General features: G+C 60.3%; 48 protein-coding genes and 12 pseudogenes. 38 read left to right on the top strand and 22 right to left on the bottom strand.

Annotated features, from left to right (window positions below):
* The 4 genes and pseudogenes from NKJ23_RS28650 to NKJ23_RS28665 form a co-directional block, all read right to left on the bottom strand.
* Positions 1 to 143: pseudogene (locus NKJ23_RS28650) on the bottom strand (IS1380 family transposase); the annotation flags it as partial.
* A gap of 279 nt (positions 144 to 422) precedes the next feature.
* On the bottom strand, positions 423 to 563 hold the full coding sequence (locus NKJ23_RS28655; protein ID WP_352683927.1) for a hypothetical protein: 141 nt from the start codon (positions 561 to 563) through the stop codon (positions 423 to 425).
* 92 nt (positions 564 to 655) lie between these two features.
* Positions 656 to 784 (bottom strand): hypothetical protein, encoded by a 129-nt coding sequence (locus NKJ23_RS28660; protein WP_352683929.1) that lies wholly within the window; start codon positions 782 to 784, stop codon positions 656 to 658.
* A gap of 32 nt (positions 785 to 816) precedes the next feature.
* Positions 817 to 1,206 (bottom strand): hypothetical protein, encoded by a 390-nt coding sequence (locus tag NKJ23_RS28665; protein WP_023722055.1) that lies wholly within the window; start codon positions 1,204 to 1,206, stop codon positions 817 to 819.
* Between the two features lie 603 nt (positions 1,207 to 1,809).
* On the opposite strand from NKJ23_RS28665, the gene queC reads away from it, so the two are divergent.
* From queC to queE, 3 genes are read left to right on the top strand one after another with little or no spacing between them, the layout of a single operon-like run.
* A complete protein-coding gene (gene queC / locus NKJ23_RS28670) occupies positions 1,810 to 2,508 on the top strand; it encodes a 7-cyano-7-deazaguanine synthase QueC (RefSeq protein WP_352683931.1) in 699 nt (232 codons plus the stop codon).
* The gene (queD, locus tag NKJ23_RS28675) at positions 2,508 to 2,864 is read left to right on the top strand and encodes a 6-carboxytetrahydropterin synthase QueD (protein WP_023722053.1); all 357 of its coding nucleotides are present in this window, start codon (positions 2,508 to 2,510) and stop codon (positions 2,862 to 2,864) included. The genes queC and queD overlap by 1 nt, the downstream gene beginning before the upstream one ends.
* Complete coding sequence (gene queE / locus NKJ23_RS28680) at positions 2,861 to 3,595, top strand: 7-carboxy-7-deazaguanine synthase QueE (protein ID WP_352683932.1); 735 nt, start codon at positions 2,861 to 2,863, stop codon at positions 3,593 to 3,595. Before queD ends, queE begins: the two co-directional genes overlap by 4 nt.
* Positions 3,596 to 4,152: 557 nt before the next feature.
* Here the strand turns inward: queE and hemN are convergent.
* Complete coding sequence (gene hemN, locus NKJ23_RS28685; RefSeq protein WP_352683934.1) at positions 4,153 to 5,502, bottom strand: oxygen-independent coproporphyrinogen III oxidase; 1,350 nt, start codon at positions 5,500 to 5,502, stop codon at positions 4,153 to 4,155.
* Positions 5,503 to 5,656: 154 nt separating this feature from the next.
* Between hemN and NKJ23_RS28690 the strand changes: the two genes are divergently transcribed.
* The 11 genes from NKJ23_RS28690 (at position 5,657) to NKJ23_RS28740 (ending at position 18,822) form a co-directional block, all read left to right on the top strand.
* Entirely contained in the window at positions 5,657 to 6,403 is a 747-nt protein-coding gene (locus tag NKJ23_RS28690; RefSeq protein WP_352493084.1) for a Crp/Fnr family transcriptional regulator, read from the top strand.
* A 604-nt stretch (positions 6,404 to 7,007) separates the two neighbouring features.
* The gene (gene ccoN / locus NKJ23_RS28695; RefSeq protein WP_352593357.1) at positions 7,008 to 8,639 is read left to right on the top strand and encodes a cytochrome-c oxidase, cbb3-type subunit I; all 1,632 of its coding nucleotides are present in this window, start codon (positions 7,008 to 7,010) and stop codon (positions 8,637 to 8,639) included.
* The gene (ccoO, locus tag NKJ23_RS28700) at positions 8,630 to 9,361 is read left to right on the top strand and encodes a cytochrome-c oxidase, cbb3-type subunit II (protein ID WP_352683936.1); all 732 of its coding nucleotides are present in this window, start codon (positions 8,630 to 8,632) and stop codon (positions 9,359 to 9,361) included. Before ccoN ends, ccoO begins: the two co-directional genes overlap by 10 nt.
* An 11-nt stretch (positions 9,362 to 9,372) precedes the next feature.
* Entirely contained in the window at positions 9,373 to 9,522 is a 150-nt protein-coding gene (locus NKJ23_RS28705; protein ID WP_023679629.1) for a cbb3-type cytochrome c oxidase subunit 3, read from the top strand.
* A gap of 2 nt (positions 9,523 to 9,524) precedes the next feature.
* Complete coding sequence (gene ccoP / locus NKJ23_RS28710) at positions 9,525 to 10,388, top strand: cytochrome-c oxidase, cbb3-type subunit III (protein ID WP_352516163.1); 864 nt, start codon at positions 9,525 to 9,527, stop codon at positions 10,386 to 10,388.
* 131 nt (positions 10,389 to 10,519) lie between these two features.
* Positions 10,520 to 12,079 (top strand): cytochrome c oxidase accessory protein CcoG, encoded by a 1,560-nt coding sequence (gene ccoG / locus NKJ23_RS28715; RefSeq protein WP_352593351.1) that lies wholly within the window; start codon positions 10,520 to 10,522, stop codon positions 12,077 to 12,079.
* A complete protein-coding gene (locus NKJ23_RS28720) occupies positions 12,076 to 12,573 on the top strand; it encodes a FixH family protein (protein WP_352496245.1) in 498 nt (165 codons plus the stop codon). Before ccoG ends, NKJ23_RS28720 begins: the two co-directional genes overlap by 4 nt.
* Positions 12,570 to 14,858: a cation-translocating P-type ATPase gene (locus NKJ23_RS28725; protein WP_352683938.1), complete on the top strand. Its 2,289-nt coding sequence runs from the start codon at positions 12,570 to 12,572 to the stop codon at positions 14,856 to 14,858. The genes NKJ23_RS28720 and NKJ23_RS28725 overlap by 4 nt, the downstream gene beginning before the upstream one ends.
* The gene (gene ccoS / locus NKJ23_RS28730; RefSeq protein ID WP_023679633.1) at positions 14,855 to 15,007 is read left to right on the top strand and encodes a cbb3-type cytochrome oxidase assembly protein CcoS; all 153 of its coding nucleotides are present in this window, start codon (positions 14,855 to 14,857) and stop codon (positions 15,005 to 15,007) included. Before NKJ23_RS28725 ends, ccoS begins: the two co-directional genes overlap by 4 nt.
* 423 nt (positions 15,008 to 15,430) lie before the next feature.
* Complete coding sequence (ubiM, locus tag NKJ23_RS28735; RefSeq protein ID WP_352683968.1) at positions 15,431 to 16,612, top strand: 5-demethoxyubiquinol-8 5-hydroxylase UbiM; 1,182 nt, start codon at positions 15,431 to 15,433, stop codon at positions 16,610 to 16,612.
* A 302-nt stretch (positions 16,613 to 16,914) separates the two neighbouring features.
* Positions 16,915 to 18,822, top strand: coding sequence for a putative bifunctional diguanylate cyclase/phosphodiesterase (locus tag NKJ23_RS28740; RefSeq protein ID WP_352683940.1), 1,908 nt, complete (start codon positions 16,915 to 16,917; stop codon positions 18,820 to 18,822).
* A gap of 95 nt (positions 18,823 to 18,917) precedes the next feature.
* Here the strand turns inward: NKJ23_RS28740 and NKJ23_RS28745 are convergent, their stop codons facing one another.
* Entirely contained in the window at positions 18,918 to 19,199 is a 282-nt protein-coding gene (locus NKJ23_RS28745; protein WP_352683942.1) for a DNA -binding domain-containing protein, read from the bottom strand.
* Between the two features lie 116 nt (positions 19,200 to 19,315).
* On the opposite strand from NKJ23_RS28745, the gene NKJ23_RS28750 reads away from it, so the two are divergent.
* Entirely contained in the window at positions 19,316 to 19,567 is a 252-nt protein-coding gene (locus NKJ23_RS28750) for a helix-turn-helix domain-containing protein (RefSeq protein WP_023722035.1), read from the top strand.
* 146 nt (positions 19,568 to 19,713) lie between these two features.
* Here the strand turns inward: NKJ23_RS28750 and NKJ23_RS28755 are convergent, their stop codons facing one another.
* Positions 19,714 to 19,971 (bottom strand): hypothetical protein, encoded by a 258-nt coding sequence (locus tag NKJ23_RS28755; protein WP_352683944.1) that lies wholly within the window; start codon positions 19,969 to 19,971, stop codon positions 19,714 to 19,716.
* A gap of 125 nt (positions 19,972 to 20,096) precedes the next feature.
* Here NKJ23_RS28755 and NKJ23_RS28760 point away from each other — a divergent pair, with 125 nt between their 5' ends.
* Entirely contained in the window at positions 20,097 to 21,017 is a 921-nt protein-coding gene (locus tag NKJ23_RS28760) for a hypothetical protein (protein ID WP_352683946.1), read from the top strand.
* 2 nt (positions 21,018 to 21,019) lie between these two features.
* Complete coding sequence (locus NKJ23_RS28765; protein WP_352683948.1) at positions 21,020 to 21,586, top strand: hypothetical protein; 567 nt, start codon at positions 21,020 to 21,022, stop codon at positions 21,584 to 21,586.
* Positions 21,587 to 21,631: 45 nt separating this feature from the next.
* On the opposite strand, the pseudogene NKJ23_RS28770 reads toward NKJ23_RS28765, so the two are convergent.
* Positions 21,632 to 22,366 (bottom strand): annotated as a pseudogene (locus NKJ23_RS28770) (IS1595 family transposase); the annotation flags it as partial.
* A gap of 198 nt (positions 22,367 to 22,564) precedes the next feature.
* Here NKJ23_RS28770 and NKJ23_RS34750 point away from each other — a divergent pair.
* The 13 genes and pseudogenes from NKJ23_RS34750 (at position 22,565) to NKJ23_RS28830 (ending at position 33,791) form a co-directional block, all read left to right on the top strand.
* Entirely contained in the window at positions 22,565 to 22,714 is a 150-nt protein-coding gene (locus NKJ23_RS34750; protein ID WP_502902584.1) for a sunset domain-containing protein, read from the top strand.
* A 427-nt stretch (positions 22,715 to 23,141) separates the two neighbouring features.
* On the top strand, positions 23,142 to 24,104 hold the full coding sequence (locus NKJ23_RS28775; protein ID WP_352683950.1) for an ArdC family protein: 963 nt from the start codon (positions 23,142 to 23,144) through the stop codon (positions 24,102 to 24,104).
* Complete coding sequence (locus tag NKJ23_RS28780; RefSeq protein ID WP_352683952.1) at positions 24,101 to 24,304, top strand: hypothetical protein; 204 nt, start codon at positions 24,101 to 24,103, stop codon at positions 24,302 to 24,304. The genes NKJ23_RS28775 and NKJ23_RS28780 overlap by 4 nt, the downstream gene beginning before the upstream one ends.
* 14 nt (positions 24,305 to 24,318) lie before the next feature.
* Positions 24,319 to 24,725, top strand: a pseudogene (locus NKJ23_RS28785) (DUF2958 domain-containing protein).
* Between the two features lie 90 nt (positions 24,726 to 24,815).
* Positions 24,816 to 26,537 (top strand): ParB/RepB/Spo0J family partition protein, encoded by a 1,722-nt coding sequence (locus NKJ23_RS28790; protein WP_352683955.1) that lies wholly within the window; start codon positions 24,816 to 24,818, stop codon positions 26,535 to 26,537.
* A gap of 543 nt (positions 26,538 to 27,080) precedes the next feature.
* A complete protein-coding gene (locus NKJ23_RS28795; RefSeq protein WP_023672372.1) occupies positions 27,081 to 27,404 on the top strand; it encodes a DUF736 domain-containing protein in 324 nt (107 codons plus the stop codon).
* 150 nt (positions 27,405 to 27,554) lie between these two features.
* On the top strand, positions 27,555 to 27,824 hold the full coding sequence (locus NKJ23_RS28800) for a helix-turn-helix transcriptional regulator (protein WP_023679653.1): 270 nt from the start codon (positions 27,555 to 27,557) through the stop codon (positions 27,822 to 27,824).
* On the top strand, positions 27,821 to 28,369 hold the full coding sequence (gene lepB, locus NKJ23_RS28805; RefSeq protein ID WP_352683957.1) for a signal peptidase I: 549 nt from the start codon (positions 27,821 to 27,823) through the stop codon (positions 28,367 to 28,369). Before NKJ23_RS28800 ends, lepB begins: the two co-directional genes overlap by 4 nt.
* Positions 28,357 to 29,043 carry a lytic transglycosylase domain-containing protein gene (locus tag NKJ23_RS28810; RefSeq protein WP_352453593.1) on the top strand — a complete coding sequence of 229 codons (687 nt, stop codon included), beginning with the start codon at positions 28,357 to 28,359 and terminating at the stop codon, positions 29,041 to 29,043. The genes lepB and NKJ23_RS28810 overlap by 13 nt, the downstream gene beginning before the upstream one ends.
* Positions 29,044 to 29,228: 185 nt before the next feature.
* Complete coding sequence (gene rlxS / locus NKJ23_RS28815; RefSeq protein ID WP_352683959.1) at positions 29,229 to 31,199, top strand: relaxase/mobilization nuclease RlxS; 1,971 nt, start codon at positions 29,229 to 29,231, stop codon at positions 31,197 to 31,199.
* 253 nt (positions 31,200 to 31,452) lie between these two features.
* Positions 31,453 to 31,728, top strand: a pseudogene (locus NKJ23_RS28820) (winged helix-turn-helix domain-containing protein); the annotation flags it as partial.
* 28 nt (positions 31,729 to 31,756) lie between these two features.
* Positions 31,757 to 33,218, top strand: a pseudogene (locus NKJ23_RS28825) (type II and III secretion system protein family protein).
* Between the two features lie 9 nt (positions 33,219 to 33,227).
* Positions 33,228 to 33,791 carry a CpaD family pilus assembly lipoprotein gene (locus NKJ23_RS28830; RefSeq protein ID WP_352683961.1) on the top strand — a complete coding sequence of 188 codons (564 nt, stop codon included), beginning with the start codon at positions 33,228 to 33,230 and terminating at the stop codon, positions 33,789 to 33,791.
* Positions 33,792 to 34,165: 374 nt separating this feature from the next.
* Here the strand turns inward: NKJ23_RS28830 and NKJ23_RS28835 are convergent.
* Positions 34,166 to 35,016 (bottom strand): annotated as a pseudogene (locus NKJ23_RS28835) (tyrosine-type recombinase/integrase).
* 883 nt (positions 35,017 to 35,899) lie between these two features.
* A complete protein-coding gene (locus NKJ23_RS28840) occupies positions 35,900 to 37,546 on the bottom strand; it encodes an MFS transporter (RefSeq protein ID WP_352453590.1) in 1,647 nt (548 codons plus the stop codon).
* Between the two features lie 442 nt (positions 37,547 to 37,988).
* On the opposite strand from NKJ23_RS28840, the pseudogene NKJ23_RS28845 reads away from it, so the two are divergent.
* Positions 37,989 to 38,871: pseudogene (locus NKJ23_RS28845) on the top strand (class I tRNA ligase family protein); the annotation flags it as partial.
* An 89-nt stretch (positions 38,872 to 38,960) separates the two neighbouring features.
* Positions 38,961 to 39,356: an FMN-binding negative transcriptional regulator gene (locus tag NKJ23_RS28850; protein WP_352453596.1), complete on the top strand. Its 396-nt coding sequence runs from the start codon at positions 38,961 to 38,963 to the stop codon at positions 39,354 to 39,356.
* A 626-nt stretch (positions 39,357 to 39,982) separates the two neighbouring features.
* On the opposite strand, the gene NKJ23_RS28855 is transcribed toward NKJ23_RS28850, so the two are convergent.
* From NKJ23_RS28855 to NKJ23_RS28870, 4 genes are all read right to left on the bottom strand, one after another.
* Positions 39,983 to 40,417: a hypothetical protein gene (locus NKJ23_RS28855; RefSeq protein ID WP_352683963.1), complete on the bottom strand. Its 435-nt coding sequence runs from the start codon at positions 40,415 to 40,417 to the stop codon at positions 39,983 to 39,985.
* Between the two features lie 189 nt (positions 40,418 to 40,606).
* Positions 40,607 to 41,116, bottom strand: a complete 510-nt coding sequence (locus tag NKJ23_RS28860) for a GNAT family N-acetyltransferase (protein WP_352683965.1) — start codon at positions 41,114 to 41,116, stop codon at positions 40,607 to 40,609.
* A complete protein-coding gene (locus NKJ23_RS28865) occupies positions 41,117 to 41,401 on the bottom strand; it encodes a type II toxin-antitoxin system TacA family antitoxin (RefSeq protein WP_352453587.1) in 285 nt (94 codons plus the stop codon).
* A gap of 537 nt (positions 41,402 to 41,938) precedes the next feature.
* On the bottom strand, positions 41,939 to 43,123 hold the full coding sequence (locus tag NKJ23_RS28870) for a glycosyltransferase family 9 protein (protein WP_352453586.1): 1,185 nt from the start codon (positions 43,121 to 43,123) through the stop codon (positions 41,939 to 41,941).
* Between the two features lie 320 nt (positions 43,124 to 43,443).
* Here NKJ23_RS28870 and NKJ23_RS28875 point away from each other — a divergent pair, with 320 nt between their 5' ends.
* Positions 43,444 to 43,620, top strand: a complete 177-nt coding sequence (locus tag NKJ23_RS28875; RefSeq protein ID WP_352457364.1) for a hypothetical protein — start codon at positions 43,444 to 43,446, stop codon at positions 43,618 to 43,620.
* 85 nt (positions 43,621 to 43,705) lie between these two features.
* Here the strand turns inward: NKJ23_RS28875 and NKJ23_RS28880 are convergent, their stop codons facing one another.
* Positions 43,706 to 45,772 carry a carbamoyltransferase family protein gene (locus tag NKJ23_RS28880; RefSeq protein ID WP_352683970.1) on the bottom strand — a complete coding sequence of 689 codons (2,067 nt, stop codon included), beginning with the start codon at positions 45,770 to 45,772 and terminating at the stop codon, positions 43,706 to 43,708.
* A gap of 1,013 nt (positions 45,773 to 46,785) precedes the next feature.
* Here NKJ23_RS28880 and nadE point away from each other — a divergent pair.
* From nadE to NKJ23_RS28895, 3 genes and pseudogenes are all read left to right on the top strand, one after another.
* A pseudogene (gene nadE, locus NKJ23_RS28885) lies at positions 46,786 to 47,117 on the top strand (NAD(+) synthase); the annotation flags it as partial.
* 401 nt (positions 47,118 to 47,518) lie between these two features.
* Positions 47,519 to 48,601 carry a sensor histidine kinase gene (locus NKJ23_RS28890; RefSeq protein ID WP_352474131.1) on the top strand — a complete coding sequence of 361 codons (1,083 nt, stop codon included), beginning with the start codon at positions 47,519 to 47,521 and terminating at the stop codon, positions 48,599 to 48,601.
* A gap of 661 nt (positions 48,602 to 49,262) precedes the next feature.
* Entirely contained in the window at positions 49,263 to 49,520 is a 258-nt protein-coding gene (locus NKJ23_RS28895) for an aminopeptidase (RefSeq protein WP_352453904.1), read from the top strand.
* Between the two features lie 2 nt (positions 49,521 to 49,522).
* Here the strand turns inward: NKJ23_RS28895 and NKJ23_RS28900 are convergent.
* A pseudogene (locus NKJ23_RS28900) lies at positions 49,523 to 49,841 on the bottom strand (integrase); the annotation flags it as partial.
* Positions 49,842 to 50,032: 191 nt separating this feature from the next.
* On the opposite strand from NKJ23_RS28900, the gene NKJ23_RS28905 reads away from it, so the two are divergent.
* Complete coding sequence (locus NKJ23_RS28905) at positions 50,033 to 51,694, top strand: tannase/feruloyl esterase family alpha/beta hydrolase (RefSeq protein WP_352493621.1); 1,662 nt, start codon at positions 50,033 to 50,035, stop codon at positions 51,692 to 51,694.
* Between the two features lie 242 nt (positions 51,695 to 51,936).
* Here the strand turns inward: NKJ23_RS28905 and NKJ23_RS28910 are convergent.
* Positions 51,937 to 53,060, bottom strand: a pseudogene (locus tag NKJ23_RS28910) (site-specific integrase).
* A 528-nt stretch (positions 53,061 to 53,588) separates the two neighbouring features.
* Between NKJ23_RS28910 and NKJ23_RS28915 the strand changes: the two are divergent.
* The gene (locus tag NKJ23_RS28915; protein WP_352453731.1) at positions 53,589 to 54,557 is read left to right on the top strand and encodes a glycosyltransferase family 10 domain-containing protein; all 969 of its coding nucleotides are present in this window, start codon (positions 53,589 to 53,591) and stop codon (positions 54,555 to 54,557) included.
* Between the two features lie 137 nt (positions 54,558 to 54,694).
* On the opposite strand, the gene NKJ23_RS28920 is transcribed toward NKJ23_RS28915, so the two are convergent.
* The 5 genes and pseudogenes from NKJ23_RS28920 to NKJ23_RS28940 all read right to left on the bottom strand — a co-directional run.
* On the bottom strand, positions 54,695 to 55,051 hold the full coding sequence (locus tag NKJ23_RS28920; protein WP_352453730.1) for a hypothetical protein: 357 nt from the start codon (positions 55,049 to 55,051) through the stop codon (positions 54,695 to 54,697).
* 266 nt (positions 55,052 to 55,317) lie between these two features.
* Positions 55,318 to 55,473: pseudogene (locus tag NKJ23_RS28925) on the bottom strand (ATP-binding protein); the annotation flags it as partial.
* A gap of 71 nt (positions 55,474 to 55,544) precedes the next feature.
* Positions 55,545 to 55,829: pseudogene (locus NKJ23_RS28930) on the bottom strand (transposase); the annotation flags it as partial.
* A 106-nt stretch (positions 55,830 to 55,935) separates the two neighbouring features.
* On the bottom strand, positions 55,936 to 56,958 hold the full coding sequence (locus NKJ23_RS28935; RefSeq protein ID WP_502895560.1) for a transketolase family protein: 1,023 nt from the start codon (positions 56,956 to 56,958) through the stop codon (positions 55,936 to 55,938).
* On the bottom strand, positions 56,955 to 57,219 hold a 265-nt coding region (locus tag NKJ23_RS28940; RefSeq protein ID WP_502902583.1), incomplete at its 5' end, for a thiamine pyrophosphate-binding protein. The genes NKJ23_RS28935 and NKJ23_RS28940, both read right to left, overlap by 4 nt.

The raw sequence follows: 57,219 nt of genomic DNA on the forward strand, positions 1-57,219 counted from the left end.
CGCTCGGCCACCCGCAACCGCTTTTCCACCTCGGCCAAGGCCAGAACGCCGCTGTTGGACGACAGCATGCCGCCGTCGAAACGGGCGACGACGGACCCGCCGACTGATGACAAACCGCTCAGCGGCAGCGCAAGATCGTTCATGGTGGGTGTGGTCTCCGGGAAATGGTTCGGATCGGCTTAAGCAACCAAATCCTACGTCATTTCAACGATCAGATCCCGAGCAGCCAGCCAGTATTCGACCGTCGCTGGCGCCTCCGCCCACTGAGGCCTTGTGCTTCCTCCAGCGAGTCAAGCCGATCACCATGCGTGTCGCCAGTTCTGGTGCTCACCCACGTGCCATTTGCGATCTTGTGTCGGTGAGAGCACCGCAAGCACCTCCCCTGCTAGAGGGCAAGGCGGCTTGCGTCGCCCGTGTTGTTACTATTCTTCGCTGGGGTGGAGTTTTTTCCTTGGCTTCGGAATCGGGACATTCGGCTTTGCAAAAAATAGGCCATCGTGGTCGATCGTCACGCCCCCGAGTTCGGCGGCACGATGGAACGACAACGGCAGCGCAAGCTCCATTTGCGCGAGGGGCTCGTCCCTTCAACTACTTGATGCATTTGCGCTTTGCGTACCTCCGTGCATGTTGCTCGATGCCAGGCGGAGACCTCTGTCTAAACGATCGCGCATCGATGCAACGCCCACGCGTGGATCGCCATCATCGCGGCGATCGCTTTGCCGCGATCGCCGCAGCCGTTTTCGAGCACGACAACCATGCCGGCGCTGTCGGCAGCGATGCGCATGCAAAAATTCACAGATGCATTCTGGCCAAATGCTAGCTGCCCAGCAAATGTCCGGCATTTCGCAAGGCCCCTAGGAAGAGACTGGCATGGCCGTTGGCATCGATCTTGGCCTGCATCGACAGGGGCATGCTGTGCCAGTTCTCCAAGGGCGCAATGAAATGTGAGAACGTACCGTTGACGATGCAATGGTGGGTAACAAGGCCCTGTCTGTCCAACGCCAGCACGCCGATCTGGTCGCCCTGATATCGGATGGCTGCGACCCGCTGGACCCCCGCATCACCGTCGACCCGCACGTCGAAAAGCAGGATGCCGCGGCTCCTGGTGGCTACCTCGGCGGCCTTTTCAGCGAAGCTTAAGGAGAGCGAGCGGACGCTTTCGACCGCCAGCTGTAAAACCATCAAATCCAGTTCATCCACTGCCATAAGGTACCTGCGCGCAACACATGGGTGATAGCAATCGACCACACCGCTTGTTCACAGATGTCGGCTCACGACCGATCATTCAGGTTGTTGCCGGACGTCCATTGACCGAGGGAGTGCTCCGGTTCGAACCGATCCTGAAGCGGAATGCGCTGGATCTACGGAACCCGAGGAGCAGGCCAGCCAAAGTTGCCGCGACAATTGATGTCGTGATCATTCCAGACATTTGCATCGGCGTCGCTGAACATCCCACTGGTAAGTCCGTTGTTTGCGGCAAGGGGCCGTCTAGTACCTGAAAACCCTCGCGGTGGCGTTCCTCGAAGCTCGGGACCGCCGGGCGCTTGATCGTCGAGAACTTTGTTTACGAAGGTCCGGACCTCCTGCAGAGCATATTCCGGTGCGCTCGCCTTTGAGCATTCCGCTGAAGCGTGACGTTTCGCTAGTCCGTGTTCCTTGCAGGCTCACCGCGAGGGCGCCTTGCACACAGCGGCACGTCAGCGCATGAAACTCGTCCCCCGTTCACTTCACAAAATGGATTTCCTGAAGTACTGGGAGCGCAGAGAAATCTCCGGTCGCAGCCTACCCGGTTAAAACAAGGACCCAACAATGAAGACTCTCGTCGTCTGCTCCGGCGGATTGGACTCCGTCACCCTTGCTCACAAGGTGGCAGCGGAGCACGAACTCGCCGGCCTCTTATCTTTCGATTACGGCCAACGGCATAGGAAGGAATTGGGCTTCGCCGCCCTTTGTGCGGAGCGACTGAGCGTCCCGCACCGCATCATCGACATCCACGAGATCGGCGGCGGCCTTTCCGGCTCCGCGCTGACCGATAATGTGGACGTGCCCGACGGGCACTACGCCGAAGACACGATGAAGGTCACGGTGGTGCCGAACCGGAACGCCATCATGTTGGCCATTGCCTTCGGCTTCGCCGCAGCGCACGACGCTGACGCGGTGGCGACGGCCGTGCATGGTGGGGATCATTTCATTTATCCCGACTGCCGTCCGGCCTTCATCGACGCTTTCCAGATGATGCAGGACCACGCGCTCGACGGCTACGCGGAGATTCGCATTTATGCACCCTATGTGAATCTCACGAAGGCGGACATTGTTAGGAATGGAGCAGCATACGGCACGCCGTTTGCGCAGACCTGGTCCTGCTACAAGGGCGCCGAGCGTCACTGCGGGAGGTGCGGGACCTGTGTCGAGCGGCGCGAGGCGTTTCATCTCTCTGGGCAGCCGGACCCCACCGACTACGAGGACTCCGACTTCTGGCTCGATGCGCTGCGCAGGAGGACCGCGTAATGTTCCGCATCACCAAGGAATTCCACTTCTCAGCCTCGCATCAGCTCACCTCGTTGCCACCCGATCACCAATGCGCGCGCCTGCACGGGCATAACTACATCGTTGAAGTGGAGCTTTCAGCGAATGGACTGAACGACAACGGCTTCGTGCGCGACTATCACGATTTGGCGCCATTCAAACGCTACATCGACGAGAGCTTCGACCACCGACATCTCAATGACGTGCTGGGACATGAGCAAGTCACGGCGGAATATCTGGCCAGACATTTTTATGAATGGTGCAAGGCACGCCTGCGCGAAACCTCGGCCGTGCGGGTGAGCGAAACGCCGAAAACCTGGGCGGAATACCGGCCATGACCGATACGCATCCCGCAATCCGCGTGAGTGAGATTTTCGGGCCGACGATCCAGGGCGAGGGCGTGCTCATCGGTTTGCCGACGGTCTTCGTCAGAACCGGCGGGTGTGACTATCGCTGTTCCTGGTGCGACAGCCTGCATGCGGTGGACAATCAATTCCGCCATGAATGGGAGATGATGTCCATTGGCGCGGTGTGGCAAAACGTGCTTGCGCTTTCCGGTGGCCGCCCGCTGATGGTGTCGCTGTCAGGCGGCAATCCGGCCATCCAGCCGCTCGGCGCGCTCATCGAGCGAGGCCATGGTGAAGGTTATCGTTTTGCGCTGGAAACCCAAGGTTCGGTGGCCAGGGACTGGTTTGCCGACCTTGACGTGCTAGTCCTCAGCCCAAAGCCGCCGTCAAGCCAAATGACGACCGATTGGGCCGCTTTCGAGGCCTGCCTCCAGGCGGCACAAGGCAGGCCGCAAGTCGTGCTCAAGCTCATTGTTTTCGACGAAAGGGACTACGCCTACGCGAAAGACGCCGCTGCGAGATTTCCGCGACTTCCGATCTATCTGCAACCCGGCAATCACACGCCGCCACGCCCCGCAAATGAAGACGGGCCTGTCGACCTTGACGGTATATTGAAGCGCATGGAGTGGCTGGTTGATAGCGTGACCCGCGACAGGTGGTTCGAAGCCCGTGTGCTGCCGCAGCTGCACGTTATGCTCTGGGGTAACAAGAGAGCCGTCTAGCCTAGGCCCGCTTTTCACTGAAACTGCGCCGGCGGATATTCGGGTGGACGGGTTGTCCCACGCTTGACGGCGCTGCCGGGGTGCTTGCGGACTTCTGCCACCGGCACCAGGAGCGTGGCCAGCCGCTTACGACTCGGATTGTTGCCGAGGCTCGGTTTCGACGGGCGTCGGCCTGGCGCGAACCAATCAAAGGTTAGCGCGAGCCACGGGTGGATAGTGTGGTGGTGCGATGCGGCGGCGCCTGCTGCAGCTGGCACGGTCCTTGCGGATTCTTGTTGCAAGGCCGAAGGGAGCTGTCGGCCGACAACCATGATCTGGCCAGGACGATTGTCGACTGCTTCCGATACAGAAAAGAGGCCGGACTCGACGTGGCGCTTCAGGGACTGCGAAATGGAATACGGCGCCGGAAGGCACGACCGGACGATATCGTCGCTATGCCAAGACGCGTCTGGTCCGCTCCGAATCCTGTCTCGACACGACGGTCGCCGATCAACAGTGAAAAATGTAGCGCAATCGGTTCACGATCGACTGAGAACCATGACGTTCCTCTGCGGTGCTCAGACTGCCGCTGAGTGCCTGGCCGTTCCACTTTCGAAATATTTGTCGAACTTTGCCGCGATGCTCCTGACAAAGGGCCGGCTTTCCGCAGGCACGACGAAGCGGTCACCATCAAGTTCAAGCAACCGCGCAGGATCTTGGAGAGCCGTGGAACTCGCCTTGAGGAGAAGTCTTTGGCCGGCTTCGCCAAAGCGCTCCACCAGCTCAATCGCCGAGAAGGCGAAGTCACACATCAATCGCTCGATGATCCAGCCGCGAGCACGGTCGTCGTCGGAAAGCGCGATACCCCGAACAGCGGCCAGCCCGCCGTTCTCGACCATGCGCCCATACTCGGCGGTCGAAGGCATGTTCTGTGCATAGCCTTGCCGAAACTGGCTGATGGACGATGGGCCGAGGCCGATCAATGTCTCGTAGCGGTCCTCGGTGTAGCCTTGGAAGTTCCGGTGCAAAGTCCCGGCGCGGGCCGCAAGCGCCAGGGCATCGCCCGGCTTGGCGAAATGATCGAGCCCGATTGCTTCGTATCGCTGGTCCATGATCGCCCGCGCTGCCAATTGCGATTGGGCAAACCGCTCCGCCGGACCCGGCAACCAGGCCTCGTCGATCATCGTCTGATGTTTCTTGAACCACGGCACATGGGCGTAGCCAAAAAGCGCGATCCGATCCGGTTCCAGGGTCAGTGCCTGTGCAACCGTGGAGGCGACGCTCTCCCTGGTCTGATGCGGCAGGCCGTAGAGCAGATCGAGATTGACGGATTCGACGCCGCGCGAACGAACGCCATCAACAACCGTCTTGGTCTGCAAAAAGCTCTGCTCGCGGTTGATCGCTTTCTGCACCTTCGGGTCGAAATCCTGAACGCCGAGGCTCGCCCTTGTCATGCCGATTTCGGCAAGTGCATCGAGGCGGGCATCGTCCATATCGTTGGGTTCGATCTCAACGCTGATCTTTGCACCGGGGAGAAAGGTGAAGCTGTTGCGCAGGACGGTTCCCAGCGCCACCAGATCTTCCGGTTTGAGCATCGTCGGCGAACCGCCGCCGAAATGGACGGCACGCACGCGGCCCTTGCCTGCGACAAGACTGGAGACGGTGGCGATCTCGGCATCCAGTGAGCGCAGATATGTGGTCACTGGTTCGTAGTGGCGTGTCTGCTTGGTATGGCAAGCGCAGAACCAGCAAAGCTTGTCGCAATACGGGATGTGCAGATAGAGCGAGATCTCATCGCCGTCGTTGAGCGCCTCCAACCAGCCTCGGTAAACGACGGCATCGACCCCCGCATGGAAATGCGGCGCGGTCGGATAACTGGTATAGCGCGGGACGTTCTCGCCAAGTCTGGCAGCTAGCTCCAGTCGCATGTCGTGGTCCACCGTGTTTGCGTCGCCGGAACTGTGGATGCTTGGATGAGCCTAAGCCCTGATTTCGATCAACGTTCAGCACGGACAAACTGCCGCAAGGATTTTTCTACCGTCGATTGCTATCCTGCCCGCACTGGACCGGTAGAGCGATCGAATGACATTACGGCAGGACATTCACAGTTCCGGCATTCCCGTTCTTTGCCTGTCTTGCGAGGCACGGCACCGCGGTGTCTGTGGTGCGCTCGAACCAGACCATTTGGCTCAGCTCGCCAAGACGTCGTCGCGGCACAATATCGAGCCGGGGGTCGAACTGATCGGCGACGCCGAGGCGGTCGACTGTTATTCAAACGTGCTTTCAGGCGTGGTGAAGCTCACGAAGAGCCTTTCGGACGGCCGCCAGCAGATCGTCGGTCTCCAGTTCGCGCCGGATTTTCTGGGACGGCCCTTCAAGATGAAAAGCGCGATCAATGCGGAAGCGGCAACAGCTGTCTCGCTATGCTCGTTTCCGAGAGCGGCCATCGAACGGATGATGAAGGAATCACCGGAATTTGTGCATCGCCTGCTCAAGCAGGCGCTGAACGAACTCGACGAGGCACGCGAATGGATGGTGACTCTGGGGCGCAAGACCGCACCGGAGAAGGTGGCGAGCTTTCTCCTCATGATCGCCCGGAACATCGGTTCCAGTGTTGACCCGGCGGCCAGGTCGGCGTGCTTCGAGCTGCCGATGACGCGTGCCGACATCTCTGATTTCCTTGGAATTACAAACGAGACCGTGAGCCGTCAGCTGACCAGCCTGAGAATGGACGGCGTGATTCGGATCGAGAACAACCGCCGTGTCACCGTGGACAGCATGAGCCGGCTGGAACGGCGCTGCGGCGGCCGAGGCGCAACCGCCCTTTGAATGACACCGAAGCTGCATGGCTTACGTCACTTACTTCGTTCGGGGCAGGGCATGCTCGCGTTGGGCTTAGAAGAAGTCGCATAGCGATAGCCCGCTCTCCATCCGATCGGATGAGCCAGGTGCGTTTCGGCCAACTCGTCGGCGAAGCATCCATCCTCGAGGTGCTCGACGTGCAACCGGCTGTTCCAGGCAGGATCGCACTCGGCCGAAGTCAATACGCCTCATACGCAGGGGAAAATTGCCGTTCCCCCGAATCATGAATGTCACGAAGGCAGCGCAACGCTGGCGCTGGCTGTCCCAAGGCATTGAAACGATCGACGTTCGGCAAGGCATCGGCCTACTTTCCAGCGTCACAGAAGGCGCGCTTCCCACACGCCCGCGATCGCCTCCATACCCGGCCAGACCGGGGACGCCGGGCCTGTCCATAAGCGTGGCGGCCGGTGCTGCGCTTCCACATTCGATCGCCACAGTCTGATCGCACCGAACTCGATGCTGCTCGAAGCAAAATCGTGCGGCTCTGACATGGATCAGGGCGAGCAGGCCACGGCTGCGCAATAAGGCACTGCGGTTTGGCGCCCGCCGGAATCGGAAATCGGGGCTTGCGATGAAATTCGGCACAGAGATCGTCCTTCTAAGCCTGTTTGCGTTTGCGGCCCTGGTGGCTGCCGGCTTCGGCGTAGATGAACCTTTTCGGCGGCATATGTGGGTTTTGTTCTTCGCCGTGGCTGGCTTCACTGCGATTCTGTTGCGCAACACGGAGTTCAAGCCGGCAGTTCCGATCGACCCCGCCGCTTACATGGATGGGCCGATCCGCTACGGTGCCATCGCCACCGTATTCTGGGGCGTCGTCGGCATGCTGGTCGGCGTGGTCATCGCCCTGCAGCTCGCCTACCCGGATCTCAACATCCAGCCCTGGTTCAATTTCGGCCGTTTACGGCCATTGCATACGTCGGGCGTCGTCTTCGCCTTCGGCGGCAATGCGCTGCTCTGCACGTCGCTGTATGTCGTCCAGCGCACCTGCCGCGCTCGGCTGTTCGGCGGCGATCTCGGCTGGTTCGTGTTCTGGGGCTACCAGCTCTTCATCGTCATGGCGGCGACCGGCTACCTGCTCGGCATAACCGAGAGCCGCGAATACGCCGAGCCCGAATGGTATGTGGACCTGTGGCTGACCATTGTCTGGGTCGCCTATCTCATCCTGTTCCTCGGCACGATCCTAAAGCGCAAGGAACCGCACATCTATGTCGCCAACTGGTTCTACCTTGCCTTCATCGTGACCATCGCAATGCTGCATGTGATCAACAACCTGTCGATGCCGGTCTCCTTCCTGGGCTCCAAGAGCTATTCAGCCTTCTCCGGCGTACAGGACGCCCTGACGCAATGGTGGTACGGCCACAATGCCGTCGGCTTCTTCCTCACCGCCGGCTTCCTCGGCATGATGTATTATTTCGTTCCCAAGCAGGCCAACCGACCCGTCTATTCCTACCGGCTGTCGATCATCCACTTCTGGGCTTTGATCTTTCTCTACATCTGGGCCGGTCCGCACCACCTCCACTACACCGCCCTGCCGGACTGGGCCCAGACGCTCGGCATGGTGTTCTCCATCATGCTCTGGATGCCGTCATGGGGTGGCATGATAAACGGCCTGATGACGCTCTCGGGCGCCTGGGACAAGCTGCGCACCGACCCGATCATCCGCATGATGGTCATGGCCATCGCCTTCTACGGAATGTCGACCTTCGAAGGCCCGATGATGTCAATCAAGGCCGTCAACTCGCTCTCGCACTACACCGACTGGACCATCGGTCACGTCCATTCGGGCGCGCTCGGATGGGTCGGCATGATCTCGTTCGGCGCGATCTATTTCATGGTCCCGAAGTTATGGAATCGCGACCGGCTTTATTCGCTGCGGCTCGTCAACTGGCACTTCTGGCTGGCGACGCTTGGGATCGTCGTTTACGCCGCGGTGATGTGGGTCTCCGGCGTCATGCAGGGCCTGATGTGGCGCGAATGCAACGAGCAGGGCTTCCTGGTCTACTCCTTCGCCGAAACCGTCGCCGCCATGCATCCCTACTACATCATGCGTGCCATCGGCGGCGCGATGTATCTGTCGGGCGCCCTCATCATGGCCTGGAACATCGCCATGACCATCCTCGGCTACCAGCGCGAGGAGGATCCGATGCCGCGCTCCATCCCCGCCCTCCAGCCTGTGCGATCAGGAGCCAGAAAATGGTCCTGATGGACAGACACGCGGTCATCGAGAAGAACGCCACACTTCTTCTCCTCGGGTCCCTGCTGGTCGTGACAATCGGCGGCATCGTCGAGATCGCACCGCTCTTCTATCTCGACAACACCATCGAGAAGGTTGAAGGCATGCGCCCTTACTCGCCACTCGAACTGGTGGGGCGCAACATCTATGTGCGCGAGGGCTGCTACCTCTGCCATAGCCAGATGATCCGGCCGTTCCGTGACGAGATCGAGCGCTATGGGCACTACAGCCTGGCGGCCGAGTCGATGTACGACCACCCGTTCCAGTGGGGCTCGAAGCGCACCGGGCCGGATCTCGCCCGGGTCGGCGACCGCTACTCGAACGGATGGCACGTCCAGCATCTCACCGAGCCGCGTTCGGTGGTGCCGGAATCGATCATGCCGAGCTACGCGTTCCTGAAGGACATGCCCATCGAGGTGAAGGATTTCTCGACGCATCTGATCGCCAACAGCCGTGTCGGTGTGCCCTATTCAGACGACATGATCGCTCATGCCAATGCCGATCTCATGGCGCAGGCCGATGCGAATGCCGACACATCGGGCCTGGAGAGACGCTATCCGAAAGCCAAGGTTGGGGACTTCGACGGCGATCCGCAGCAGGTCACCGAAATGGATGCGCTGGTCGCCTATCTCCAGATGCTCGGCACGCTGGTCGATTTCAGGACCTATGACGAAGCCGCCGGTTACCGCTGAGGAGAATGGCGATGACCTACAATTTCATGCGGGAGTTTGCCGACAGCTGGGGCCTGCTTGCCATGGCGCTTTTCTTCCTCGGATGCGTTGCCTTTGCACTTCGTCCCGGCAGCCGCAGGCAAGCCGAGAGAGCCGCTCACATTCCTCTCAAGGACGACTGATCATGGGCAGCGAGCATATCGACGAGGTTTCGGGTATCTCGACGACCGGCCATGAGTGGGACGGCATCAAGGAACTCAACAACCCGCTTCCCCGCTGGTGGGTCATCACCTTCTACATCACCATTGCCTGGGCGATCGGCTACACCGTCGTCTATCCGGCATGGCCGATGCTGACTTCCGCGACCAGGGGTGTGCTGGGGTATTCGAGCCGCAGAGACGTCAAGAATGAACTGGCCGCGGCCGAAGTGGCCAAGGGTAAATTTGTCGCTGCCATTCAGGCGAAGACCGTCTCCGAGATTACTGCCGACGATACGCTACGCGAATTCGCCGTCGCCGCAGGGGGCGCCGCGTTCAAGGTCAATTGCGTGCAGTGCCATGGCTCGGGCGCTCAAGGGTCCAAGGGTTTTCCCAACCTAAACGACGACGATTGGCTGTGGGGTGGCAACGCCGAACAGATCCAGCAGACGATTGCGCACGGCATCCGCTTCGCATCAGACCCGGATACGCGCCTGTCGGAAATGCCTGCTTTTGGCGACATCATCACGACGGATCAGATCAAGCAGGTCGGCGCCTATGTCGCAAGCCTCTCCGATCCTGTTCAGGACACAAGCCTGATCGAACTCGGCGCCAATGTTTTCGCCGAGAATTGTGCGGCCTGTCATGGTGAGAATGCAAAGGGCAACAGGGAGCTCGGCGCCCCCGACCTGACCGACGCGATCTGGCTATACGGGTCTGGCGAAACAGCCATCGCCGCGCAGGTCCGCGCGCCGAAGCACGGCGTCATGCCGGCCTGGATCGGGCGTCTCGGCGAGATCAAGGCCAAGGAACTCGCGGTCTATGTCCATTCGCTTGGTGGCGGAGAATAGGTACGCAGCCTATTCTCGTCCTCCCCCCCACCGCCAAGCGACGAGGCCCGGCGCGAGCCGGGCCTCGGCATCATCCAGAAACCGATGGGTCGGGCTTCCGGCGAAATCGTCGCTGGTGACTGGAGCTTCTCGTGCTCGATAACACGCAAATAGAACGGCTCGAAGCCGATGCGGTCAACTCCGCCAAGACCCGCGAGCCGCTCTATGCCGCACGCAAGAAGATCTTCCCGAACCGGGCCTCTGGCAGTTTCCGCCGCTTCAAGTGGTCGGTGATGGCAATCACGCTGGGGATCTACTACCTGACGCCCTGGCTGCGGTGGGATCGCGGGCCATTTGCCCCGGACCAGGCCGTGCTGGTCGATCTTGCCAACCGCCGCTTCTATTTCTTCTTCATCGAGATCTGGCCGCAGGAATTCTTTTATGTGGCCGGCCTGCTGGTCATGGCCGGTATCGGCCTTTTCCTGATCACATCCACCGTCGGCCGGGCCTGGTGCGGCTATACGTGCCCGCAGACCGTGTGGGTCGATCTGTTTCTGGTCGTCGAGCGAGCCATCGAGGGCGACCGCAACGCGCGCATGAAGCTCGATGCCGGGCCCTGGACGGCGCGCAAACTCGTGCTGCGAACATCGAAACACGCCATCTGGCTGGTCATAGGCGCGGCGAGCGGCGGCGCCTGGATCTTCTATTTCGCCTATGCGCCGACCTTGCTCGTCGAACTCTTCACCGGCACGGCAGCGCCTGTCGCCTACATCACCGTCGCTGTGCTCACAGCGACGACCTATACGTTCGGCGGGCTGATGCGCGAGCAGGTCTGCACCTATATGTGCCCATGGCCGCGCATCCAGGCGGCCATGCTCGACGAGAATTCCCTCACCGTCACCTATAATGACTGGCGCGGCGAACCGCGCTCGCGTCACGCCAAGAGGGTCCTTGCCGCCGGGCAGCCCGTCGGCGACTGCGTCGACTGCAATGGCTGTGTCGCGGTGTGCCCGATGGGGATCGACATTCGTGATGGCCAGCAGCTTGAATGCATCACCTGCGCGCTCTGCATCGATACCTGTGACGGTATCATGGACAAGCTCGGCAGGGAGCGCGGACTGATTTCCTATGCGACGCTGGCCGACTACAACGCCAACATGATGCTGGCGACCCCGGGCGGCTCCGGTTCAGTCAACCCGTCACTGGTCAGGAGCGCTGACGGCCTGTTCTCCGACAAGGTGGCCCGTTTCCATATCCGCAAGATCTTTCGCCCGCGCACCTTCATCTATATGGGCGCCTGGTCGGCGGTCGGTCTCGCGCTGCTATATTCGCTGCTGACCCGCGAACGGCTCGAATTGAATGTCCTGCACGATCGAAACCCGCAGTTCGTGACGCTGTCCGACGGTTCGATCCGCAACGGCTACACCGTCAAGCTGCTCAACATGATCCCCGAACCAAGAACGATCATTGTCACGATGCAGGGCCTGCATGGAGCCGAAATGAGCGTTGTCGGCATCGACCTGCCGGCGGATCGCTCCTTCGCCATCCCGGTCGAACCTGACCGGCTGAAGATGCTCAAGGTTTTCGTGCGTCAGCCGGCAGATCAGGTTCGGGGTGCAGCGCAAAGCTTCAAGTTCCGGGTCGAAAACAAGGCAACGTTCGAGTCGGACGAATACACGGCCACTTTCAACGCACCGGAGATCGCCAGATGACCGACACCTCGCGACAATCCCGCGAATTCACCGGCAGGCATATGCTGTTCACCATCCTTGGCTTCTTCGGCGTGGTCATAGCGGTCAATCTGACGATGGCGACGCTCGCCAACACGAGCTGGACCGGCCTTGTCGTCGAAAACACCTATGTGGCGAGCCAGCAGTTCAACAAAAAGGCCGAGCAAGGGCGAGCTCAGGCAGCCCTCGGCTGGACTGGCAAACTGACCATCGCAGGCGGTGAGGTCCGCTACAGCCTCACCGATGCTGTCGGCAAGCCGGTTGCCTTGCATGGCGTCAAGGTGCTGTTCCGTCATCCCGCCTACGAGGCCGAGGACAAATCCGTCACTCTTGAGGCTGCCTCCGGTCAGATATTCGCCGCGCACCACATGCCCACGGATGGCGTCTGGATCGTCGAAATCGACGCCGATGCGAGCCTTGCGGAACCCTATCGCGACGTTCGCCGGATCATGATTTCCCACGGGGCGCTGCAATGAGCTGCTGCGCGCCAGGCGCCGAAATGGCATTGGACCTGGAAAAGGTCACACTGGTCCTGCCTTCTGGCCAGGAAATCAGACTGGCGAGCCGCTCGATTGGCGAAAATCTTCGCCAGACCGACCTCTCGGTGCCGGCTGTGCATTGTGCCGCCTGCATCCAGACGATCGAGACGGCGATCGGCAAGCTGGATCGCGTCGAAGGCGCTCGTGTCAATCTTTCGACGAAACGTATTTCGGTCCGGTGGCGCGGCGAGGAGGTTCCGCCATTCGTCGCCACACTTGGACGGCTGGGCTATGGCGCGCACCTGTTCGATCCCGAGGCTGACGGGAGGGACAAGACGCTCTCGGAACTGATCCGCGCCGTCGCGGTCGCCGGCTTTGCGGCGGGCAACATCATGCTGCTATCAGTCTCCGTCTGGGCCGGCGCGCAGGGCGCGACCCGCGACCTGTTCCATTGGGTCTCGGCCTTGATTGCCATTCCTGCGCTCGCTTTCGCCGGCGGCATCTATTTTCGATCGGCCTGGAATGCGCTGCGCCACAGCCGCATGAACATGGACGTGCCGATCGCGGTCGGGGTATCGCTCGCTTACGCCATGAGCCTCTACGAGACGATCAACCATGGCGACCATGCTTATTTCGAGGCGTCGGTGTCGCTGCTGTTCTTTCTGCTGATCGGCCGCACGCTGGATCACGTGATGCGGGAACGGGCACGGAGGGCCGTGAACGGACTGGCTCGGCTGGCGGCGCGCGGCGCCATGGTGCTGCGCGAGGATGGTTCGCGCGACTACTTGCCGGTTGGCGAGATCGAACCAGGAATGGAGCTCTTGATCGCGGCCGGCGAGAGGGTGCCCATCGACGGCAGGATCATTGGCGGGGCGTCGGATCTCGACTGTTCCCTGGTTTCCGGGGAAAGCACGCCCAGAACGGTGGGCCCGGGGGCGCAGGTCCAGGCCGGTACTCTCAATCTCACCGGTCCACTGACCATCGAGGCGACGGCCGCCGCGAAGGATTCCTTCCTGGCCGAAATGGTTCGGCTGATGGAAGCGGCAGAGGGCGGCCGCGCCCGCCATCGCAGGATCGCCGATCGCGTCTCCGCGCTCTACGCCCCCGTGGTCCACCTCACCGCCTTTGTGACGTTCCTCGGCTGGATGGCGGCGACCGGCGACTGGCACCGGGCAATAACAATCGCGATCGCCGTTTTGATCATCACATGCCCGTGTGCGCTCGGTCTCGCCGTGCCGATCGTGCAGGTGGTCGCTGCGCGGCGGCTGTTTGAAAGCGGCGTCATGGTCAGGGACGGCTCCGCCATGGAGCGCCTGGCCGGGATCGACACGGCATTGTTCGACAAAACCGGCACGCTTACGCTCGGACTGCCCAGGCTGATCAATGCGCCGTCCATCGATCCGACGATGCTCGCCATGGCGGCCGAGATGGCAGCGCATTCCCGCCATCCCTTTTCGAAGGCAATCGCTGGCAATGCAGCCTTTGCCGGCCAGCCGAAACTCGCGTCCGTCAGGGAGCATCCGGGCTTCGGCATCGAAGCCATCGCCGAGGGCAGTACCTGGCGGCTGGGTCGCCGCGGATGGGCTGAGTGGAAAGCCCGGACCGGCGGCGAAGGCAAACAAGGCTATGGCGGAACCGTTCTGACGAAGGACGGGGTCATTGTCGCGACTTTCGATTTCGAGGATGAGCTGCGTGCCGATGCCAAGGCGACCCTCGAACTCTTGAACAGCGCCGGCGTGTCGGTGGAGGTGCTGTCGGGCGACACAGAAGCTGCCTGTGTCGAAGTCGCGGAAGCACTGGGCGTCGAGCGCTTCGTTCCCGCGTTGCTTCCCTCCGGGAAGGTCGAACACATCGAAGCATTGACGCGAACTGGCCACAAGGTGCTGATGGTCGGCGATGGGCTCAACGACACGCCTGCATTGGGCGCCGCACACGTTTCGATCGCTCCGGCCACGGCGGCGGATATCGGTCGCAACGCCGCGGATTTCGTGTTCCTGCGTAAAAGTCTTCTGGCGGTCCCACTTGCTTTAGACATTTCGCGGAAGGCCGGACGGCTGATCCGGCAGAACATCGCCATCGCGATCGTTTACAATGGCATCGCCGTGCCGGTCGCCATTCTGGGGCACGTTACGCCACTGATCGCGGCGGTCGCGATGTCCGCCTCGTCCCTCCTGGTCATCGGCAATGCGCTACGTCTGCAAGGTTTCGTGTCAAATGCATCGGTGCAAGATACCCGACATGACAGGCGCTCGGACATTGGCGCACTGGCACAATCCTCATGACGACGCTCGCCTACCTCATACCTGTGGCCCTGTTCCTCGGAGCGCTTGGGCTGGCGGGGTTCCTGTGGGCCTTGAGGAGCGGCCAATATGAAGATCTCGATGGCGCCGCCGAGCGGATCCTGATCGACCGCGACGAGCCACGCAGTTGACCCAGCCTGCCCTGCGAGGACTCGCTCGAATATTTTCCGCGGTTGCTTCGCGTCATGCCGATTTCGGCGCGCGACGGGTGCGAATGGATCAGCCAGAATACGTTGCCGAACTTTCGGCCAGGAAAGGGCCGCACCGAACGGGAAGCCGGCCATTCCATGATGACCTGACCAGACCATGGTGTGGCGGTCGACCAGTCGACCGTGAACCCGCCGTTGCCGCGTTTATCGAGCCTGGTTGATCCACATCAGGGTTATCTCTTCATAGGCATGGTTTCATTGAGCATTTTTGAACGGAGAACGGATGTCTAACGGACGGTTAGGTCGCGTGGAGACGCTTGGGGAGATGAGCCGCAAACCGTGGATCGATTGCGATGCGTTCCAGTGCCCTTCGTCGCAGATAGCCGACGCAATGGCGGCACGCTGATGGCCGGCTCTGTCGATAGATTCGACGTTATTGTGGTCGGAGCCGGGCCGGTCGGACTTTCCTTCGCCGCATCGCTTGCCCAGAGCCGACTCAAGGTGGCAGTGGTTGAACGGCAGTCGCTCGAAAGCCTGGCGAATCCGGCTTTCGACGGTCGCGAGATCGCGCTGACCCACGCATCGGTTGGAATCCTTCGCGAGCTCGGCGCCTGGGATGCCATCCCCGCTTCGGACAAATCACCGCTACAAGGCGCGCGCGTGCTCAACGGATCGAGCCCTTTCGCCCTGAGCTTCGATTCTCCCAGCGGATCTGGGGAACCACTCGGAATTCTGGTCCCAAATTGTCGGATCCGCGACGCCCTGTTCAAGCTTGTCCACTTCCAGGATCATGCCCAGCTGCTGTGCGGCCGCTCGGTCGTCAATGCAACAACCAGCCACAAAGAAGCAGTCATAACGCTCTCTGATGGCAGGCAATTGGCCGCTCGGCTGCTCGTTGCAGCGGATTCGCGTTTGTCCGCGACGCGCGACCTGCTCAGCATTGGCGCCGACATCAATCGGCTTGGCAACTCCATGCTGATTTGCCGAGTGAGGCACGAGCGCGCCCATCACCAGATCGCGGTCGAATGGTTCGATCACCATCAGACGATAGCGATGTTGCCGCTCATGGAAGGCGTGTCGTCGCTGCTTCTCACGTTGCGCTCAAGCGAGGCCGACAGACTGCTTGCTCTCGACGACGATTTGTTCCTCATGGAATCGACGAGCCGGTGTCGAGGACGCTTCGGAGAGATGACCTTGGCAAGCACCCGCCATGCCTATCCGCTGGTCACGACCTGGGCGCACAAGTTCTGGGCTCCGAGTGCGGCACTGATCGGCGATGCTGCCCTCGGCATGCACCCGGTGACCGCGCATGGCTTCAACATCGGCCTCAGTGGCCAGAAGCAACTCGCCGATAGAATCCTGGCGGCATGTCGCGAGCGCCGCGACATTGCTGATCCCGACATGCTCGGCAGATACGAAAGCCGGCTGCGTCTGTCGGCGGCACCGCTCTATCATGCTACGAATGCACTTGTCGCTCTCTACTCAGGCGAGCACCCGGCGGCACGGCTTGCAAGACATGCAGGGCTTCGCTTTGCCCAATATCTTCCCTTTATCCGCCATGGCATTTCGGCCATGCTCAGGCGGTGAATCGCAGGCAGCGCTGCCGCTCTGGACGCTATCTCGGCCCGGCTTCCTTTTGTCTCGCCGGGCGCGTTGATGCCGTTGGTAGGGCTGCTTCCATGGTGACGTTGCCGATCCTGGGATGATTCGGATCAAGGCACGCGTGCGGGCAAGAGCTCGATGGTCAGACGGCAAGGCCAAGAGGCAGACGTGCGCCCCGAAGACATGGTGAGCACACTGGTTATCCCCGCTGGATAGTTAACCCGTCCTTCAGTGGGCCTGCGTAGGCTTGTCCTCGCGAACAACGATGGGAGCAAGCTGGTCCGTCCATGGCCCCGAAGAATGAAGACACGCTGGAGGCCAAAATCCGTCAGGATCAGCTTGCTGACCTGAGGGCCGGCCTCTTCGTGTCGATGCCGATAAGCGCTATCCTGTCAGGCCTGATTTGGGCGGTGCACGCCCTTTCTGGCAGCGGCTTTGCAGCTGCAATCTGGTTCCTGGTCGTCAATGCGATAAATGCCGCCCGCCTTGCACTCGCGCGTTATCAGCTAAAGGAAACGGGGCGCCATGACGGATTAGTGGGGGTTTTGCCGCGGCTTCGCTGGTTTGGCATCCTTGCTCTTCTGGCAGGGTTTGCCTGGTCCTTCCTGGCCGTCCTGACTGTTGGATACACGACACCTCAAGCACCGCTGCATCTGGTCATTCTGGCGGGCATTTCAGCTGGTGCGGTTACATACGGCAGTTCGTATGCCGCGGCGGCGATCAACTTCATCACACCTCCGCTCCTCATCACGGTGGCTTGCCTTTTGGCGAAAGGCAATTTTGAAGACTACATTCTGGCTTTTACCGTTCTGCTCTTCATGGGCGGCTTGGTTCGAGCTTCGTTTGTTGGGCAAGCACGGTTCCGCGAAGCGAGCCGCCTGAGGCATGAGGCCGAGCGGCTTGCGGCGGAGATGAAGGCCAGTTCCAGGCAGGACCACCTGACGGCCCTTCTCAACAGGCGTGGCCTCGAAGACGCTATCGGACGGTTCGAGACCGCGGATGGCCCCTTCGTGGCAATGCTGGTTGACCTGGACGGGTTCAAATCCGTCAACGATACCTACGGTCACAGGACCGGTGATGAACTGCTTGTCAGGATCGCCCGCCGCATAGAGGAGGAAGCACCGGAAGGCTCAACGCTCGCTCGTATCGGCGGCGATGAATTCGTGCTGTTTTTTCCCTCAACGAGGGTTTCGCTTTCTGCCAATGATCTCGCCTCCAATATTATAGCAAAAATTGCCCGCCCCTATCGGGAGGTCGCGTCCGTCCGGGTCGGGGCATCAATAGGAATATACCTGGCGGAAAGCCCGGGCCTGACCGAAATGTTGTTGCGGGCGGATATCGCCCTTTACACGGCCAAGCGTCGTGGCAGGAACGAATTTTGCCTGTTCGATGCCGAACTCGACAGGGAACTGCAACGCCGCCAGTCCGTCGAACGGGACCTTCATTCGGCGATAAAGACGAGAAGCTTGCAACCTTGGTTCCAGCCGATCGTGAAACTCGACACCGAGGCCGTGGTCGGTTTTGAAGCCTTGCTGAGGTGGTCCCATCCGACTCATGGTGCCATCTCTCCACCCGAAATCATCACAGCTGCACGCGAAACCGGAATGCTTCAGCTGCTGACGCAAACCGTCTTCGCCGACTGTTGTGCTTTTATCGACGGCTTGGTGAAAGCTGACTGTCGTGATTTCCGTGTGGCGATGAATGTTTCGCCGCGCGAACTGGAAGCCGGCGATATCGACGACATGGTTTTGGATGGTCTGGCGGCAAAAGGCCTCCCTGCAACGATGTTCGAAATCGAGATTACCGAAGAATCCCCGGTGGACCCGGACAGAGTGGATGAAAAGCTCGGACGGCTTTCACATGCGGGCATTTCCATCGCGCTCGATGACTTCGGCACCGGCTTTTCTACGTTGGCATCGCTCAAGGACAGTCGGATACGCAAGGTCAAAATAGACCAGGGCTTCATTCGCGGCTTGGCCAAGTCCCGAGAGGACCGACTGCTTGTCAAATCGGTCATCGATCTCGGTAACATGCTCGGGATCGAGGTCATGGCCGAGGGCGTCGAAACAGAGGCGGATCGGCAAACCCTGCACAAGCTTGGCTGCCGAACCGCTCAAGGCTACCTGTTCTCCAAGGCTGTGCCTCTGAGCCAAGCACTGGAAATGGCAGTCAAACAGCACGCGAAGCAGTTGTGACCGCTCCCGCCGCGCCGTCTCTCGCGGCCGTGCGCTCATGAGTGACGGGTATCTGAACTTCCTTGTTTGAAGAGCATGACAATCCGTGCTGTGCGTCAGCCGGCGAACAGTTCCTTGTAGCCGGTCGTCACCATCCAGTTCGCCCGGTCGATATGGCTGCGAAGAGCCTTGCGGGCGCGGACCGGTTCAAGGGCCGGGTCGATGCCCAGAATGAGATCGGCCATCTCCTCTTCGCTGGCATTGTCGGCGCAGGCATCCAGGATCCGCAGGTAGATCGTGAAATGCTGCCTATCGTAGGCCGTCAGGTTCTCCGACCAGGGGACTTCGTCGCACAGAGTTGAGCTTCGAGTCTCATCTGTTCCCCTTGATCGATTCATGCCTGTTGCGAGCCTCGGCTGTTGAGCGCTGGATGCAACGCAGCATATCCCAAAATGGGATAATCCGAAACCGGGATTAGTCGCTGATCCGGTCTTTACCCGACCGGTTCGCCTACATGCCCAAATCTCTTCGATCGCCCCGCCACCAGCGGTTTCTGGCCCAGCTGGTTTCCCTGCGCAAGGCCAAAGGCCTGACTCAGGCGCAGGTGGCCGAGAAGCTTGATCGGCCCCAATCCTTCGTGGCCAAGTACGAGGGTGGAGAGCGGCGTCTCGACGTTATCGAGTTTCTCGACTTAACTGCAGCGCTTGACGCTGATCCGTGCGAGATTCTGTCCAGCCTGCGGGCTAACGGGCGCCTCCGCGTCTAACGGCTCGCGCCGGTACCGTGAACCGAGCGCGCTTTTCTTCGGCAAGCTGCCATTCCGCTGCGGATGGGTCTTTACCAGGCCATGCCGATATTAGGATGATAATCCTAATTATATACGTGACAAAGTATGGGCGATTCGGTAAGGTTTTAGAGCGTGGAGGCCGGATTCAGCAGACAAGTGGAAAAATGCGAAAACGCCGATTTGGCACTGGAAATGCGTTTTGGATATTTCTTAACGGATTCTTCCGGTTTGATACGACTTCCCCGGTTGGCTCGGGGAAGAAGGTCCGACGAAAAGCGCTTCAATGAGACCGTGCAGCGGATGCTGAAGACGCCGCCGAAGAGGATGCAGAAGCCGCGCGAAGTAGACCCTTCCAAAGCCAACGCGACGAAATCAGGGAACAACAGTCCTCCGCGCAAACGGACAGATGGACTCTGATCAGTTTTGAGTAGATATAGCCCCTATCAATACGGGGAGGGGCGATCTCTTGTTCTTGGAGAAATTTTCAAGATTCTTTCGACAGTATGATATGACATTCGCGCCGCGCCACAGCGGTGCAGCCTTCCTGCCTCTGCACGGGGAAGGGAAAACCCCGAGCATAAAAAAGGCGCTTGACGCCTACATCGACTCTGAAAAGGCGTTGGATGTACAAGCAAATGGCGACATCGTGGAAATCATTGAGACGGCCTATGATCGGGCAGCTAAGACTTTGGCGCTGCTAATCCACCGCGCAAGCCCAAGCGCGTCTGACCCAGCCTATCGTAAAAAGGCGAGGGCTGCGGCCGGAAAAAAGCCACTGACTAAGTTTACGATTCGAAATACCGTTCGCAATAAGGGCGAGGAGCCGTCTGTTTCCGCCCATCTCGTTATACGAGAAAAAAACGTAAAACTGGGAAAATATCGAGCCGTTTTGGAGGAGATACCTGGTATCAACATGGCCGTGGTCAGGCAGATAATGGCCAAAGCGCTTTTTGACTATACCTTCGAATTTGCCAAAAAAGGCAAGCAAGAGACCACATACACTACCGTCAAAGCTGAAGGATTGAAATCAGAGACGATGGAGTCGGCCCTCAAGAAAGGAGAAATCGACTACGTGACGCTGGTTCGTCAAGCTAAGCCCGATTTTGTGGACGCCCATGGTATTTTTGTCCCGCGAACTGAGACTATGATGCTGAAGGTTACTCAACAAATTACGCCGGTAAATTTCAAGGGACTGATGTCAGCGCTTTTTACCAAGGCGAAAGCAGCCGGTTGGGAGCAATTCAATATCGATATTTCTCTCGACGATAAGCGGACGAAAACTGTCAAGCTTGATAAAGAACAAGATGCAAAAGAATTGCTTTTCGTTCGTTCGGAACAGGTGGCTTTTGATAAAGAGCTAAGTCAATGCGCGCCGAGCCTTAGTCAGCCAATTGTAATTAAGGCAACAGCGCTTGCGTCAAAGGCCTAGCAATGAACTTCCTGTTTTACCCATTGAAATACCTTCTTTTGGTGAACGAAGATGGGAAACGACTTTGGGCTCGTAACGCAATTGCGCTGGTGGTGCTCGCGACACTGCTGAGTGTCCCATTCATCTGTTTCTCCGGAAATTATTTTGGTGAGAGGGGCTTTCTAGACCGATTTGGGGCTTTTTGCGGGGTGCTCACTGGGTTTTACATCGCCGCACTTGTCGGTATCGCCAGTTTTAGCGGCAGCCTGTCGAGCCTTGATGATGAAATTTACGAAGGGAAAATATTGCAATCGGCGGGATCCAAAGATGGGCTGACGCGGCGTGAATATGTCAGTGCGATTTTTGGCTACTTGTCTTTCATGTCGTTCCTTCTCTCAGTTGTCGCAATACTGTTTGTGGTATCCGCTGACGCTGCCCAGAAAATATTTCCTTGGTGGGTGTCAGTTGTCGCTATAGTCTCTTTCAATATTTGCGTTGCTCACATGATGGTCACGACCAGCCATGGGCTCTATTACTTGATAGAGAGACTCTACTATCAAGAGCCAAAACTGATAGACAAAGACGATTAGATGTTCCGGCGTTTTAGGTGGCGCAACATTGCGCGCACCTTCTGCTTAGGCGATACCGGCTTCACCGATCCGCCGATAGGTAAGGCGCTTGCCTTCGATCATGGCAAGCAACTGGTCGTGGCGTTCGGTGCCTGTCACCTTAAGCGCCGGTGCGGCGATTGTAGCGGAAATCGAACTCGGCAAGGTAGCGGTGCAAGTGAGCTTCGCCGCAATGCTCATAGACGGCAACCATGCCGAGCTTGAACACAGAGAACACGCCTTCGATCGTATTAGAGTGAATTGTCTCGGCGCCTTCGTAGCGAACGTATTCGCCAGCGGAATGATTGGTCGTCTTGTGGGAGGCGTATTCCTGCCGGTCACGGTGTAGAGCTTGGACTAGTCGGTATAGCGCGTCGAATTACCGTCGGCATTGCGCACCAGGATATCGCGCACAACGGCCTTGGTGGCGTGCTGGACGTGAAACCATGCGAGCTTTGCCGCCACGCCCGACAAGGCCGATATCGGTGCGCTTCGGCTTCATCTTGCGCTTCAAGCGCGGCTGGCCCTTGCGCTGCGGCGAAAGGTAATCGCGGTCGACGCGTCCAATGTAGGTTCGTCGGCTTCTACGGTTTTGCCTTTGCCACCGAGCGGCCCAGCAGACTTCACGTCTTCCGCCATGGCTTCACGGATGCGATGAGCCATGAACCACGCGGTCTTGTAGGTGACGCCAAGCATACGATGCAGCTGGTGCGCGGACATGCCTTTCTTTGACGAAGCCATGAGGAACGTCGCCAGAAGCCAGGGTAAGGATGCGTCGTTCATTCAATGGTTCGGAACCGGACCGGAATTAGACCCGACTTGTAGACTCCAGGCTGCAAACGTCGCATTCTCTCTTCGGAGGGAAGGGCGTGGACAACCATCGCTATCAAGACAACTCCTGGCTGGCTTTCTTGACCTTCGAATCGACCCTGCCGCTCTCGGCGCAACATCAAAGCCAATATAAGCTACAAAACGGGCGAGCGCGTCTATCATGATCCCGGACAGGAATATTACTGGGACACGCGCCTCAACCTGTTGAAAGGCGAGCGCTGGTTTTGTTCGGAGGAAGCCGCGCGCACGGCGGGGATGTCATCGAGTTTCTCGACGTAACAGCGGCGCTTGACGATGATCCGTGCGAAAAATCTGTCCAGCCTGCCGTCCTGGCGGGCGCCCGCGCGCCTGACGACGCGCACCAGGTGCTCGTGAACCGAGCCCGCTTTTCTTCGGCAAGCTTAGGCGGTCTCGGCCATTCGGCTTCGCCCCTTGGCGTGGGCAGCCCTTCGGGCTGAGACGGCCGCCGTCCTTGCGGGCGGCGCGGTTTGTCTGTTGGCCTTTCCCGGTGGCGCGAGGTGGGCGGCACTCCCCTCTAGGCCCGCCGCGGCAGCCCGCAACCCTTCGCGTGCCGCTCAGGGTCCTCCTCTTCGTTCCGGTCCTTCGGATGCGGTCCGCCTACCACGGCGGGCCTTTCCGGTCGCGACTCGCCGCCCACCCCGCTTCCGGGGAAAGCCGCGGCGATTGGCGAGCGGAGGATGAGACGATGCATGCAAACAGCAAGCGTACCCCCAGCGGAGAGGCTGGCGCAGGCAAGGGCGGGCGCCCCGGCGCCAGCCTTTATCAGGAGATCACGGACCGCATCATTGCCGAGCTGGAGCGCGGCACCGTGCCATGGGTCAAGCCATGGGGCAGCGCAAAGGCAGGCCTTGGCCTGCCGAGGAATGCATCCTCTGGGCGCACCTATTCCGGCATCAATATCCTCATCCTGTGGGGCGCGGTCATCGAGCGCAGCTATCCCAGCCAGAACTGGCTCACCTTCCGGCAGGCGCTCGTCCTTGGCGGCAATGTCAGGAAGGGCGAGCGCGGCACGACCATCGTGCATGCCGACCGCTTTGTCCCCAAGGACGAGAAGGAGCGCGCACGCCACGAGGGCGATGAACCACAGGCCGTGCCTTTTTTGAAGCGCTTCACCGTCTTCAATGTCGCGCAGTGCGATAATCTTCCGGAACACCTCCACGCCGCCGCCGAGCCGCTGCCTCAGTGCGAGATCGTGCCGCAGGCCGAGACGCTCATTCGCGCCAGCGGTGCGGATTTCAGGTTCGGCGGCGATCGCGCTTTCTACATGCCGGGCAGCGACCACATTCAGGTGCCGCCGCAGCCGGCGTTCCATCACCAGATCGACTATTACCGGACCTGCTTTCACGAGCTTGGCCACTGGACCGGCCACCCGACGCGGCTTGCTCGCGACCTCTCCGGCTCGTTCGGCTCCAAGGCTTACGCGCGTGAAGAATTGGTCGCCGAAATCACTGCCGCCTTCGTCTGCAGCAATCTCGGTATCGAGCCGACCGTGCGTCATGCCGATTACATCGGCTCATGGCTGAAGGTGCTGCGCGAGGACAACCGCGCGATCTTCCGTGCCGCCAGTCTTGCCTCCAAGGCCGCCGATTTCCTGTTTGGCTTTAAGGACGATGCCAAAAGCGAGGCGCAGGAAGGGATTGCGGCATGACGATGCGCGATCCTCAACTGACCGCGACCGAGCCGACGCCGCAAGGCGAGCAGATGCTCATTCCCGGTGGCCGGCGGATCACCACGCGCGATCGGCTCACCCTCCTGATGGACGCGCCGATGTCTCCGCGCGCGGCGCAAAAGCCGCTCGATATCGGCCTCTTCGATGAAGCCAGCAGAAATCAACTCGACCTGTTCTGACAAGGAGTCTTTCCATGATCCTGATCACCGATCCACTGCGCGCACGACTGCTCGCCAATGGCGCCGCCGACGCCGACATCGACCATTTTCCCGTTGTGAAACTGTTTAATCCGACAGGTGCCGCCACGTGGCTTCTGAGCGAACTCGACGCCGATGGCGACACGCTGTTCGGCCTTTGCGATCTCGGCTTCGGCTTCCCCGAACTCGGCAGCGTCAGTCTGGCCGAGCTTGCATCCGTAAAGGTCCGCTTGGCCTCGGCATAGAGCGCGACCTGCATTTCCAGGCGCGCTTTACGCTCTCCGTCTATGCCGAAGCCATCCGCATTTGCCGCCACATCACCGAGGCCGAGCGACTTCTGCGGCAGGCAGCAGACGCCCTTTCAAAGCCCCATTCCGAGCTTCCGCCCGACACGGCGGAATAGCAGCGCCGATAAGCGCAAAAACCGTCCCGCCGCGCCGGTCTTCGGCCTCTGCGGCGGGGACAACCTTAACCAAAGCGAAGGAGAGTAACCATGCAGCTTGCCCACATCCCCTTGGATCAGCTCAATATTTCCGCGCTCAACATGCGCCATGGAAAACGCGCGCCCGACATTTCCGACATCCTGCCGTCCGTGCGTGCGCGCGGCGTGCTGGTGCCTCTCCTTGTGCGGCCCAACGGCCAGCCGGAAACCTTCGAGATCGTCGCCGGCAGGCGGCGCTATTTCGCCGCCAAATCGCTTGCCGACGAGCGCGGCGAAGGCGATCCCTTGCCCTGCGCCATCATGGAGGATGGTGACGACGCCGATGCGCTGGAAGCCTCGCTGATCGAAAACCTCGCCCGCCTCGATCCTGACGAAGTATCGCAATGGGAGACGTTTTCGCGGCTCGTCAGGCAAGGCCGCACCGTTCCCGACATCGCTGCGACCTTCGGCATCACTGACCTCAAGGTCAAACGCATTCTGGCGCTTGGCGACCTCTTGCCCAAAATCCGCGAAGCCTATCGCCGCGAGGAGATCGACGCCGAGACGGTGCGCCATCTCACCATGGCGTCCAAGGCGCAGCAGAAGGACTGGCTGGCACTCTGTGCCGATCCCGATCAATACGCGCCGCGTGGCTTTCAATTGAAGCAATGGCTGTTCGGCGGCCAGTCGATTTCCACCAAGGTGGCGCTGTTTGCCATCGACGAATATCCCGGCCTGATCACCTCGGACCTGTTCGGCGAGGACAGCTATTTCGCCGATGCCGACCTGTTCTGGCAAAAGCAGAACGAAGCGATTGCCGCCAGACGCGACACCTATCTCAACGACGGCTGGAGCGAGGTGGTGCTGCTGGAGCCGGGCCAGTATTTCCACCCATGGGACTACGAGAAGACCCCGAAGAAGAGGGGCGGCAAGGTCTTCATCGCTGTCACCTATCGCGGCGAGGTCGAGTGTCACGAGGGCTGGCTGTCACACAAGCAAGCCCGCCGCGCCCGCGAGGGCGGTGAGCAAGAAGAAACAGCCGCCAAGCCGCCGCGCCCCGAACTCACCGGCCCGATGCAGAACTATGTCGATCTGCATCGCCATGCCGCCGTGCGCGCGACCATGCTCGACCATCCCGCCGTGGCGCTGCGCCTCGTGGTGGCGCACGCCGTCACCGGTTCCGGCCTGTGGCAGGTGCGCCGTGAGCCACAGCGCGCAGCCAACGAGACGGTGACTGCCAGCCTTGCCGGCTGCAAGGCTGAAGCTGCATTCGGCAAAAAACGGCGCGCAGTGTTGGCCCTGCTCGGATCACCGGATGAGGACGGCGTGGTCGCCGGCGGCAATGGCGACGCCTTTGCTACCGCCGGCGTGTTCGCGCGCCTCTTGGCGCTCTGCGACGACGATGTCATGCGCGTTCTCACCCTTGTCATGGCCGAGACGCTTGCAGCCGGCAGCACCGTCATCGAGGCGCTCGGCAACCATCTGAACGTCGATATGGGCACATGGTGGCAACCGGACGATGCCTTCTTCGACCTCTTGCGCGACAAGGAAATCGCCAATTCGATGCTGGCCGAGGTCGGCTGCAAGCTGGTCGCGGACGGCAATGTCGCCGAGAAGGTCAAGACGCAAAAGAACATCATCCGTGACTTCCTGGCGGGCGAGAATGGCCGCCAGAAGGTCGAGAGCTGGCTGCCGCGCTGGATGAAATTCCCCGCCGAAAGCTACACCAGCCGCGGCGGCTTCCGCACCGCCGATCAGTGGACACAAGTGCAGCCGCTGTTCGTGCGCGAATGAACCGATCAACCTCAGCGGCGGTTCTCTCGAGTGCCGCCGCTCAGGTCACGCGCGCCGCTCCGGGCCGCGCCGGCTGCCGATTGGGCGTCTTGTCGAGCCAGTGCCGCGCGCGAGAAATCCCGACGCCAATTCGCCCCCATTTCGGCAGCCCTGCACCGCGCCGGGCTGCTTGCTGAGGCGCCCCGCGCATGGGGCCAATTGTCCGATCCGGTTGCCGACAGAGCCCGCGCAGCCGGCGCCCTGTAATGCCGCCTGCTCGTTGTGCCGCCGATCGCGCCACCTGTCTCCATGTGTCTCAGGGACCATTCCCCTGCGGCTGGCTTGACGACCTATGGGCGGATCCGGCCCGCCCGAAACCCTCGCCAGCAGCTTTTTTCCCCGCCGCCTGCGGCGGCTTCCTCGCGCCGCTTCGCTTCAAAAAAGCTGCCCGCTCGGGTCCTCCGCTATCGCTGCGGCCGTCCCGGTTCCGGCGGTCCGGACGCGCCCATCACGGTCCGCCATCGCAGGGGAATGGTCCCCTACGAGCACCAAAGGAGACTGAAAATGACCGCGATCGGATACGTAACCAAACAGGAAAACGGCGGCTACAAGGGCCAGCTCAAGACGCTTAGCGTCCGCGCCGACATCGACATCGTGCCCAATCAGGCAAAGAGCGCCGACACCCATCCCGACTTCCGGGTGCTGACGCAAGGGGTCGAAGTAGGGGCCGGCTGGATCCGCACCGGCGAGACCTCCGGCAAGGACTATGTGAGCCTGTCGATTGCCGCACCCGAGTTCGGCCCGCGCAAGCTCTACGCCAATCTCGGCCGCGCCGCCGGCCAGGATGACGACGACACATACGCCATCATCTGGAACCCGGTCGACTGAACCGCCTGCTTCGAGCCTCGCGCCGCAACCGGCGCGGGGCTCTTTCGGGAGGGGGCGGCGAAAACTCGCCCCCCACTCTTCGCCCGTCCCCAAAACGATCTCGCTCGCCGATCCTCGCCTTCGCTTGTCCGTAACGAAACGAGGATCATCATGGACGACGAAAACGAACGCGCGGCCCGCGCGAAGAAGGGCAGTCCGTTTCTCAACACCGCGCAGGCCGCCTTCTATATCGGGCTGTCCCAGCGCACGCTGGAGAAGATGCGGCTCAAAGGCGGCGGCCCGCAATTTCGCAAGCACGGCCGCTATGTCCGCTATCACATCGACGAGCTCGACGACTGGTCGAAGGGACGCGCGCAGGAGACCAGGCCCGAGGATGCCGGGCACGATTCCGGCTCGGCCGGTGAGGGAGGCCGCTCATGAGCCGGCGTCCCACTACCCGTCTGATCGGCAGCCATCTGCGGCGCGTTCGGGCGCGCAAGACGATCGCCGTGGCCAGTATAGGCCTCAGCCTGATCGGCTTCGCCGCTTTCGACAACCCATCGCCCTGGCTGGTCTGGAACGCCTCGGCCAGTGCGCCGGTCGGCCTCTATCGCGTCGCGTCCGGATCACCGGCTCGTGGCGACCTGGTGCTCGTCCGCCCGCCAAAACCGGTCGCCGATCTCGCCGCCGAACGCTTCTATCTGCCCAGCAACGTGCCGCTGGTCAAGCGCCTTGCCGCGCTGCCTGGCGAGCATGTCTGCGCCTTCGGCGACGCCATCATCATCGGCGGCGAAATTGTCGCGCGCCGGCTGGCAACCGACACGCAGCACCGTCCGCTGCCTTGGTGGAATGCCTGCCGCAAGCTCGCCGCCGCCGAGGTTTTCCTGCTCGGCAACGATAGAAATCACTCCTTCGACAGCCGCTATTTCGGGCCGGTGCCGGCCGAAAATATTGCCGGGAGGCTCGTGCCGCTATGGACCGAGTAACCCTCCTGATGCTCGGCATGGTCGCGATAGCGCCATGCGCCTGTTCCGCCGCGACCGACGCTCAGCCGGCCGCCATCTCCCGTGGTCCGCAGCTGGCAAGATGGCAGCACTACGTAGCTGAGGCAAGCCGGCGTTTCAGCATTCCACAGCCCTGGATTTATGCCGTCATGGATGCCGAAAGCCGGGGGCAGACAAAGCTGAATGGACGGCCGATCGCCTCCCACGCCGGCGCCGTCGGCCTCATGCAGGTGATGCCCGGCACCTACGAGGAGTTGCGCGCAGAGCTTGGCCTGGGAGCCGATCCGCACGACCCTCGCGACAACATTCTGGCAGGCACTGCCTATCTGCGCGCCATGTATGACCGCTTCGGCTTTCCCGGCCTGTTTGCCGCCTATAACGCCGGGCCGGACCGCTACGAACAGCATTTGCAGCGTCGGCGACCGCTGCCCAGCGAGACGGTTTTGTATCTGGAAGAGCTCAAGGCGGCGGGGATCTCGGCCGCCGATATGGACGCGTTCACCGGCAAATCCCGTTCCGGAAAAGCGCCGGAAATCCCGTCCGGGCAGTCGCTGTTTTTCCTGCGAAACGGTGTTTCCGCGACAGATCCGAATGGCCAAATCGTGGTGCCGCTCGGATCGGAGCGAGCAAGGTCAGGCCGGCCGGATCGCAGGTGAGGGCAGGGGTACCGTGGGTCAGGCCGGGCAGGGAGGCAGGTCCGCGGAAGGCAAGATAAAGGCATCGCCTCCTCGAGGCGGCGAAGTCTTTGTCTGCACATCGTTTTCCACGGAGGCTGCCTTCAGCGTCAGGAGAGCTGCTGCCGACAAACCTCTGATATTGCTTAAGATTACTAGGAGGCTCAATGCAGGATGAAGAGTTCAAGCCGAGCCTGGGCAAAATCGGATCGCGCGGCTCGAAGGCAGGCAAGCGTTTCGCCGGCCAGATCCGCGCCGCGATCAACCGAGCCGGCGGCGGCAGCGGTCGCCGTGGCCGCTTCATCGGAAGCCGGGCGGGGCGCGGCGGGGCTGCTGCCGCCGTTCTCAGAGCGCGCGACCCCCACGCGGCGTTTCGGCAGCGGCGCGCCGTCGTCAAGGCGCGTATCGTCAAGCTGGCCGGCAAGGGTGTTGACGGGGCACGTGCACACCTTCGCTACCTCCAGCGCGACGGCGTCACCCGCGAAGGCGAGCCTGGCGAGCTCTATAGCGCCGACAGCGACCGCGTTGATGGCAAGGCCTTCATCGATCGTGCCGATGGCGACCGGCATCAGTTCCGCTTCATCGTCGCCCCTGAAGACGGCATCGAGTATGATGACTTGAAGCCGCTCACGCGGCGCCTCATGGCGCAGATGGAAGAAGACCTCGGCACTAGGCTCGACTGGGTGGCCGTCGATCATTTCAACACTGGTCATCCGCATACCCATATTATCGTCCGCGGCAAGGACGACCGCGACGAAAACCTCGTCATCGCGCGGGACTACATCTCGTCTGGAATCCGTGAACGGGCGGCGGAGCTGGTCAGCCTCGACCTTGGCCCGAGAACGGACCGCGAGATCGAGCAACGCCTGCGCCAGGAAATGGAGCGGGAACGCTTCACCAACATCGATCGGCAGCTGCTCCGCATGCGCGACCATGAGGGGCATGTCTCACCGGCCAGCCGAGACACGTTTCGCCAGACGCTGCACCAGGGCCGCCTGCGCAAGCTCGAGCGGATGGGTCTGGCTGAGGAAGTCGGCTCGGGCCGCTGGCGCCTTGATGGCGAGCTTGAAGCGACGCTGCGCCGCATCGGCGAGCGGGGCGACATCATCAAGACCATGCACCGCGAACTGACCGGCAAGGGGCTCGCCCGCAGTGCCGCCGACTATGTTGTCCATGATCGATCTGCAGAGCAGATGCAGCCTGTCGTCGGCCGCATCATTGCGCGCGGCCTGGCCGACGAAATCACTGACCGCCATTACCTCGTCGTCGACGGCGTGGACGGCAAAAGCCACTATGTTGATATCGGCAAAGGCGAGGCCACCCAACCGACGCCAGAGGGCTGCATAGTGCGGGTCACGGCGAGGGACACCGGGCCAAGGCAAGTCGACCGCACAATTGCCGAGATCGCCACGGCCCATGACGGGCGCTACAGCATCGATATCCATCTCAAGCATGACCCGTCGGCCACCGAACGCTTTGCCGAAACGCACGCGCGGCGACTGGAGGCGATCCGCCGGGCGACCGGTCGTGTCGAGCGCGAGCCGGACGGCACCTGGATCGTCGCACCGGATCATCTCGACCGTGTGTCTGACTACGAGCGTCAGCGGGCCGGGGCCGAGCCTGTCACGGTTGACAAGCTCTCATCGACGCCGCTGGAACAACAAGTCAGCTTCGACGGCGCCACCTGGCTCGATCGAGAGCTGGTTTCCGACATACCGGAGGCCTTGCACAGCTCTGGTTTCGGCCGCGATGTCCGAGAGGCGCAAGGCCGCCGACGGCAGTGGCTGATTGCGCAAGGTCTTGCTCGGGAAGAGCAGGACCGGATCGTCTATCGCGCCAACATGCTTTCGATGCTGCGCCAACGCGAGTTGAACCGCGTGGCCGGCCAGTTGTCGAACGAACTCGGTCTGCCCTATTCTGAAGCCCAGAGTGGAGATCGAATAGAAGGCACGCTCCGCCGCTCCGTCGAGCTCGCCGGCGGAAAATACGCTGTCATCGAGAAATCGCGCGAGTTCACGCTGGTGCCATGGCGGCCGGTGCTTGAGCATCATATCGGCAAGGAGGTTTCCGGCGTCGTGCGTGCAGAGGGGATTTCATGGACCATCGGCCGGCAGAGAAGCGGACCAAGCATTTCGTGACATGGCTACACAACTTCTTTTGCCCGCGTTGAAACAGGTACTCAGTCCGGACGGAGTTCGCCTGCTAATTGCCCGCGGCATTGATCTCGCGAGGGATAAATGGCTGGTCGTGCAAGACTTATCGTTCGCTCTACAAAATGCGCCGCGATGATTCATCGTGTTCCATGATTCTGAGCCAAAACCCTCCTGCGCCACCACGGCACTCTTCCCGGTGCCTGATGGTCAAGCGCGGCAGGGGTAACTGCATTGTCCCGGCCGACAGGTTTCCGTTGCGGGTCATCCGCTGAAGATCGCACGCCGCGAACTATGTATTCTAGAGCATCTGCTTATCCGTGCAGGCCGCATCGTGCCTCGTGCGCAGTTGGAAGATCACCTCTATTCGTTCAACGACGAGGTAACTGCCAACGCGCTTGAAGTCGGAATCTATCGCTTACGTGGACACCTGAGTAGGTCAGGTGCAACGCCACGGATCAAGACCGTGCGCGGCATTGGTTACATTCTTGAATCGACTGAGGCGGCATCCGCATAGTTGGTCGAAATTGAAAGAACAGACTGCCTTGAAAATCGTTCCAACTCGCCATCGTGGCGCCAAACAGCAGCCGATCCTCATCGGCGGTCCGAGACCTACGGTTTCCCCTTACTTGGGCCATCTGCTCTGCGCGCTCGTTCTATTATCTCCACTTTCTGCCGCGGCCCAAAACAACGGGGATGAAGGGGCGCCGCGTGCCGCTTCCAATAGCATCAACGCGACGCTGAACCTTTCCTCTTCGCTCGGCAAGACAGTTCATTTGTCCGCGCCAGCCGCGACCATCTTTGTTGCCGACCCGACGATCGCAGATTATCAGGCACCCTCGAACAAAACCATCTTCGTCTTTGGGAAGAAATCCGGGCAGACCAGTCTGTTCGCCCTAAACGACAACGGGGAGGCTCTCGCCCAGTTGCGTATTGTCGTCACACAACCGATCGGGGACCTGCGCGCCATGTTGAGGGACCAGGTCGGCGACTATCCGATCCACGTCAGTTACACGCCGCGCGGCGCAATCCTTAGCGGTACAGCGCCCGATGCCGAGGTCGTCGACATCGCGAAAAGAGTCACTGAGCAATTTCTCGGTGACGGTGCGCAGGTCGTCAATAACATCAAGGTCGCTGGGTCCTTGCAGGTTAATCTGAATGTGCGCGTTGCGGAGGTATCCCGTAGCGCCATGAAGGAACTCGGTATTAACCTGTCTGCCTTCGGTCAAATCGGCAATTTCAAAGTGGGTTTGTTAAGCGGCAGCAGAGGTGCCCGCTGGTGCGGCCAATGGTGGCGGTACAGCAGAAGTTGGATTCAACAATGATAATATCAGCGTCGGCGCGGTTCTCGACGCGCTCGCCAAGGAGCACATCGCTTCCGTTTTGGCTGAGCCGAATCTCACTGCCATGTCCGGTGAAACCGCCAGCTTCCTCGCCGGCGGCGAATTCCCCATTCCTGTCCCACAGGAAAATGGGCGGGTCTCGATTGAATTCCGTCACTTCGGCGTCGCCCTGGAGTTCGTACCCACCGTTCTCAACAACAACCAAATCAATATTCGCGTAAAGCCGGAAGTCAGTGAACTCACGTCGCAAGGTGCCGTTCAAATCAACGGTATCTCCGTGCCGGCAATTTCCACGCGCCGTGCCGACACAGTCGTCGAACTCGCCAGCGGGCAGAGCTTTGCAATCGGTGGGCTCATCAGGCGTAACGTCAGCAACAATATCAGTGCTTTTCCTGGGCTCGGCGAGGTGCCGATCCTTGGCGCCCTGTTCCGTTCGTCCTCATTTCAAAAGGAGGAGTCGGAATTGGTTATTCTGGTTACGCCTTACATCGTAAGACCAGGATCGACCCCCAACCAGATGAGCGCCCCCACGGCCCGGATGGGGCAGCCTTTGGACGGGGGGGCCACCCCGACGAATTCGTTGGGAAGTCCGCCGCGATACCACGCCAATCCCCGCACCGGCGCGCCAGCCGCCAAGGGCGGTCTCGGCTTTATCATTGAATAGGGGGGCCGAATGACGTTGCGGATCATAGGTCTCCTGATCGCTCTGACGGCAAGTGTAAGTGGCTGCACAAGCACCGCACCGAGTGTCGAGCCATTGACACCGATCCTTGTCCGGCAGGAGACCACCGTCCTAACGTTAGAGAGCCTTCGCGCTTCCGAACGGCAACGTTTGCGTGTGTTCCTTGAGAGAGCCAGTCGCGGTCGGCGGGATGCGCTCCATCTCCTTATCAGCGGGTCGCCCCGTCTCAGCGCAGAGACGGTCCATCAGGCTAAGGAGATGGGCATCGACGCTTACAAGATCCACTTATTCGACCAACAGGACGGCCGCGCAGCGCGAATAGAGGCGATTGTCTTCCATGCCCATCCTCCTGTCTGTCCGTCGCTTTCCAGTCCTTTACTCAACGAAAAGTCCTTCGACCAAACGCTTGGCTGTTCGACACGCCATAACTTGGCGGTGATGGTCAACGATCCGCACGATTTGCTCGACAATAGGGCTGTCAAGCCAAGCAATGGTGATCGTGCGGCCATACCAGCTGCCACATACAGGACATTCGCGACGGGCAAAGATGGCTGATGTCAGGTCCTTTCGTTTTCGTGGATCACGGCACCTACTCCAGCACGCAACATTGCGGATCCATCGGATTTGGCGCACGATCGTCGCCTTGTCGAGGTCATTCACCTTCGGCGACCCAGATGGGTAACAGGCTGCCCTCACCACACTACGGCGCTTTTGAGTGGGCGCTGCGCTCGCGACTTTCTTGGTGGGGCAGCGGTCACTCTCACGCTGACGGTGTGAACGGAGTTGGCCGGGGATGTCCCGGTCATTGTTGAAAATCTGAAGGGAGCGGCGTTTGCCCGCTTCGAGCCTGTAGGCTCGGGGTTCGATTCCACTGAGGAGGGCAACACCATGAACATAAATAACACATTTAAGCACTTGGGCGGGACCGATCAGCCGGGCGGCACGACTTCGATGTTCAGTCGGTCGAGCGGGCTTGTCGTGCGCCGGATGAGGCCGTTCGAGACCTTGGTATAGCGCGCCGTCGAGGACAAATTGTTGTGGCCGAGCAGCACCTGAATAATGCGAATGTCGGTGCCGTTCTCCAGCAAATGCGTTGCGAAGCTGTGCCTGAGCGTGTGGACCGTCACACGCTTATCTATGCCGGCGGCCGCACGCGCCGAGCGGCAGGCCGAGTACAGCACCTGCACGTCAATGGGGCGAATTGCATCCCGGCCCGGAAACAGCCAGCCCTGCGGCTTCGCCAGCCGCCAGTAGACCCGCAGGATGCGCAGAAGCTGCGCCGACAGCATCACCGTGCGGTCCTTGCTGCCCTTGCCGTGCTCGACCCGGATCACGCCGCGTCCGCTGTCGATGTCGCCGACCTTCAGTCCGACAGTCTCCGAAGCGCGAAGGCCCGCGGCATAGGCCGTCGTCAGGGCGGTGCGCGTCTTCAGGCTCGGCGAGAAAGCGGACAACGTCGTAGCGCTGAGAACCACCGGCAGCGTGCGTGGCGCGCGGGCATAGGCGATCCGTTCAGGGATCTCGGCATGACGCAACGTCACGCCGTAAAAGAACCGCAGCGCGCACACCGTCTGGTTCAGCGCTGGCCACGAGATTCCGGTAGAGACCAGATGCACCTGGAAGGCGCGAACGTCCTCCAGGCCGAGCCGGTCCAGCGAGCGGTCGAATATCGCGAAAACTTGGCCACCGCGTGCACGTAGGATCGCTGGGTGGCCGGCGACAGATTGCGGATCGTCATGTCCTCGATCATGCGTCGGCGAAGAGGGCTCAACTCGGCCATCTCAAACTCCTGTTCTCAAGATTGCGCTTCAACAGCCGCAATCCTTCAAAACAGAAGCGTCATCCGCAAACCCACGCACCAAATGACGCGTCAGCGGCTTCGTTCAATCCCTTTATGGGTCCGGATCCTAGCAGGTTGTGACCATTGCTGTGGCAATGCAGCAGTCCTGGATGGCTGCATCAAATAAGTTCCAAGATGCCCCGGGCGCGCTTCCACCGGACCACCTGGACGCTGCAGTTAAATGCACAAATCCACGCGCGTGCTGAAGCATCGTGAAAAATTCATGGATTATGACCCGATCCAATTTCGGTCGATCAATCAGCGCCCTTCGCCGGGGCTGTCGGTCCGCATCGCGCCTGACAGCGGCGCTATGCTGGCGCTCCCATGGCCGCCCTGTTGAACCGCTTTCTCCAGCACCGAACTGAATTGGTCCCGCTGGCGGACATTTCGATGCTTCCGCCTTGTAGGCCTTCTTTGTTGCGGCCGCCTCTGCGGCACGGCTGCGCCGACGTGAACGTGCTTGGCGGCACGTTTTGTCAGGGAGGGGAAAGAGGCGCGCGGCCCTCTCCCAGCAAGCCGCCGCTGGCGGATTCCTCCGTCTGCCCGCTGCGCTCCCTGCAGACCGGGGAGACCCTTCCGCCCCCCTTGCTCCCGCTGCTCGCCGCGATGCAGGGGGACAGGCGACCTGAACCCGTGCCCAAGCCGATCTGATGGCCGCAGAGGCGGTGGGGCTGGACATGGGCCCGTGGTGGACATACGTGCCACACAAATCCTCATGCTCGCCTAACCGGCTGCAACGTATGGCAATCCGGGCAGACCCGACGAAAGAAGGAGTAGGTCTCGGCCATTCCCGTGTCCGAACCCAGAAAAGTTACTGGTTTCCTTACGGGCGCGATACAAAGGGCACAGGCTGGACTTGGCTGCCGGGGGCGGGGCTTGTCGACCGCTCAATCGAAAGTGAGAGACGAGGAGGAGAATCACCGACCTGCAGAGCGGCAAGGCGCTCGCCTACTTCCCTGTCAGTCACCGTTAGCCGATGGTTTAGACGAAGATAGTCCGTCCATGTCGGCGTGCGGAATGTCTCGGTCCAAAGAGTCGAGTTCTGAAGATCGCGCTGGAGGGTCCAGTCCCGCGCACCGGCACGGCTCTGAACGCGCCGCCTTTCGCGCATGCAGCTCAGAAATTCCTCGATATTCTCCTCGGGTATCGAGTACTCCACCTTGATCACGATCGGGCCGCTCCTGGGCTTCAAATCGAGGGCCAGTTCTGGTGGCCTGAAGTCGAAGGCCCCTTGATCCGATTCCTCCCATAGGCGGACCGGCAATAGCTTTCCCACAGCTGCAACCAGCAACAGCGCCGCTGCAGCACCTTCCAAAGCCCACGTCAGGGAATAGTTCTGCGCGACAGCACCCCAGATCCAGCTGCCCGCTGCCATGCCGCCGTAGGTCAGGGCGTAATAGATCGACAGGGTGCGACCAACGACCCACCTTGGGCTTGCCAACTGCACACACACGTCGGTTCCGGTCCAGGTGACAACCCAACCTGCGCCAGCGATTGCAAGCGCGATCGCTGCTACAGCCACCGATGATGTGAGAGCCAGTAAAAGGCAACACGTTGCGCAAGCAACGGACGCGAACGTGATCAATCGATTTTGGGACGTGATGCGTCGCAAGTAGCTATTGCCAATGCCCGCGATGAAGGCGCCTGTGCCGAAGCCGGCCAACAGGACGCCGTAAACAATTGGCCCCCCCGCCAGTTGGTCGCGAACCAGGAGGGGGAGCAGAGCAAGGATCGAGATGCTTGACAGCCCGAACAGGGTTGCACGCACGATCGCCACTCTGATCTCCGAGGAGATTGCCGTGAAGCGCATGCCATCATGAATGGCCGTCGTCATCCGCTCGCGCGGAAGAGGCGAAGAGCGAACTTGCCACTTGGAGCGCAGTACAGCGCTCAACGGGACCAGGTCGGTCAGCGCAGCGAAGGCGAAAGCCGTAAGGGGGCCCAGCAAAGCCAAAATTACACCGCCAAGCGCCGGTCCTATGCTTCGAACCACGTTGTAGCCCACCGACATCAGCGTCACTGCAGCGGGTATGTCGCGCTTTTCCAGGATGTCGCCGACCGAGGCGTGCCAGGCTGGATCATTCAAGGCAAAGCCGCATCCCGCCAAGAAACTCAGTCCCAAGATCAGCCATGGACTGACAAAGCCCAGTCCAACAGAGAGAGCCAGCGCCGTGGATGCCAGTGCGATCAGGCAATGTCCGGCAAGCATCACGCCGCGGCGGCTGAAGCTGTCTGCAATCGCTCCAGCAAGGATCGACAAGAAGAAGGCGGGCAGTGTCGATGCAGCCTGCACGAGCGCAACCATCAGATCGGAGGCTGAAATCGTTGCCATAAGCCAGCTTATAGCCACGCTCTGCACCAGCCAGCCAAGGCTGGATATCTGCGTGGCTGTCCAGATCGAACGAAAGACCGGATTCTGAAGAGGGATCAGTGTGTTTGCCGCAAAGGGCGGGGAATCTTGACGCTGCATGACTTCTCACCTCCACCACGTAGTTCTTTCGCTCACTCACTTGCTGACAGCGGTGCGCTTACGCACAGCTGCGTCACAACCAAGTTCCGATATCGCGCTCGCAACAAAGTAGATGTCGCATCCACGGTGCTGATGCGCGATGAGTGTGCCAGTTGGGCGTCAGCTGGTCTGGGTCGCGCAGCCCGATGGGGTGCGGTCTGCCCTGCGACTCTTGGCCTTGGACGGTGCTACCGCCCCGATGGCCGGGTTGTCAAACTGCCACGGTGCTAGCAGCGCCCATCCCATCCTGACAGGCATGAGCGTACGACGCAGCGCATCGCTGGTATCGGAGGCGGGTGCAAGATCAAGGGTGGCATCGTCTTGACAAGTACGAGCTGGTGGACGCCTTCGCCCGACCTATCACATCGGCGATTTATGGGGCCGCCGTTCAACTCGTTGGTCTATGCACAAAAAACATAATACGCTTCAAAAGACGTTTCGTGTCGGCGCAGGCGCCGAGGAGGGCGCGGAAGCCTTCACCATCGTCATCCCGCCACCGAACGTCACTGGCTCGCTGCACATGGGCCATGCGCTCAACAACACGCTGCAGGACATTCTGGTGCGCTTCGAGCGCATGCGCGGCAAGAACGTTCTGTGGCAGCCCGGCATGGATCACGCCGGCATCGCCACGCAGATGGTGGTCGAGCGCCAGCTTATGGAGAAGCAGATCCACCGCCGTGACCTGACGCGCGACGAGTTCATTGAGAAAGTCTGGGAGTGGAAAGCCGAATCCGGCGGCGCGATCTTCAACCAGTTGAAGCGGCTGGGGCCTCGGCCGACTGGAGCCGAGAACGTTTCACCATGGACGAGGGCCTGTCCAGGGCGGTGCTCGAAGTGTTCGTCACGCTCTACAAGGAAAGGCCTGATCTACAAGGACAAGCGCTTGTCAACTGGGACCCGAAGCTCTTGACCGCGAGTCCGACCTTGAGGTCGAACAGCAGGAGGTCAACGGCAATCTCTGGCATTTCCGCTACCCCGTCGAGGGCGAGGTTTTGGATCCGGAAAATCCTAAAACCTTCATCACCGTGGCGACGACCCGCCCGGAGACGATGCTGGGCGATATGGCGGTCGGCGGTGCATCCCGACGACGAGCGTTTCCGGCATCTTGTCGGCAAGAACCTCATCCTCTGCCGATCGTCGGCCGCAGGATCGCGGTGGTGGCGGACGAGTATTCTGATCCGGAGAAAGGCAGCCGCGCGGTCAAGATCACGCCGGCGCACGACTTCAACGAATTTGAGGTCGGCAGGCGCCATAAGTTGCCGGCGATCAATATTCTCACCATAGAGGGGCGGTCACCCTCACGGACAATGACGACTGTCTCGCCGGGCTGGAGGTGGCGCCGTAGCGCCATGCGGTCCGGGACGAGCTCGACGGTCTGACGCTTACATCTCGCCGAACTGGTCCAAGCAAGCATGAATTCCATAACCAGGCGCCGACGTGGAACTATCTCGTCGTCCACGCCCACGGACGCATCACTGTCCGGGATGATGAGCGCTATGTGCGCCGTAACGTGGCGAAGCTCACTCACATGCATGAAGCCTCGCAGCCTGCCCCGTGGAAGATGGGCGACGCGCCGAAGGACTTCATTGACACGATGGTGAAGGCGATCGTCGCCCTGGAAATCGAGATCACCAGCCTGGTTGGTAAATCAAAACTCAGCCAGAACAAAGAGGTGCGCGACATTCAGAACGCTGGTGAAATGCTGAATGCCCGAGGCGTCAATGGGATGGGAGAAGCGATGCTCGCGGTTGCGGCGGCCAAATCCCAATAGCAACTATCTTGTCCCGACAAGCCGCTGGTGCTGGATTTCCAACGGGTGACCTTGAGAGACAAATGCTTCGGCTCGCCGGAAACGCGACCAGCATCTGACCACCCGCTATGCGGCAGATGGACAAGAACTCAGGCCGCCATCGCCAGCCACATCCGCAATGCCGCCGGATCGATGGAAGCTGCTTACCCCGCCAGTCTCTCCGGTCATGCCGCCTGCGTCGTTAATACCTTGAACAGCAGCCTGGCGGTTAAACCGCCTTGCGTGTTCGGTATGGCGGCACAGCGGTTTGGAGATCGGCGAACGCCACGCCCCACGGTAGCGATGCCTCGCATGACCAAGCAGCGGCATGTGCGGCAGGCTTGCACCCGCTTCAGATGCGAGACGGGTCAAGACAATCATCCTGCACAACGCCACGCGGCGGTGAGCCGGTTTCGAAAAGGGCCGGCCCCGGCCGTTCATACAAGTGGAGTTGGGGGCGCGGGGCCGGATCAAGTCTATCGCGTTGGACCCGCCGGGACCGCGCGTACATCATCCCGGCAACGCCAGGCGCTCGCCTCGCGTCATGCGGGCTTCGGCTTGGCGCGCCGAATGTCTGGACCGGCATCGCGGAGCAATGGCGCACCAGTCTACGACATGGTGCGTAGTCGCCATGCTGCCCCTGGCCAGATCGTAGATGACCTCGGCTTGTTCGCCATGGCGAGCCGAAGCACGTTGACGGCCGTGCCGGGTGATGCGCCGTCCCAGACTATCATCCCAAAATCGGCGCGCGCCATCTCCCGGTCTTTGGCGGCGTAGATCCAGTATCCTCTAGCACCTTCAGGAGACGGGACCCGGTAGGCAGCCCAGTCGCCCAGACCATTGCGGGGTTCCTTGGCCGCATGGAAGACCCCGACATGTTTGTAGCCGTAGCCCGCGAGCAGGCCCTGCGCCTCGGCATCGGCTCCAGACGCGTCGCCAATCAGCACGCCGTGCACGGCAACAACGATTGGGCGGATCCGAGCGATGGCAGGTTCCGTCAGCTCAAATATCTCGCGTGAACCCCCTATGAATATCATCGACATCATGACTTTCCCTTCTCTCCAGGGCTCCCTCGCTCTGACCGCCGTCTCCCTCTGGCCCTGCGTGAGGGGTCACCCGAACGCCGAGACGGCGAAGCCGGCTCGGGGAGCGGCGGGACGCCGCAACTAGAGCCCGTCGGCGGCAGGCCGGCGCGCAGACCTGCCGCTTCCGGAGGCGCTACGCGCGCGGAGCTAGTGGCCTTTGTCGGCCAGCCAGAGGCTCACGTCCTGGATCGAGCGCATGAGCACCGACGGATTGTCCCGCGCGGGAATGAAGCCCCAGCTCTGCCAGTAGCGCTCTGCCTCGGCGTCGATCGCCCGCACCACCACCGCGCGGCCGCCGACGATGTCGGCGCCGGCGACGCAGCGATACAGCGCGTCCTTGACCAAGCCGCTACCGACGCCTTGTCCGGCATAGCGGTGGTCGACGGCGAGTTGTCCGATCAGCAGGCAGGGGATCGGATCGGGCGGGCGTCCGGTGCGGATGGCGCGCGGTGCGCTATTTGGCTGGATCACGCCCGGCGCGAGGCCGTAATACCCGACGACTGTTCCCTCGTCGTGAACGACCAGGACGCGGGTAACCCCGCGGGCCTGGTTCGTTCGCGCGAAGCCGGCCAGCCAAGCATTGAGCGCCGGCTTGCCGCAATCGAAGCTGTCGAGGCGGTGTGCGTGGTCGAGGAGTTCGATGCCTGAAAGCGCCACCTAGCGGTCCCAGGGCGGGGACCGACGCAGCCGCTCGGCCGCCTTCGCCGGGGGCGCAGCGGCCGGGGCTGAGATCGCCTGCATGAAGGCGTCATAGGCTTCCGGGGACACGCGGATGACGGTTTCGTTGAGGATGGCCGCCTGCGCCTCGTGCAGCGCGGCGCGCCGCATGAACTCCGTGCGCGACAGGCCGAGCAGCTCCGCGCCGCGGTCGATGATGGTGAGATCATCGTCGCGAAACCGCATCGAGACGGGTGCTTCCTTCCTGGTGGGTGTGGTGGCCATGGCGCGCTCCTGTGCTGCGGACGTATATACGTTAGTGTAACGCGGAACGCAATACTACGTTCCCTGGCGACGTCTCGTGGCGGATGGTCTCAGGATTTCTCGCCGCATCGGTTCTTCTCGGCTTCTCGCCCCAGTCGCCATTGCCGCAACCCAGAGCAAGGTGGCTTTGGTCAGCTCCGGCGGATCAATTACGGCTTAGAAAGCGCATTTGTTTTTGGCGGCCGGATGAGCGGGTCCAGAAGCGAAGTCGCTGCCATGACTGTCGCCGGACGAGCCCGGCTATCCCGAAGCTGATGAACATCTGACGCGATGGCGACTTTCGGGCCGTCACGCCACAAAGGAGGAACGGCTATGAAGGCTGGGCGGCGGCACTTTCATTCTCAGGCGCCGCTCTATGCCACCTGTCGGCCAATGTGACATCGCCACTGCGGTCCTTCGAACAAGTCGATTCGATTCTGAATTTCGGCCTTTAGGTGATTGTAGCGATTGAATCAGCGACAAGGGCTGGGCAATCGCGGTTGTGGTGACCGCGAGCCACTAAGCTTGTGCCGTACCCTTACAATGATTCATCAAGGCGTTTACCTCGGCAATCACGAGATCCGGCGTGATGTCGAACTTGCATCGGACTTTGACCGGACAATGCCGCACTTGGTCCAGACCACATCCGCGACATTCAATAACACTCATAAGCATGCTGACCAAGGGACCTCGAAACCCCCAAATCTCCGGTAGATGTGACGCCGTGAAAATGCCGATAGTAGGGCGGCCAAGCTGGGCAGCGACATGGCCGGTGCCTGAATTGTTCGAAACGACGAGGGCGGCCGAATTCACGAGACAATTGAATTCCAATTCTGACAAGTCGACAGCCGTCCGAATGTTCGCGGCCCCACGTTCCCTAGCTATCTTCGCAACCTCCTCAAGCGCTTCCAGGCATTCGCCACGGCCAACGAGGACCACCTCACCACGGGTCGAAAGAGCAGCGACAACTTTGCCAAAACTTTCAATCGGCCAATCTCGCAGGCTGGAATTGGAGAACGGAGCCACGACAATCGGGGCATTGCCTGTAGTCGAATTCTGTGGGTGACCCGCTCCGCTTTCGAAATAGGCAGCTGCCTTTGCGACCAGAAAGAGGAGGATTTCTGACACATGCTGGAGACGCACCTGCTTACGGTCAATGAACCAATCAAGCCATCTACGGGGGATTTTGTTAGCAAGCCCTATTTTTTGGACCAGCTTGTAGAAAATGGTTCTGCGCAGTTTCAGATTGAATGGCGCTATCGCAATATCGATCTGATGCATGCTGTACGGATCAACTATCGCCGCACGGTGCCTGGCGGGAACTTCAAGCAAGATCGGCCTTGTTTCTTCCGGAACACGCATATCAATGGCAAGATCAAACTCGCCGGTCAGCAGCGGCCTTATGTCCGCGGCTTCTTTGCGCGTTTTGACTTTTGGGTTGCGAGGAAAAAAGTCAAAAGCAACGTGATCGTCGGCGAGGTCGAACTGTTTTGCAGTAGCGATGTTCCAGCTTCCCACCACCAGCGTAATGTGGGCATGCGCAAAACGCTGACGAAGGTCCTTTAGAGGCCCTAGAGACATCCAAAAGTCGCCGACATGATCAAGCTTGAGGACCAAAATTCTCATCCTTGCGCTTGACTGTTCCGGCTCTTCCCAGCTGCGGTATATAATTTGATTGCCGTCGTGCTTTGTAAAATATGCCATTGCCATTCCGAAGATTATACGGTCAACACTGATAGCCCGGTGACGCGTGTGTAGGTTGGAGTGCTCCCCACTTTGTCCGCGTCTCCGCAAGAATTCTGCCATCAGATCCAAGCCGCGCTCCAGCAGGAGCTGTTGGGCGAAGTCTGCATCTCTAGCGATGGTAGCGCGCCAAGAAAGCCAGCTATGTCCCGACCCGCAATGTGAGGGGCTTCGTCACGGTCTCGCATGCAGTGAGTTCGGCAACGCCGAGTAGACGGTGATCGCCAAGCCGCCGTCCCCAGATCTCGGAGCATAACGGCAGTGGCCTCGCTCTTTGGTCGATGCTGATCCTGAATGCGACCGTCGCCGCCGGCGACGACACCGCCGGCCGCATTGACCGTCTCGGGCACGCCCTGTCGCTGTGGTCCCGCATCACGGTCGCTAGCAAGGACCCGCCGCAGCCGCTTTTTTCTGCGCGTCCGGTCGTCCAAGGTGAAGTGGACGAATCAACCCTGTGATGAAGTCGACTGCCTGCCAGCGGTGAGGTGGCAGGCGGCATCGATGAACACCATTATTCGCCGAGCTTGGATAGCGGCACCTCTATCACGCTGAGAGCCTGTTATGCTGGTCCAGCGTTTGATCGCAGTCTTGATCCATGCGAGCAGCTTGTGAGGGATGCAATCGAACGAGGCGCTGCTCCCACAGCCGTCGCAGGCCCTCCATCAGAGCTTCACGCTTAGCCTGATCCGGCGCAATTGTATTGAGGAGATCTCCCAACACGGCTTCGCCCTCAATCCGCATCAGCAGATTAAACAAGTCGTGTGAAATTCGTACACTGTCACTGCTGAAGTGGGTCGTGCTGATCTCGCAGTGAGTCTCCCGACGATCTGGCGCTTTGTAAGCGCGGGTTTGATGGAGGGACACATAGGGCGGCAACGAAACCGCAAGCGCAGTCCAATCCTGCAGCGTTGTAGCCCGCTTTTTTACCAGGAAGGGCCCGACCACAAGTCCATCCAGCTCTGTCGTCAGAAAGGTGGCAATCGCGTCTGCAACCGAATCCACGATCGGTTCGGCATTGTTGTTAAAGGACGTATTGAGCAGAATTGGAGTGCCTGTGCGCTTCTTGAACGCATTGATGACCTCCCAGTACGCGGGATTGGCGTTGCGCGATACTGTTTGCAGGCGAGCGGTACCGTCGACGTGCGTGATGGCACCGAGCAAGGCGCGCTTTGAGTCACGCACGCGAACGACGAAATTCATGAATGGAAATTCGTGCCTACCATCCGGGAGGTCGAAAAATTCGCTCGCATCCTCCTCCAGCACAGATGGCGCGAAGGGCCGATAGCCTTCGCGCTTCTTGACCATCGCATTGATCCGGTCCTTGTTTGCGGCGGGCCGAGGGTCGGCAAGAATGCTGCGGTTGCCCAGCGCACGTGGCCCAAACTCCGAACGACCCTGCACCCAGCCGATCACGGCGCCGTTGGCGATCCAGTCGGCTGCACTGCTTGCCACGTCATCAGAGCGTTCAACCTCGAGATGTCCGGCCCATGCATTCAGTTCCTGTTGCACGGCGCGCTCGCTCCCGAGATCAGGACCCCAATAGACCCCCTGCAGTCGCTCACACGGCGCGGGGCGGCCCATCTCGTTAGAGACTATCAGCGCAGCTCCCAATGCGCAGCCAGCGTCGTGAGACGCGGGTTGCACGAAAATGTCTTCGAAAAGCCCTGAATACAGCAGCTTACCGTTCATCGTGCAGTTGTGGGCCACCCCCCCCGCCAGGCACAACCGCTTCATGCCGGTGGCCTCACGGTGATGCCGGAGAATGTGGAACACGATCCGCTCAAGCGCTTCCTGCAGTGACGCACTCACATCTCGATGCTGCTGGGTGAAGGGCATTCCCTTTCGCCTGACCTCGATATTGCGGAGCAACGCCGGACCGATGCGGTCGAGGTGAACACGGTAGCCACCGCCGTTGGCGGAGAGCTCGTAGAACTGCTCGAAGAGCTCGCGATAGGGAGCGGGGTCGCCGTAGGGCGCGAGTCCCATTACCTTATACTCGTCGAACAAGCCGTAGCCGAGATAGCGGATCGTCTCGAGATAAAACAGCCCAAGAGAATTGTTCTCGGGGAAAGCCTCGAGTTGCGTAATTTCTGTGCCAGACCCTACCGCCAAGAGGCCCGATAGGAAATCACCAGAGCCATCAATCGCTAGAATGAGACTTTGTTCGAAGCCCGACATTGCAAAGGCGCTCACGGCGTGCGCCTGATGATGACTTACGAATGAAATACGCGAACTGTCCAACTTAGTGCCGAACTCACGCGTTAACAGATCCTGCACCAACGTTTTAGCATCCAACGGAATGGAGAGAATGTCCGGGTGGGATGCGGACATACCTTCAAGCATGGCGTTGGCATAGGGCTCGCTGGCGTAGAGCGCGACACGATCAATGTCGTTGAGCTGAACCCCCGCCGCTGACAGACAGTATTGAATCGAACGAATTGGGAGCTTGTTGGAGTGTTTCATCCGATTGAGGCGTTCCTCTTCGACGGCTGCTATCACCCGTCCGTCTCGGACGAGCACCGCGGCGCCATCGTGCATAAAGGCGTTCCGAAGCTCGAATCGGTTTTCATGGACTTGGTCAAGTCCGCCGCTAATTCCTAGACACAGCATTTCTTTCTCCACATAGTGACGGGCAAGCCAAATTGGCCTGCCTCAGACCGTTTCCAACTAAATAGGCCGCGTTGTCGCTTGCAGCTGCAACCGCCTGTCAGGCATCACCGGCATCAAAGAACGCCTCATAAGGGTCCGCCTGAATCAACATGAGATGCTTCGATCGTGGCGCCTGCCATTCCATGACGCCGAGAGCTTGGCTGGATCATCGAATCTTGAGCGGCTGCTGACTTGCATGCCGGCGATGCCGTTTTCATCTGCAGCACGAACTTGTGACGCGGGCTGCCTATATCCTTGCGAAGGGGCGGCTGTTGACGAATAATGCCGCGCCGTGAACTGGCCCGATTTCATTCCCCGAAAGACCGTCGCACAGGCGACTGACATGTGCTGCACTGTCCGCCTGCTTCCCGGTCGCACATCCGATAACGCCTTCGCTTGTGCAGGAGGCCGCATCGCGTCATTCGTCGGCCAAACATGGCACCGACTGGAAGCCCGGCAATACCGCGTAGATGTAAAGTGCGCTGATGTTGTATGGTAGCGCTGCCGGCCGGGTCTCCAATCCTCTGCCCAAACGAGCGGACTGCCTGCGGCAAAAAGCCCGCCACAAGCAGAATCGCGCTGGGCAGCTGGCTCGCCTGCAAGACTTCGCAGCTCAGGAACATTGGGGACGACTAGCGTCGAACCGCCGACATGATCGGCCAGTTGCAACTCACTTCTCGGCACGACCTCCACTGCACGTCAGGGCGCATGGAAGATTTTCTCCTTTGGATGGGTGACCGGTGCGGACGTGCTTTTGTCCATGCAAGATTTCCGAAGAGTTATGAAATCGTTTGTTTCGATCAAAGTCATCCACGCTATGAATAGCTGCCGGACATGCGCTTCAAAGGGGCTTCAGGCTTCCCGGATGGCTACTCCGATTCGAAGCGCGTGGCATTCCATGCGCTCTATGACAACATTTTTCAGCAAAGGGTATGAGAGCAAACCCACACTTCTTTTTCAGAAGTCGCTTCGAAGCAGCCGAGGCCTTGATGGGCTTCTTCACCAAGTTCGGCGATGGTGCCGCAGACATTCTTCCTCTTTCCGGGCTGAACAAGCGCAGAGTTCGCGCCTTGGCAGTGTATCTGGGCGCTCCGTCTGATCTTGTTGAAAAGATCCCGACCGCCGACCTGGAGAACCTCGTCCCGGTCTCACATACGATGAGATTGACGACTTCCTCGAAGGCCAAGAGATCAACGAAGCGGCGCACAGGCGTATACTTCATGCGCATTCCAGCACAGCCCATAAGCGAGCGCTTCCCGTCACAACGATTGCCATGACGGGTTCGATATTTAGGCATCGGCAATAGCGTCTCAACATACACGATCGATGGGCTTGCCGCAGTTAGGCAAGCGGCCTGAATTACCGCTGGAGCGAAGCGCTGCTCTTTCAGCCCGCATGCGGTCATGAGGTTGACAGTGTCGGCACGTATCGCCGAGGCCGGCACGCGAACTCATTCTCCCTGAATGCCTGCTCTATCGATCTTCCGCAGCGTAACCACTTGACCGGTCGCTTCGACATTCCAGGCACCTGGATTCTAGCCGATCCTTGCCGCTCTCCTTCGGCCGGTCGCAATGCTGGACGTGCGGCCGTTACGCGATGCAGAGCTGGTTGTCAGATGCGTGATGCGAAACGTGAGATGCAGCTCCAGTTTTGGCGATGGCGGGCTCGCCGCATTGTTGATATCATCCGCACAGAACAGGCGCGCAAATGACATCGGATTCAGAGAAGGCTGAGGCGGTCGAGCAGTTACTTGATACACCTGACCTTGCAACCGCACTGGAAAGCGAACAGTTCAAGAAATTCCTCGACCAGGTGCCGATCGCCATAGCCGTTTCGGACCTTGCCGGTGAAGAGCGCGTGGTCTACGCCAATCCGGAATTCGAGAAACTCTCAGGCCTGATGGCCGCCAGGCTCACCCAAGAAAACTGGGCGGCCCTTTTAGGCACGGGCCTCCATCAGCAAAAGGACAGGCCGCTAGCCGAGGCGGTGGTCGAGGGAACCGATTTGGTCGGCACCTTCAGGCTGGAGCGCGGCGAGGACAAACCCGCGATCGTCGACGTTTATTCCAACGTGATCGAAGACGATAACGGCAAGGTTTGCTTCCGGCTGGTGGCGCTGGTCGACGTATCGGCTCACGGCGAGGCGGGAGATCAGCGCTCGGTGGAGGAGCGTGTCAGCGAGAAAGACACGCTGCTGCGCGAACTGCAGCACCGGGTGAAGAACAACCTGCAGATGATCACCGCGCTGATCCGGCTGGAAAGCCGCAACGCGACCGAGGCCGACCGGAGAAGGTTTGAGCGGCTTGCCGGTCGCGTCGACGCTCTGGCGATCCTCTACCAGACGCTAACGGCCGACGAGCCGAAGGAGGAGGTCGATCTTGGCGTCTATCTCAGCCAGATCGCGTCCGCGGTGATGAGCTCGCATGCAGTCGAGGGGATCCGGCTGGATATGAAGGTGGATACATATCCCGTGTCAATAAACGTCGCCATGCCGGCCGGGCTGGTCGTAAACGAATTGCTGACCAATTCACTAAAGCATGCGTTCCGGGGCCGCGATGGCGGCACGATAACACTGCACAGCGTCGTCGATGGCGACGGCTGCCGGGTTATAGTGGCGGACGACGGAATCGGCCTGCCGGAAGGCGAGGTGTGGCCCAAACCAGGCAAGCTCGGAGCGCTGATCGCGCGATCGCTGACCGAGAACGCCAAGGCGCAGCTAGCCGTCGAGTCCAGCGCCAACAAAGGGACGAAGGTGACCATCGTTTTCAAGCGGTCGGCGGCAGCAAGCTGAACGGTTGCTGTCGAACTAGCAGGCTGGCGGCTGGCTTCATGTCGCGGCTTTGAGCAGGTGGCTGCAAATAGGCTAGGTCGCCCTTCACGGCCTGCTTCACATGGTCGAGGTCTTCCATTATGCTCCAGGCTTGCTGCTTCCGACTTCGGCGGCCAGTCCATCCCCACCTAGCGGAAGGCACTCCCGCCTGATTACGTTGCGGCTTGAGTCTTGACGGCGGGGGCACCTGACGCCTTCGCGCTCATCACGCGCGGGCCGGCAATTCAGCAGCGAGTCATCGCTTGGCCAATCTTGCCGAGGACGAAGGTCTAACCTACAAATAAAATTGGTCCGACTGTTCGTGGCCGGAGGTAACCGCGAATTTGCGCTATCGGGACAGGAGAGCAGTGCTGTAGGCAAACCGCGATGCGTGCATTCGTTCGATTGGTTCTACGATTATCCTGACGCCTGGGGTGACCAGTTGCACCAGTATTTCCTACTACGCGCAATCTTTGTAGGGTCATGTGCAGATCATCGCGGCCCGCCAAGACATCGGAAAACTGATCGACGATCCTTCAACCCCTGAGATATTGCGCGCCCGAATGGCATCGGCGGCCGCCACATAATAGTTTGCGGCAAAGACGGCCGCGATCGAACGGCTGAGGACGCGCTCGCCAACAGATTGCGCGACAGACGATGGGGTGGATACCGCGGATACGACGCCTGGTTCGATGCTCCGATCAACAACGCGAAGCTCGCCGCGACTTCCGTCTACAGCGATTCGGTTCAAAGGCTTGGCGCGTTGGACAAAGCTCGCCGCGCCGAAGCGCGATGCATAGAAGCCGGGATAGTCGCCCGAACACAAGTCGAACAAGCGGAGTGGTCGACCGTTTCGTCCTCCCCGGGGACGAGCCGGTTGCTCTGGCCTGGGGCGACCTGATGGGTCTTGCGGAGCACCGTCTCCAGCATGGCGATCAGGTCTTCGGGAAGTATGGCCTCATTCTGCACAGACGGTTTTGCATGGCTGTTACGGATGCCGGCGGGCACGGTGGCGATATGGCGGTCCTTTCGATCGAGCGGCTCGCCACGCTGCGTATAATTCCACGCCAGGGAGGAGAGACGGCGCTCGATCGTCGCCACAGAGTTTGGTTTCTTGTCTCCTGTAACCTTTCTGGATGCACAGGCCGTGATGTAGAGGCCGACGGTCTGCGGATCAGGCGGCAACACCTCCGAGGTGCTGCCGGCGCGCCCAGGCGCAAAAAATCCGCTCTCGACCGAGCGGCGTCAGACCGGTATTCTTATGGATGTTCATCCGGTCCCCCTGGAGTCACTGAAGCTTCGACAATCTCAGCTTTCCCGGTTCGGACCGGATGGACAAGCTACTGAAAGCTCACAACTAGCTACCAATGCGATCAGCTTTCGGGCTATCGGGCGCATCCAGGGAGGATGGGTATGTTCTTGGCTAACGGGCTCAAGCTGCGGGACCGCGGGTGCACGCTGGCACTGATGTTGGCGATCATATGTGTATGTGCGCCTGCACTGGCGGCAAACGCGTCGGATCAGGCGTGCCGGTCCATCGCCAAGCTCAAAATTCCAAGCGTGATCTTTACCGAGGCTAGCCTTCAAAAGCCGCAGGAGATCCCCGCAGATCCCTTCACTGCATTCACCGGCGCCTCGCCTCAGGCGGTAAAAGTGGGCGGGCACTGCCTTGTCCGAGGTGTTATCGGGAAACGCCAGGGGGTCGATGGTCAATCATATGGCACCCGGTTTGAGGTGCGTCTTCCGACGACCTGGAATGACATGTTCCTTTTCCAGGGCGGCGGCGCAGTTGATGGCTTCCTGGCGCCGGCCGTCGGGACCATTCCTTGCCGGAACTCGACCGCGGCTCCCGGGCTCTTGCGCGGCTACGCTGTTGTAAGCATGGATGGCGGGCACCCAAGCCCCGATCCGGCTTTCGGGGTCGATCAAGCCGCACGCATTGATTTTGCGTACGCCTCCATTGGCAAAGTCACTTCGGTCTCGAAGCAGGTGATTGCAAAGTTCTATGGGGCGGCTCCGAAAAAGTCGGTGTTCATGGGATGCTCGAATGGCGGTCGTGAGGCGTTGATAGCGGCTCAGCGATATCCGCTCGAGTTCGACGGCATTGTTGCAGGTAGCCCGGGTTTTCGTCTCAGTGCCGCCAACATTGCCGAAGCCTGGGATACTCGCCAGTACATGAGCATCGCTCCCAAGGATGAGGCCGGCCATCCCATTCTATCCCGCGCCTTCTCCCAGCAGGATCTGAACATCGTCGCCAAGGCGGTTCTCGCTGCCTGTGATGCTCGCGATGGCATTGAGGATGGCGTCATCAACGCCTGGCAGCAGTGCCGGTTCGACCCAAAGGTCCTGTCCTGCCAAGGCGATAAGACGGACAGCTGCCTCACGGCTGGTCAAGTGCAGGCCATGAGCCGCGCGTTCGCGGGTCCGGAAAGCTCCGATGGCGAAAAGCTTTACAGCGATTGGCCATATGATACGGGCGTTGCGGGCGCGGACTGGAGAATGTGGAAGCTGGGCAATTCCCCCACTTCCCAGTCGGATGCAAATAACATCGTTCTGGGAGCCCGCTCGCTTCAATACTACTTCATGACGCCCCCGGCGCCGAATTTTGACCCCCTGAAGTTCGACTTCGACAAGGATCCGGCACGCGTTGCGGATACGGCCAAGCTCAATGATGCGACCGGCACGTATCTCGCCAGCTTCGCTGCCCACGGTGGAAAGCTGCTCTTGTTTCAGGGACTTTCCGATCCGGTCTTCTCAGCCAACGATCTGGTGCGCTGGTACAAGCAAGTCGTCGAGGTCACAAGCGGCGGCGATTTGGAAGCGACTCGCCGTTTCGTGCGCATGTTCATAATCCCGGGGATGACCCACTGCGGCGATGGCCAAGCCTTCGACGACTTTGATCCTTTGGCCGCCATCGAGGGCTGGATAAACCAAGACAAGGCTCCGGATTCTCTCGCGGCTGGCAGCAAGGCATTCCCCGGCAAGCACCAGCCGATCTGCGCTTATCCCACTCAAGCTGCCTATGGCGGTAAGGGAAATCCCGATGAGATCGCGAGCTATTCGTGTCGGGGATAAGAGACCTCGTCATTTGTTCGCTTCAATCTGCGCGCATTCCCGGAACAGGTCTCCCGGACCAAGGATCGGTTGGAAAAGCGAAACCCGGAATTTGTGGGCCGTGCCATAACGCAGTTGATGATCATGCCTGACTACGAAGCGTCGGCCGCCGATAGTCTGGACACAGCGCTCGCTGTGCTCGATGAGGTAATTGTTATCGCCTGAGATCTGACCGCCTCATCCCAGCGGACAAAACGGGGGCATCAGAGCCCGGACGCCTTGGTGAGATTTACGCGGAAACGATCGCGCCGGCGCTGATAATTTCGCGTCATCTCCGCGGAGGCATGGCCGAGCTGTTTTTGCACATAGCGTTCGTCGACCTCGGCCGACGAGGCGAGGCCGGCGCGCAGTGAGTGGCCGGCGAATTTCTTGGCCCGTTCGCCCTCCGACAGATCGCCGCGCACGCCGGCGGCGAGCGCCGTGCGCTTGACCAGGCGTGCGACCTCCTGGTCGTTCAAGCGATCGGCACCGACGGCTCTGCCTTGACCAGCAACGCGCCGAAACATCGGTCCGTGCGCAATGCGCGCCAGTCTTAGCCAGGTCTGCAGAGCGACCACAGGGCAGGTGGCGTCGGAGGAGCCGCGGCCGATTTCGACCTCGCGCCAGCCGGTTTTGCGGCGCAATGTGACAAGCAGACCCTTATCGGCAAAAATCTCGACCCAGCCGCGCCCGTCCTCGGTCTGATCCCTGCCGACGTCGAGGCCGACGATTTCGGATCGGCGAAGGCCGCCGGCGAAACCCAAAAGCAGCATGGCGCGGTCGCGCAGACCACGCAGCGTGCCGCGGTCGAGGGTCTCGAAGATGCGATCAGATCCTCGGGCAGGACCGCTTCCTTCTGCCGGGGAGGGGAGGCGTGGGTGTTTCGAACGCCAGCCATCACCGTGGCGATATGCCGGTCCTTGCGGTCCAGCGGCTGGCCGCGCTGGGCAAAATTCCAGGAGAGCGACGAAAGCCGGCGCTCGATGGTTGAAACGGTGTTGGGCTTTTTGTCGCCAGTGGCCGTACCTGACGCGCAGGCGGCGATATAGAGCCCGACGACCTCAGGATCGGGCGGGAACATCTCGATGCCTTGGCGCCGGCACCAGCTCGAAAAATGCTTCCAGTCGGCTGCGTAGGCGCGGCGCGTGTTGGCCGAACTCGCCGCCTCGATATAATCGCGCGCGCGGCCGGCGAGCGCCTCAAGCTGCGCAGGCAGGCTGGGATTGGCAATGGCTGGAAGGGGAGGGGACGAGGCTAGGTCGGCATCGCCCATCTGCATGACGATATCGATGATGTCGGGCAAAGCCGCGGCGCTTTGTGTGTGAAGCTTGTCCGAAATTCGTAGCATATTTCGGACATCTTGACCGTCACTTCGTCCGAAATCGGACCACAGATTTCGGACAAAGCCCCGGCATCAACCCGCCAATATCTCGATCTGCCGTCGCCGCTGCAAACGTCGCCTGTGAGAGGCGAGCCGCCTCTAAACTGGTCGTATAAATAATAAGAATGTAGTCAACTTCCATATTTTAGAGGGCACGCATGCTGCCACTCAACCGGCCTGATCACCACACAAAGTGAGGAAGAACCTGGTTAGGTGCAAAGCGACAATTGCCTCGACAGCGGGTCCCGGAAGGTTTATGCTGCCCAATCTTACCGCAATCCGAAATGGCGATTGAGTACCTTCACGAGTGAAGGGATTCCCGCGGTCTTAGAGATGAGTTGTCGAATGGCGCGAAGTCGCACAGAATCGCGAAGTCGCACAGAATCGTGTGTTTGATACCGATCAGGATCGCGAGCTATTTCAGGCGCAGAGAGGTCTTGCGCCCGATGCACGAGTTGCTCCCGGTCCAACGGAAGTGAATGGGGTGGAACTGCTTTGTCGACCAAATTGTTGACGGAACGTCCGGCGCCCATTGTTGCTACATGTCTGGATTCTTGGGGCGTTTTGGATGATGCAATCCACCATCTCACTCCAAAGGGCAGTGGAATCTGGAACAATGTCGCTTTTGTACGCAGGACATCCTTCGCGCCCGATTGGCATATTGTCTTTAACTCTGCTTCTATTTTTGGGCTCCCTGTTGATATCGAGGCGAGTCCAAACAGGACAATTTTTGCAATCGGCGAACCGCCGACGAAAGCTCATCGCGCATTTCATGAAGGGCAAGGGAAAAATACCATCGTCCTGACGTCTGACGCAGAGCTGGCTGCTCGGCAGAATGCAGAGCGCCGATTCGTTTTGTCTCCACCTATCACTCGGTCTTGGTCTGTAACAAAGACATATGACCAACTTCTGGTCAGCGAAGTCGTGGACAAGCCGCTTCGGCTCTCATGGATTACCAGTAACATCGCCCTGCTTAAAGGGCATCGATATCGGCTGGCGTTTCTGGAACGGCTGAGAGAGGAGCTCGATTTTGACCTGTTCGGCCGAGGTTTTCGGCTGATTGGAGATAAATGGGACGCACTCGCACCGTACCGTTACAGTATAGCTTTCGAGAATACTCGTGCTGATTACTATTTTACAGAGAAGCTTATGGACTGCTTCGTTGCTGAAACAATGCCGATCTATTACGGCAGCCCGGCAATCACGAGGTTCTTCCCTTCCGACTCAATGGTTCTGATTGACCCAGAGGACAAGAACGTAATCCAAAAAATTCAAGAAATCATCGACTCGGACCTCTGGAAGGAGCGTCGCGGCGCAATACAAGAGGCGAAGCGGTTGGTTCTTGAGAAATACAATACGTTTGCTTATCTCGCGGGCTTCATCGAAAGCGTTCACGATAAACCCTTACCGCCGGAAGTTATACACATCGGTTCGCCTGCGGTCGATTTTGGGACAGACGAATGAAGTACTCCAACGCTCGCTTCGCGTGCCCGGCGGTTGGTGGTCTGGCGAGATCGGTACGGAGCGCTCGGCGGAGAATGCCTACCTGCGCAGACGGGCCGGCACGGGCGCACGAGGTCATGCGCCCCGGCTGCCGCTGATCAGACGAACTGGGGAAGGCCAGGAACGGAATTGAGGACCTCGTCCACGAGTTCGTCGCCGGCATGTTCCTTGGCGAAGGCGATCGTCTCGTTGGCGATGGCGGCGATCTTTAGAATGCTGAGACCCTCACTCATCAATTGCTGGCCGAGCCCCATGAGGCCGCCTCCGCCCTCTGGGTCGTTGCCATGATACTTCGCCACTAATTCCGAAGCTCCGGGAATGGCCGCGATCATGCGCGCAACGGGACCGTCGGCCGCGTGGCGTTGCAGGAAACCCAGCATTAACCCAACGGCCTTCTCTGCGAGAGCCGGGCCGATGCCGGCACCAGTGGCGATGCGCGATAAGAATTCTTCCATGGCAGGGTTCGTCTCTCTTTAATGAGGTTTACACGGGGCCGGTCCGGCGCCCAAAGCGCCCTTGGCCGAACCACAATTGAACTCCACAAAAATAGGCCGGCGGAAGTGCTATTGCAACTGCGCGTAAAACCGCCTCTGTCAACGCAAGCTGCGTCGGACGTGCGTATTTCGCAAAAACGGGACAGTCGTTCCGCTAAATCGCGGACAGCAGTTTCACTAATTCGCGGACAGCAGGATGGGGTCGGCGCTCGGTTGCCTGGTTGAAGTCATTTGCGATTGATTTCGCCGTTTTCGGCGCCGGTCAAGGGCGGCGGTGTTTTTTGCTTTCTCATGCTGTCGCCTTCGAGGGTGATGCGATGGGCGTTGTGGATGATCCGGTCGAGAATGGCGTCGGCTATTGTCGGCTCCGCGAATGCTTCATGATGCACCTTTCCTTGATCGCCTGGTCCGTTGCAGTCGGCGTTGAAGTTGATCGATCTGGTCGCTGGAAAGGTTTCCGCTTGGCCGCGGGCGTCACCATTTCTTTCCCACAAGATCCTTCAACGCGGCATTGTCGAGCATGGCGTCGGCCAGAAGCCGCTTCAGCCGCGTGTTCTCGTCCTCCAGAGCCTTCAGTCGCCGAGCCTCGCAGACATCCATCCCGCCGAAGCGGGCCTTCCAGTTGTAAATCGAGGCGTCGCTGACCCCGTGCTTGCGGCACAGATCGGCAACCGATACCCCGGCCTCATTCCTTCAAAATTCCGATGATCTGCTCTTCAGAGAAGCGGCTACGTTTCATGTCCTGGTCCTCTCGATGGGCCAGAACGAACTTCAAACCGGATTAGATAAGAGGGGCAAGGTCAAGGTCGATGACTCAACTGTTGTGTGGGGAGAGCTCTTACTTCTCATTCGCTCCAAATGCGGACGCGGCGCACGAGCTCGGAAGTTGAGATCCCGTAGCGATCGTGAAGCGTCGGCAGCGCGCCAGCGTCGAGGAACTCGTCGGGCAGGGCGATCTGGCGAAAGACTGGGGTCACTCTCTCGCGCATCAGCAGCGCGGCAACGCCTTCGCCAAGGCCACCAATGATGGTGTGGTTCTCCGCCGCCACCACCAGCCGTCCCGAACGGCGCGCGGCAGCGAGTATCGCCTCCGTATCCAGAGGTTTGATCGTCGGAACGTGCAGAACGGCGCAGCCGATCCTGTCGGCTTCAAGCGCCTTCGCGGCCTCCAGCGCGCGCATGGTCATCAGGCCGCTGGAAATGAACAATACGTCCGCGCCCTCGCGCAGCATTCGCGCCTTGCCGATTTCAAATGTATAGTCGTCTTCGTCGAGCACGACAGGAACCTTACCGCGCGAAAGCCGCATGTAGACCGGCCCGTTGTAGTCCGCGATCGCCTCCGTGGCCTGTTCGATGTCGAGCGCGTCGCAAGGGTCGATGATCGTCAGGTTCGGCATCCCGCGGAAAATCGCGATGTCCTCCGTCGCCTGGTGGCTGGGGCCGTAGCCGGTCGTCAGCCCCGGTAAGGCGCAGACGATCTTCACATTGAGTTTCTCCTCGGCGATCGCCATGCAGATGAAATCGTAGGCACGTCGCGATGCGAAGACGGCGTAGGTGGTGGCGAAGGGCGTAAAACCCTCCCGCGCCAAGCCGGCGGCGGCGCTCATCAGCACCTGCTCCGCCATGCCCATCTGATAGAAGCGGTCCGGATGCTCCTGTGCGAAGACATGGAGATCGGTGTATTTCGCGAGGTCCGCCGTCAGGCCAACTATCCCGGGCCGCTGGTGCGCCAGTCTGGCCAGTGTGTGCCCGAACGGCGCATTGCGTGTCGGTACGCCATCGGGCGCGATCGACGCGATCATCGCCGATGTGGTCTTGCGCTCACCGGCATTGGCGGCGTGGCGCGGCGCGAACTTTGACAACCTCAACGCGGACGTCCCTTTTCCAAAGCTTCGAGCGCTAACGTCCATTCGTGCGGTTCGACGCGGATGAAATGCGTGATGTCGCGGGTTTCCAGGAATGGCACACCCTTGGCCATGCGCGTATCGCAAACGATCACACGCGGACGAGGTTCCTTCAGGCCGCGCGCCATGTCGAAGGCCTTGCGGACCGCCTCGATGTCGTTGCCGTCGACGCGCTGCGCATGCCAGCCGAACGCCTCGAACTTGTCGGTCACCGGTTCGGAGGAG

The sequence above is a fragment of the Mesorhizobium sp. M0184 genome (assembly GCF_040322215.1).
Classification (GTDB): Bacteria; Pseudomonadota; Alphaproteobacteria; order Rhizobiales; family Rhizobiaceae; genus Mesorhizobium.

Coding starts and splice junctions, on each gene's coding strand:
- NKJ23_RS28655 (WP_352683927.1), bottom strand. CDS start 563: ATGGAGCTTGCGCTGCCGTTGTCGTTCCATCGTGCCGCCGAACTCGGG.
- NKJ23_RS28660 (WP_352683929.1), bottom strand. CDS start 784: ATGCGCATCGCTGCCGACAGCGCCGGCATGGTTGTCGTGCTCGAAAAC.
- NKJ23_RS28665 (WP_023722055.1), bottom strand. CDS start 1,206: ATGGCAGTGGATGAACTGGATTTGATGGTTTTACAGCTGGCGGTCGAA.
- queC (WP_352683931.1), top strand. CDS start 1,810: ATGAAGACTCTCGTCGTCTGCTCCGGCGGATTGGACTCCGTCACCCTT.
- queD (WP_023722053.1), top strand. CDS start 2,508: ATGTTCCGCATCACCAAGGAATTCCACTTCTCAGCCTCGCATCAGCTC.
- queE (WP_352683932.1), top strand. CDS start 2,861: ATGACCGATACGCATCCCGCAATCCGCGTGAGTGAGATTTTCGGGCCG.
- hemN (WP_352683934.1), bottom strand. CDS start 5,502: ATGCGACTGGAGCTAGCTGCCAGACTTGGCGAGAACGTCCCGCGCTAT.
- NKJ23_RS28690 (WP_352493084.1), top strand. CDS start 5,657: ATGACATTACGGCAGGACATTCACAGTTCCGGCATTCCCGTTCTTTGC.
- ccoN (WP_352593357.1), top strand. CDS start 7,008: ATGAAATTCGGCACAGAGATCGTCCTTCTAAGCCTGTTTGCGTTTGCG.
- ccoO (WP_352683936.1), top strand. CDS start 8,630: ATGGTCCTGATGGACAGACACGCGGTCATCGAGAAGAACGCCACACTT.
- NKJ23_RS28705 (WP_023679629.1), top strand. CDS start 9,373: ATGACCTACAATTTCATGCGGGAGTTTGCCGACAGCTGGGGCCTGCTT.
- ccoP (WP_352516163.1), top strand. CDS start 9,525: ATGGGCAGCGAGCATATCGACGAGGTTTCGGGTATCTCGACGACCGGC.
- NKJ23_RS28720 (WP_352496245.1), top strand. CDS start 12,076: ATGACCGACACCTCGCGACAATCCCGCGAATTCACCGGCAGGCATATG.
- NKJ23_RS28725 (WP_352683938.1), top strand. CDS start 12,570: ATGAGCTGCTGCGCGCCAGGCGCCGAAATGGCATTGGACCTGGAAAAG.
- ccoS (WP_023679633.1), top strand. CDS start 14,855: ATGACGACGCTCGCCTACCTCATACCTGTGGCCCTGTTCCTCGGAGCG.
- ubiM (WP_352683968.1), top strand. CDS start 15,431: ATGGCCGGCTCTGTCGATAGATTCGACGTTATTGTGGTCGGAGCCGGG.
- NKJ23_RS28740 (WP_352683940.1), top strand. CDS start 16,915: ATGGCCCCGAAGAATGAAGACACGCTGGAGGCCAAAATCCGTCAGGAT.
- NKJ23_RS28745 (WP_352683942.1), bottom strand. CDS start 19,199: ATGAATCGATCAAGGGGAACAGATGAGACTCGAAGCTCAACTCTGTGC.
- NKJ23_RS28750 (WP_023722035.1), top strand. CDS start 19,316: ATGCCCAAATCTCTTCGATCGCCCCGCCACCAGCGGTTTCTGGCCCAG.
- NKJ23_RS28760 (WP_352683946.1), top strand. CDS start 20,097: ATGACATTCGCGCCGCGCCACAGCGGTGCAGCCTTCCTGCCTCTGCAC.
- NKJ23_RS28765 (WP_352683948.1), top strand. CDS start 21,020: ATGAACTTCCTGTTTTACCCATTGAAATACCTTCTTTTGGTGAACGAA.
- NKJ23_RS28775 (WP_352683950.1), top strand. CDS start 23,142: ATGCATGCAAACAGCAAGCGTACCCCCAGCGGAGAGGCTGGCGCAGGC.
- NKJ23_RS28780 (WP_352683952.1), top strand. CDS start 24,101: ATGACGATGCGCGATCCTCAACTGACCGCGACCGAGCCGACGCCGCAA.
- NKJ23_RS28790 (WP_352683955.1), top strand. CDS start 24,816: ATGCAGCTTGCCCACATCCCCTTGGATCAGCTCAATATTTCCGCGCTC.
- NKJ23_RS28795 (WP_023672372.1), top strand. CDS start 27,081: ATGACCGCGATCGGATACGTAACCAAACAGGAAAACGGCGGCTACAAG.
- NKJ23_RS28800 (WP_023679653.1), top strand. CDS start 27,555: ATGGACGACGAAAACGAACGCGCGGCCCGCGCGAAGAAGGGCAGTCCG.
- lepB (WP_352683957.1), top strand. CDS start 27,821: ATGAGCCGGCGTCCCACTACCCGTCTGATCGGCAGCCATCTGCGGCGC.
- NKJ23_RS28810 (WP_352453593.1), top strand. CDS start 28,357: ATGGACCGAGTAACCCTCCTGATGCTCGGCATGGTCGCGATAGCGCCA.
- rlxS (WP_352683959.1), top strand. CDS start 29,229: ATGCAGGATGAAGAGTTCAAGCCGAGCCTGGGCAAAATCGGATCGCGC.
- NKJ23_RS28830 (WP_352683961.1), top strand. CDS start 33,228: ATGACGTTGCGGATCATAGGTCTCCTGATCGCTCTGACGGCAAGTGTA.
- NKJ23_RS28840 (WP_352453590.1), bottom strand. CDS start 37,546: ATGCAGCGTCAAGATTCCCCGCCCTTTGCGGCAAACACACTGATCCCT.
- NKJ23_RS28855 (WP_352683963.1), bottom strand. CDS start 40,417: ATGTCGATGATATTCATAGGGGGTTCACGCGAGATATTTGAGCTGACG.
- NKJ23_RS28865 (WP_352453587.1), bottom strand. CDS start 41,401: ATGGCCACCACACCCACCAGGAAGGAAGCACCCGTCTCGATGCGGTTT.
- NKJ23_RS28870 (WP_352453586.1), bottom strand. CDS start 43,123: ATGGCATATTTTACAAAGCACGACGGCAATCAAATTATATACCGCAGC.
- NKJ23_RS28875 (WP_352457364.1), top strand. CDS start 43,444: ATGCTGATCCTGAATGCGACCGTCGCCGCCGGCGACGACACCGCCGGC.
- NKJ23_RS28880 (WP_352683970.1), bottom strand. CDS start 45,772: ATGCTGTGTCTAGGAATTAGCGGCGGACTTGACCAAGTCCATGAAAAC.
- NKJ23_RS28890 (WP_352474131.1), top strand. CDS start 47,519: ATGACATCGGATTCAGAGAAGGCTGAGGCGGTCGAGCAGTTACTTGAT.
- NKJ23_RS28905 (WP_352493621.1), top strand. CDS start 50,033: ATGTTCTTGGCTAACGGGCTCAAGCTGCGGGACCGCGGGTGCACGCTG.
- NKJ23_RS28920 (WP_352453730.1), bottom strand. CDS start 55,051: ATGGAAGAATTCTTATCGCGCATCGCCACTGGTGCCGGCATCGGCCCG.